The organism is Palleronia abyssalis (genome assembly GCF_900302445.1).
Lineage (GTDB): Bacteria > Pseudomonadota > Alphaproteobacteria > Rhodobacterales > Rhodobacteraceae > Palleronia > Palleronia abyssalis.
This window is the reverse complement of the sequence record NZ_ONZF01000003.1, coordinates 1-54,968: the sequence shown is the minus strand read 5'-3', so window position 1 is coordinate 54,968 and position 54,968 is coordinate 1. Positions and strand designations below refer to the sequence as shown.

Below are 54,968 nucleotides of genomic sequence, written 5' to 3'. Positions count from 1 at the left end.
GTCTCACTGATCGGGGCCGCTGGATTGGTGATCGCCTATATTCGGCGCAAACGCCGCGGCTGATGGACACAATAACCGGCGTGTTCTATGAATGTTCGCATCACCCGCTGGTATCTGCCACATCATTGTTTATCTGAGGCGGCGATCCTTATGGAGGTCCCATGCCCGAGCTGAAGAAGATCGAGGTTCGCGGCGCGCGCGAACACAACCTCAAAGGTATAGACGTCGATATTCCGCGCGACCAGCTGGTTGTGATCACCGGGCTTTCCGGCTCTGGCAAGTCCTCGCTGGCCTTCGACACGATCTATGCCGAAGGGCAACGCCGCTATGTCGAGTCGCTGTCGGCCTATGCGCGGCAATTCCTCGACATGATGGAAAAGCCGGACGTTGATCACATCAGTGGTCTATCGCCCGCGATCTCGATCGAGCAGAAGACAACGTCGAAAAACCCGCGTTCAACCGTGGGCACTGTCACTGAAATCTACGACTACATGCGTCTCCTGTTCGCGCGGGCAGGCACGCCGTATTCCCCCGCGACCGGCAAGCCTATCGAGGCGCAGCAGGTTCAGGACATGGTCGACACCGTGATGCGGATGGAGGAGGGCACCCGCGGATACCTCCTTGCGCCCATCATTCGCGACCGGAAGGGCGAGTATCGGAAAGAGTTCCTTGAGCTTCGCAAGCAGGGCTTCCAGCGCGTGAAGGTCGACGGCACGTTTTACGAGCTGGACGAGCCGCCCACCCTCGACAAGAAGTTTCGCCATGACATCGATGTGGTGGTCGACCGCATTGTCGTGCGCGAAGGGTTGGAGACGCGGCTTGCCGACTCGTTCCGCACGGCGCTGGACCTTGCCGACGGGATCGCGATCCTCGAGACCGCACCTCGCGAGGAAGAAGGAGAGCAGGAGCGTATCACGTTCTCCGAGAACTTCGCCTGCCCGGTCAGTGGCTTCACCATCCCCGAGATCGAGCCGCGCCTGTTCTCGTTCAACGCGCCCTTTGGCGCGTGCCCGGCCTGCGACGGCTTGGGGGTCGAACTGTTCTTCGACCCCGAACTGATGGTACCGGATGCTAACCTCAAGATCGGGGACGGCGCCATCGCCCCGTGGCGCAAGGGAAAATCCCCGTATTTCACCCAGACGATCCAGGCAATGGCCAAGCATTACGGCTTCTCGTCCTCGACCATGTGGAAGGACCTGCCGCAGAACGTGAAGGATGTGTTTCTGTACGGCTCGGGCGCCGAAGAGATCAAGTTCCGCTACGACGAAGGCGGTCGCGTCTATCAGGTCGAACGGTCGTTCGAGGGCGTGATCCCGAATATGGAACGCCGGTATCGCGAAACGGACTCAACTTGGATCCGCGAGGAGTTCGAGCGCTATCAGAACAATCGGCCCTGCGAAGTCTGCAGCGGATACCGCCTGCGCCCCGAAGCGCTGGCCGTGAAGATCGCCGATCACCACGTCGGCGAGGTGGTCCAGAAATCCATCGGCGAGGCGCTGGATTGGTGCGATTCTGTGCCCGCTAAACTGTCCAAGCAAAAGAACGAGATCGCGCGCGCCATCTTGAAGGAAATCCGGGAACGTCTGGGGTTCCTCAACAACGTGGGCCTCGATTACCTGACCCTGTCGCGCAACGCGGGCACCCTGTCGGGGGGCGAGTCCCAGCGGATCAGACTGGCCTCGCAGATCGGGAGCGGTTTGACCGGCGTGCTTTATGTGCTGGATGAACCGTCCATCGGTCTGCACCAGCGGGACAACGACCGGCTCTTGACGACGCTGAAGAACCTTCGGGATCAAGGTAACACCGTGATCGTCGTCGAACACGACGAGGAAGCGATCCGTGAGGCGGATTACGTTCTTGATATCGGCCCCGGCGCCGGTGTTCACGGTGGTCACGTGATTGCGGCCGGCACTCCGCAGGAGGTGATGGACACCCCATCCAGCGTCACGGGCGATTACCTCGCCGGCCGGCGCGAGATCGCGGTCCCGCATGAGCGGCGGAAGGGCAACAAGAAGAAGCTGTCGGTCGTGAAAGCACGTGGCAACAACCTTCAGAACATCACGGTCGACTTTCCGTTGGGCAAATTCGTCTGCGTCAGCGGCGTCTCGGGAGGTGGCAAATCAACCCTGACAATCGAGACGCTGTTCAAGACGGCCTCCATGCGGCTGAACGGGGCGCGGCATACACCGGCGCCGTGTGAGACGATCAAGGGACTGGAGCATCTCGACAAGGTGATCGATATCGATCAGCGCCCCATAGGTCGGACACCACGGTCCAACCCGGCAACCTATACCGGGGCCTTCACTCCGATCCGCGACTGGTTCGCGGGCCTGCCCGAAGCTAAGACCCGCGGGTACAAGCCCGGGCGCTTCAGTTTCAACGTGAAAGGCGGTCGCTGCGAAGCATGTCAGGGCGACGGTGTCATCAAGATCGAGATGCACTTCCTTCCCGATGTCTACGTTACCTGCGAGACCTGCAACGGCGCGCGGTACAATCGCGAAACCCTGGAAATAAAGTTCAAAGGCAAGAGCATAGCCGACGTTCTTGATATGACGGTTGAAGATGCGCAGAGTTTCTTTCAGGCCGTCCCCTCTATCCGGGAGAAGATGGACGCCCTGGTCAGGGTGGGCCTGGGCTATATCAAGGTCGGGCAGCAGGCGACGACCCTTTCGGGGGGCGAAGCTCAGCGTGTGAAGCTATCGAAGGAACTGGCGAAACGCTCGACGGGACGGACCCTTTATATCCTGGACGAACCGACGACCGGGCTGCATTTCGAGGATGTGAAGAAGCTTCTGGAGGTGTTGCACGAGCTGGTGGATCAAGGGAACACGGTCGTGGTTATCGAGCACAATCTGGACGTCATCAAGACGGCCGATTGGATCGTGGATATCGGCCCCGAAGGCGGCACCGGGGGCGGGACCTTGGTGGCGACTGGCACGCCGGAGGAGGTCGCCGAAGTCGCGGGATCTCACACCGGCCAGTACCTCAAGCCGATGCTGCAACCGCGGAAGGTGGCGGCCGAGTAGGCCGCTACCACAGAATTACGGTCCCGATTTCGATGACTTCCAGAACTATGAGCGTTTTTCGCTTCGCCCGGTAGATGTATTCGTCAAAGCGCATATAGCCTTCGGTCTTGTCGAGGCGGGGTAGGTCGAGGCCGGGGAAGACGGCGGCGAGGGGGGTGTCGGGGGGGAGTGTATCGCCCTTGGCATAGGCGGGGCCTTCATTGCCGCCGTGGGCGGGTGAGAGGGCCAGGAACAGCGCGAGGCCAAGCGTCGCCAGAAGGGCGGTCGGGCCTGTAAAACAAGGGGTTTCACGCTGTGTCATGGGCCATCAACAGAAGGCCGGGGACGTTGTTCCGTCAGGCCGCCAGCGTTATCCAAACGGGTACGTGATCCGATGGCTTTTCACGCGCGCGGAGGTCGGATTCGATCCGGCAATCCTCAAGCAAATCAGCGGCTTGCGGGGTCAGCAGATGGTGATCGATGCGGATCCCGTCGTTCTTTTCCCACGCGCCGCGCTGGTAGTCCCAGAAGGTGTAGAGACCGGAATTCCCGTCCCGCACGCGTAGGGCATCCGTCAGGCCCGCGCCGTGCATCAGCCGGCGAAACGCCGTGCGCGTGTCGGGAAGATAGAGGGCATCCGCCGTCCATTTGTCGGGACGGGCCGCGTCGCGCGCATTCGGGATGACATTGTAGTCGCCGCAGAAGACGGCCGGTTCCTCCAGCGCCATGATTTCGGCCACGCGGGCGCGCAGACGCTCCATCCACGCCAGCTTGTAGTCGTATTTCGGCCCCGGGGCGGGGTTGCCGTTGGGCAGGTAGAGGCAGCAGACCCGCACGGCCCGATCGCCCATCACGGTCGCCTCGATATAGCGGGCCTGCTCGTCGGCCTCGTCGCCGGGCAGGCCGCGCGTCACATCCTCGAGCGGGAGCTTCGACAGGATCGCGACCCCGTTGAAGGATTTCTGCCCGTGGGTGTGGAGGGTATAGCCCAGATCCTCGATCTGCTCTCTCGGGAAGGTCTCGTCCGTGGACTTGATCTCTTGCAGGCAGGCGACGTCGGGCGCGGACTCGGCCAGCCAGTCGAGCAGCACGGGCAGGCGGGCCTTGACCCCGTTGATGTTGAAGGTGGCGATTTTCATTGATCTCATCCGCGGCAGCGATGAAAAATGTTCATGTAGTCACACTGGTATTAGATCGGTGGTCTAAGCGGGAATTGATGCCACTTTTACCTTGAGAAGCGCTCGCAGATAGATATCCTAGTGTCAATCCCTACCAAAAATGGATTTGAAATGAACCCTGTAGTCGCGGCGCAACTCAAACAATTCAAAGACGCCAATCCAGTGGCGGAGATGAGTGACGCTAGCTATTTTGAGGTTTATAGTGTATTCTCCGTAGTCAACGGTCGCCTCAAGGAGAACGTTGACCCTTTCGATCTACATTTGCGCGGCGATGAGTTCGGAATTGACGGATGTGGAATCACCATAGGAGGAGATCTGGTCGGGAATACGGATGACGCGGAGGCTGGCCTTAGTTCTTCCAAGGATGCTCAGATTTCGTTCACCTTCCTTCAGGCCAAGCGTAGCGAAGGTTTTGACTACGGTGAAATGTCAAAGTTTTTTGATGGGGTCTGCGACTTCTTCAGCGGAGGCATGGATGGAGAGAGCGATCAGCTGGATGATCTGGCTGGAGCTATTCGGGCAGTATATAGTTCTGCACTGCGTAGGAATCCCTCGATCTATCTTTACTTTGTTTCGACCGGAAAATATGAGGGAGTTCAAAGAATTGAGCGGCTAATAGAGGCGAGCCGCTCAAGGCTAGATGACATGAGCTTGTTTTCAGAGATCCATATTGAACTTCTGGGTGCGAAAGAGCTTCAGGAATCTTATAGGTCCGCGACGAGCGCAAACTCTCAGGAAATCGAGTTTCCCGATAACAAAACTTTGCCTTTGCATCCCGATGTAGCTCAGGCCTTCATCGGCTTTGTTGACGGTGAACAGTTGTTGCGGCTTGCCACGGTAGAGACGCAGGCTGGTCCAGAGATCAACCAGAGTGTTTTTTTTGACAACATACGAGACTTTGATCCTGCTTCGCCAATAAATAAGAAAATTATGCAGGATATCGAGTCTGGTGAACGCCTTGGCTTTGTCTTTCGAAATAATGGCGTGACTGTGGTGGCTCGCGGGATTAATCGAACTGGCGACCGGTTTCTTGTTGAAGACTTTCAAATAGTAAACGGTTGTCAGACAAGCAACATTCTGTTCGAGTGCCGCGATTCTTTGGAGGGGGTCTCGGTTCCTTTCCGGCTTATCGGGTCGGCCGATAACGATTTTATAACTAGCATCATAATCGGGACAAACAGTCAAAACGCGGTCAAGGAAGAGCAGTTCTGGGCGCTAAAGCCTTTTATGAAAGATCTCGAAGAGTTTTGTGGGCAGAAAGCTGGCGACGAGAAGCTGTATCTTGAGCGTAGAGAAAATCAATATCGTGACGCTTCTATTGAGCGAACTAGGGTGTTGCGGCCGTCCGATCTAATGAAGGCTGTGGCTGCGATGTTCATTTTTCAGCCACATCGCGCTGCTCGTGATGCACGCGGCATTAGACGCGAGTATAGCGATAAATTTTTTGTGGAGGCACATAGTGTTCTTCCATATCACTCTGCTGGCTATGCTAGCTACCGCTTCGACTACTTAATTAGAAACCGAAAACTTGAACGTTCGAATAACATTTATAAGTTTTATGTTCTATTTAGGCTCGGCTTGAAGACGGTAGGTAGAGGAAGGGTCTTTGATCTTCGATCCAATAAGGTGGAGAAGATTGCAGCGGAAATCAACCGAATGTGCGGTGACGAGCAAAACTTTATTAAGTTCTGCAATGACACGCGTCAGGAAGTGGAAGGACTTTTGCAAAAGCTACAGGACATGGATGCGAGCAGTGTGTCGAGGGAGCGACTGCGTGACGCCCTCCGATCAGAAACGTTCGCTCACGAATTCGATAAGCTACATCGCAAAGCTAGTCCCGCACCCACATGAACTCGTCGCGTTCGGGTTGTCTATCGTAAACCGGGCGCCGATGAGCTCTTCGGTGAAGTCGATCACCGCTCCGGCCAGGAAGGGCAGGGAGATCTGGTCGACCAGCACGCGCTCTCCGTCCTTTTCGAGGATCAGGTCGTCCTCTTCGGGGGCGTCGAGCTTGATCTCGTACTGGAAGCCCGAGCAGCCGCCGCCCTCGACCGCGACGCGCAGGGCCTGGCCTTGCGCGGCGGCGTTGATCTCGGACAGGCGCGCGAAGGCGCGGTCGGTGACTTTGGGGGGAAGGTTCATGGTTCGATCCGCCTGTAATTCCTAGGATACGCCGAATATATGGGATGCGGCCCCATGGAACAAGGAGCGCCGCCCGTGACCGCGATCTATGCCTCGGACCCCGGTGGAAGCCGCGGGCGGTTGTATGACGAGAGCTATTCGACGTTCCGGTCCCCGTTCCAGAGGGATCGGGACCGGATCATCCATGCCAGCGCCTTCCGTCGGCTGAAGCACAAGACGCAGGTGTTCGTCGAGCATGAGGGGGATTACTTCCGCACGCGGCTGACCCACTCGATCGAGGTGGCGCAGGTTGCGCGGACCATCGCGGGGGTGCTGGGGCTGAACAGCGACCTGACCGAGGCGGTGGCGCTGGCGCATGACCTGGGCCACCCGCCGTTCGGCCATACGGGCGAGGAGGCGCTGTCGAAGCTGATGGCGCCTTACGGGGGGTTCGACCACAACGCGCAGGCGATCCGCATCGTAACCTCGCTGGAGCGGCATTACGCCGAGTTCGACGGGCTGAACCTGACCTGGGAGACGCTGGAGGGGATCGCCAAGCATAACGGTCCCGTGGTGGGGGACGTGCCGTATGCGCTGGCCGCGTATGTGGCGCGGCACGACCTGGAGCTGGGCACCCATGCGAGCGCCGAGGCGCAGGTGGCGGCACTGGCCGACGACATCGCCTACAACAATCACGACCTGCATGACGGGCTGCGGGCCGAGCTGTTTTCCACGGACGAGCTAGCCGAGCTGCCGCTGCTGGACGAATGTTTCGCGCGGGTGGACGAGCTGTATCCCGGGCTGAACTACTACCGGCGGCGGCACGAGGCGCTGCGTCGGTTCTTTGGCCTGCTTGTCGAGGATGTGATCGCCGAGGCCGAGGCGGCTTTGGCCGAAGTCGCCCCGGGGTCGGCAGATGACGTGCGGCATGCGGGACGCGCGGTGGTGCGGTTCTCGCCGGGCGTGTGGGAGAAGCTGAAGGTGATCCGGTCGTTCCTGTTCCACCGTATGTACCGCGCGCCCGGCGTGGTCGAGATGCGCGCGAAGGTGACGCAGGTTATCGAGGAACTGTTTCCGCTGTTCATGGAGCGGACGGATCTGCTGCCCAAGCAATGGCGCAAGGATGTTGAGGAGGCCGAAGGCGAAGTGGCGCTGGCGCGGATCGTTCTGGACTATATCGCCGGGATGACTGACCGGTTCGCGATCCAGAGCCACGAGCGCCTGATCGGCGGGGACTTGGCCCGGGCGATCTGACCGCGGCGCCGTAGGTGGGGCGGGTTGGGTATTTGAACAAGGATGAAGCACCTAACCCTTTGTTAAGGTTACCGCGCTATGCCTGTTCCGGCGGTACAGGCTGGGGAGCCGATGACCGCCAAGGGTGAAGCCCCGCTCCGGGATCGGCGCCGGTTGCGGAGCGGGGTGGATCGCCAATTCATCCTTGGAAAAATACCCAAACGGTGTCCGGCCCGCAAAACGCGGGGTGTCAAAGATCGAATATGACCCCTTCATCGGGCAGAAGCCCGTCGACCGTGCGAAGATCGCGGTCGGGGAGGGTAGAGAGCCGCGCCGTGCCTTGAACGGGCAGGGGCTGCGGTTCATCGGTGAAGTTCAGGGCGACCGCCAGCGATCTTCCTTCATGGGCGCGGCAGTAGGCGAGGACCGCGCCGTCGGCATGAAGGCGCGAATAAGTACCGCAGTTGAGTGCGGGTTCCGCGCGGCGCAGGGTGATGAGGGCGCGCACGAGGGTCAGCATCGACTGCGCATCTTGTGCCTGTGCGGCGGCGGAAGCGATGCCCGACATGGGAAGGAAGGACGTACCTCTCGTGAAGCCGCGTCCAAGCGTATCGTCCCAAGGCATTGGGATCCGCACGGGGTCGCGACCGATGCCGGTGTCGGGGTTGTTGATGGCCCAGGGGTCTTGGAGAAGCTCCTCCGGGACGTGCTCGTTCTCCATACCCAGCTCGTCACCCTGCCACAGCGTAGGCGTGCCGCGCAGGGTCAGAAGCAGCATCTTGGCCACCCGGGCTTGCGCAGCGCCGACACGGCTGGTGATGCGGTCGCGATCGTGGTTGCCAAGCACCCAGTTCGGCCAACCCCCTTCGGGGATCATCGCCTCGTAGCGGTCGATGTAGTTGGCGATGTGAAGCGGGTCCCAGGGGGCCTGGATCAGTTCAAAGTTGAAGGGCAGCTGGAAGCCGTCGCCCGCCGCGCCGTAATAGAGCATGACCTCATCTATATTTCCGTAGGCTTCCCCGACCAGAAGTCGGGCGCCGTCTTGGGTGGCGTACGCGTCGGCCACGGCCCGCATGGCGCGGACATGGGGGAAGACCTCGGGTTGGTGGGAGGTATAGGTGCGAAATAGCGACCGCGCCGGGCCCTCTTTCGGATCCCAGTCGGGGTTCTTCGGGTTGTCGCGCAATTTGGCGTCCGGCGTCAGGTGTTCCACCGCATCGACGCGGAAGCCATCGACACCGCGGTCGTACCAAGTGGCCATCGCGTCCAGCATAGCCTGAGCAACGTCCGGATTGCGCCAGTTCAGCGCCGGTTGTTCGCGCGCGTAGATATGCAAGTAGTATTGCTGCGTGGTCTCGTCCCACGTCCAGGCCGGGCCGCCGAACTCGCTGATCCAGTTGTTGGGCGGGCCGCCATCCGGTCCCGCCTCGCGCCAGATGTACCAGTCGCGTTTCGCGTCGTCGCGCGACCTGCGACTGGCCTGGAACCACGGATGCTGGTCCGAGCTGTGGGCGGGCACGAAATCCAGAAGGACCTTCAGCCCCAGGCGATGGGCCTCGTCGGTCAGCGCCTCGAAATCCGCGATGGTGCCGAAGATCGGCTCGACCCCCGTATAGTCCGAGATGTCGTAGCCCCCGTCCTTCATGGGCGAAGGGTAGATGGGCGAGATCCAGACCGCGTCCGCGCCCAGGGACGCGACATGCGAAAGGCGCATGCGGATGCCGTTCAGGTCGCCCACGCCCGAGCCGGTCGAATCCTGGAACGAGCGGGGATAAATCTGATAGATAATGCCGCTTTGCCACCAGGGCGCATCGGTTCCGGTCATCGCAGGGGCCTTTCGGGAAGGAAGCGTTCGGATCGCGCTAGCAAAGCGTCGGGGGCGTCGCAAGGCGGGGCCCCGAGGGCCGCTCAGGCCGGCCGGGCCGAGGGCCACAACTGCTGGGCGAGGAGGATCACCGTGGCCGGAAGGACGGCGGCGATCTGTTCGTGCCCGCGCCAGGCCAGCGACCAGACCAGCGCGGCCGCGATCATGCCCAGAAGCGTGAGCGTGCCGAGGCGGACCCGGCGGACATCCCCGGCGCGGCGCGAGAACAGGCCGCGGGGCAGGACGGCCCAGCAGACGAGGCCCGCCAGAAGCATGGTCGCGAACAGGGCGGATTCCTGCATCTGCGCGCTGAGGCGGGCAAGCCGGTCGATCCCGGCGCCGAGCGCGATGGCCTCGAGGCAGAGCCACAGGTTGATCGCGGTGAAGAGCGGGTTGATCGCCCACCGCCGCAGGACCAGCACGGCCGTGCAGGCGACCGCCAGGCCCGCGCCCAGGATGAACCGCTGGTCGATGGGCAGCCCGAACCGGCCCGACCACGAGAACGCGGCGATCGGGGCCAGCTCGAACGCGACGAAGGTCCAGTGCAAGGGACGGTGTGTCAGCGGCGCCATGGGCGAAGCGGACCACGTATTTCGGGGCGGGGCAAGCCGCGCGATGTGCGTGGTCGCCGGGGGTCGTGCGATGGGCGCAAAACCGGCCGGAACCGGGCGTTATCGTTCTTTCTTTCGGCGGGGGGGATGTTACATCCTGGCGGATACGGGACGAAGGATTATCCGGACATGGCAGTCGAGACGGCAGCAGGGGCATTGGACCCGGTGGCGGCGGTGGCGCTTGTCGGCGCGCTTGGCGTGGGGGCCCAGTGGCTGGCTTGGCAATTGCGGATGCCCGCCATCGTTCTCATGCTGGCCGTGGGCGTGATCGCGGGGCCCGTTCTTGGGATCTTCGATCCCCAGCGGGATATCGGGCCGTTCTACTTGCCGATGATCTCGATCGCGGTGGCCATCATCCTGTTCGAGGGGGGGCTGACACTGAACTTCCATACGCTGCGGGACGCAGCCTCGGGGGTGAAGCGGCTGGTCTTCATCGGGGCGCCCGTGGGGTGGCTTCTGTCCACGCTGGCGCTGCGCTATGGCGCGGGCACCACGTGGGAGAGTGCCGCGGTCTTCGGCGGCATCATGATCGTCACCGGCCCCACGGTGATCGCGCCGCTTCTGCGATCGGCCAGGCTGGCACGGCGTCCCGCGGCCTTGTTGCAGTGGGAAGCGATCCTGAACGACCCCGTGGGCGCGTTGGCTGCGGTGCTGGCGCTGGAGGTGGTGATCGTCCTGAACACGGCCGAGCAGTTCGCCGAGGCGACCTGGACGCTGGTCTGGGGTATCACCGTGGCGACAGTGCTGGGGATCGGCGCGGGCTATGCCCTGTCTTGGGCATTCCGCCGGGCCAAAGTGCCCGAATACATGAAGGTGCCGGTGCTGTTCGTGGTCGTGCTGGGCGTCTTTGCCGTTAGCGACCTGATCTTGCACGAATCCGGGCTTCTGGCCGTGACCGTGATGGGCATCGTGATCGCCAACGCGAACCTGCCCAGCTATGAGGAGATGCGCCGGTTCAAGGAGCATGCGACGGTCCTTCTGGTTTCGGGTGTGTTCATTCTGCTGGCGGCGTCCCTGGACTTCAGCGCCCTGTCCCAGCTGACGTGGCGGTCCATCCTGTTCGTTATCGTGGTGTTGTCAGTGGTCCGGCCGGTCACGGTGTTCCTGGCGCTTTACTTCACCGACCTGCCGATCCGCGAAAAGATTCTGGTGGCGACGACCGGCCCGCGCGGCGTGGTTCTGGTGGCCGTCGCCGGTCTGTTCGGCGAACGTCTGATCGGTCTGGGGGTCGAGGACGGCGCGCTGATCGGTCCGCTGGCCTTCATCCTGGTGGCCGCGTCGGTGGTCGTGCATGGCTTCACGCTGGCGCCGGTCGCGCGATTCCTGAAGGTGACGGCGGCCGAGGTGCCGGGCGTCATCCTGGTGGGCGGGTCCTACTGGACGACCGGGCTGGCCGAGACGCTGAAGAAGGCCGAGATCCCGGTTCTTGTGACGGATGCGAACCGCGGGCATCTGCGGCGGGCGCGTGAATTGGGGATCGAGACGTTCTTCGGCGACGTCCTGTCGGAGGGGGCCGAGCTTCGGGTGGACATGGCGGGCTACAAGATCGTGGTCGCCGCGACTGACAACGAAGCCTACAACACGCTGGTCGCCACCGATCTGGGCCCGGAATTCGGGCGCGAGAATGTCTATCAGTTGGCGCGCGAGAAGGCGGCGAACGCACGGCATGCGTTGCCATCCTCGCTGGGTGGGCGAACCTTCGCGGGGAATGCGACGTATAACGAGCTCAATCGGCTCATGTGGCAGAACTGGACGTTCCGCGTCACGCGGTTGAGCGAGGAATACCGGATGAAGGAGTGGCGCGAGAAACGCCCCGAGGCCAAGCTTCTGGCCTTCATCGACACGGCTGGGGAGATCCATTTCATCGGCAAGGATGACGAGGTCGCCGCCGGGCCCGGTGTGCGTCTGGTGTCGATGCTGCCGCCAGGCGAGGCCGAGACCGTCAGCGAGGATCAAAAGCCCACGAGCGAGAAGAAAGGCTGATCAGCGACGGATCGTCTGGGCGTTCTGCTCCGACAGGACGACGATTTCCCGGATGCTGAAGAGATCGCGGGGGGAAATCTCGTAGGCCGCCGTGATCCTGCGCACGCGGTCGGGGGCGGGCAGGGGCGTCGCATCGGTGGGTGGATTCGCCACGAAGGCCAGGCGCAGCACGCCGGGGTCGGTTTGCGGCAGCGGGATCAGGGCCGCCTTCCAGTAGCCGGGGCGCGGGATTGCGGCGGTCGCGCGGACGATGGCGGCGCCGGTGGTGTCGGGCTCGACCTCGATGCCGGCAAGGGCGGGGACCAGCGGACGGTCGTCCGGGATTTCGGCCGAGATCGTGTCGGGACGCATGACCTCATCGGTTTCGCCGGCACCGCCGAACGGATTCAGGCGTCCGCATCCCGCAACGCTCAGCGCGACGAGTGCCGCCAGCATGAATCGTGTCATCATGGTCCCCCCACAGTTTTTCCCCGCCCGAAGCGATAGCCGATGTGCCGCGGTGTGAAAAGCTGTTGGCGGCTTGCCACCGGGGCACCCGGGGCTTACCTGCCACCCCGGACCAGCACCGGGGAAAGATCATGGCCAGCGCCGCGTTCGAGGACATTGCCGACACTTTCGAATTCCTGGACGATTGGGAGGACCGGTATCGCCACGTGATCGAGATCGGCAAGGCGATGCCCCCCCTGGAGGATGCCCTGAAGGTGCCAGCCACCAAGGTCGAAGGCTGCGCCAGCCAGGTCTGGCTGGTGCCCACCATCGAGGCGGGCAAGTTCGACTTCCGTGGCGATTCCGACGCGATGATCGTCAAGGGTCTGATCGCGATCCTGCATGCCCTCTATGCCGGGGAGCCTGTGGGGTCCGTGCCGAAGATCGATGCCGAGGGCGAATTGGCGCGGCTTGGTCTGAATGACCATCTGTCGTCGCAACGCTCGAACGGTCTGCGCGCCATGGTCGAACGGATCCGCGTCACGGCCAGAAACGCGGGCTAATCGGCGGCCGTCGCAAGCACGGTTTCAAGGTCGCCAAAGCCGGTGAAACGTCGTTCGAACCGCAGGCCCAAGGATGAAGCCGCGGCTTCGGCACGACGGGTCAGTTCAGGGTCGTCGGTCTGGGCGAGGTAAACCAACCGATCGTAATTACCGAAATACATTTCGCGCAGTTCAGGATGACGGTCGAGGCCGAGGGGGCGCGTGACGAAGGCGTCGAACTGCCGGGCCAGGAAATCGGTGAGGTAGAAAGCAGTGATCTCATCTTCGGCCGCCGCCTCGAACGACCCGACCCCGGTGAAGAAGGCGTAGCAATGGGCGCCGGGCAGGCGCTGTACGCCGAACTCGGCACAGAGGCGATCAATGTCGCCCCCGGTGCCACAATCCCCGTATCCGATCAGAATTGTTTCGTAATCAGCCCGATGCCGCAGGATCGCCTCGCGCAGGGCCGGCGCGATTCTTTCGGGCCGGTTGTGCAGGATCGCCGGAAGGCAGGCCAGATCCACATGATCCAGATCGTTCAGACGGATCAGCGCGGTGATCTCGCGCGCGAGCGCCCCGCAGGCCAGCACCAGAACGCGCCCGGCACCGTCGGGGCGCAGGCCGTCATGGGTCAGCGCGGCTTCGTCGGGCAGGGTCACGGGGCCAGCTTGACGGCCGTGCCGAAAGCCAGGACCTCGCTGGCCTGCTGGGCGATCTGCGACGTCTCGAACCGCGCGCCGACGATGGCGTCCGCGCCCATGGCCTCAGCCTCGGCGATCATGCGATCCAGCGCCTGTTCCCGTGCGCCGGCCAGAAGCTGGGCGTATTCGCGGACTTCGCCCCCGACGAGGTTACGCAGGCTTGCGACGATGTCCGATCCCAGATGCTTGGCCCGCACGGTCGAGCCGCGCACCAGACCCAGGGTCTGGGCAATCTCGCGGCCCGCGACGGTCTCGGTCGTGACGATCAGCATCAGCGCGGGGTCCGGTCGTATTTGTCGCCCTCGGCCATGCGGTCGCGGATGACACGCACCACGACATAGGCGATCAGCGCCGCGGGGATCAGAAGCGACAGGATCCACGGCTGCGAGATCCCGGCGAAGACGATTGTCCCCAGCCATACCGTGATGCCGGCGGCCAGAATGACGAGCACGAGGATCAGGACGAAACGGTCGAGCGGCATGGCGCACCTCCTGCATTGCGATATGGGGAACGTCGAAGGGAATGGGAAGGGTCAGGTCAGTACGGCAAGCAGGCCGCTGCCGAGGGCTGGGGTCAGAAGTGTCAGGAGAACCTTGCCCTTCTCGGTCAGCGTATCGCCCAGAAGGTCGTGGGGCATCGAGATCTGTGTGGCCCCGTCGAGGATGGTCCTGAACTTGGTTTCTCCAGCGCCGATATGGCAGATCAGCGCGCGAAGCCCGGGCGGGTCCTCTTCTAGGGGCCCGGGGGCGTTGCCGCGCGGAAACATCCGGTCCAGCGCCCTGTCGGCAAACTTCAACGCGTCGGATGTCGCGGGCCGTTCGGTTGCCGCGGCATAGGGCGCAACGCGCAATGCCGGGATCGCATAGCATAGGGCCACCGCCGCCGAGAACAGCACCCCGGTCGAGATGAGCCACGCATTCCCCAACTGCGCCACACCCTGTGGCAGTTCGCGGCCGCCGGTAGTGCGCAGTGCCGCCACCTCGACCGTAAGCGCAAGCGCGAGCAGCCCGAGGGCCATGACGATGACGACGGGAATGCAGGTCTGGCGGATATTGCGCATCGAGACGGCGGGCGCGACCTCTCGCCAGACCTTCGGGCCGTCGTCGCTGACCTTGGGGCCGGTCTTGCACATCTGCCTCAACGTCGGAATGTCCTGGCCGGGCGTGACGAGCAATCGCCGCACGTCGACGGCAACGCGATGACGCGGCCAGTTCGACGCGAAAGTCCAGGTGTTCAGTTGTGTTAGCATTAGCAGAACGACGAGGCCGGCCAGACCCGAGGCAAACGCGATGGGCGCACGATCCGGGACCAGCGCGTCCACAAAGCGCTGAGGAAGTCCCAGGGTCCATCCGGACTGCGACAAGGCAAGGGCGGCCGCGGCCGTCCCCGACAGGATCGTCCCGACGCCGGGTCCGACGACGCGCCGCGGGGAATTGTGCGTCTCGATCGCCGACAGGACCCTGATGGCGATACCCAGATGCCCGATAAGAGCGACGCCCAGTGCGGCAAAAAACAGAACGCTTGCAGTGGTGAGACGAAGCTCCGCCGCGCGGATGCGGGCGGCGCCTTGCCGGACGCCACGGTCTTCGGCCTCGATCCGGTCGAGTATGGCGCGGCGGGCGGCCAGTTCCGAAGCGGTGTCGGCTGCGGTTTGCCCCGCGACAGCGGAGGCAAGGGTTCGGGCTTCGATGGCGGCCAGCCGGGCGCGGTCGATATCGGTGCGCAGGATCGCAGCAGGCGGAGCGATCGCGGTAGGATAGAGTGCCGAGGTCACGGTCGAAGTATGGATGGGAAGCGTAGCGATAAGCGCCCAGACGACGATCACCACGGGTGCGAAACGGGTCCGGAAGGAAAGGTCATAGCCGCGGTGCAGACGGTCGATGGCGTCCCGGGTTCGACGTGTGGTGTCTTCTGTCATGTCCCGGGCCCCGCATCCATGCGCTTGCCCGGGATTTGACCGCTCGCCGAACGTTACGTCAACGTCTGGCGTGGTACCGTCGGATTTGCGGTCAGGCGTTCATCTGATTGTGGCGGCGCTTGACGAAATCCTTCGCCGTCTCGACCGCGACGGCGGCATCGCGGCAATAGGCGTCGGCACCGATGGCGCGGCCGAATTCCTCGTTCAGGGGGGCGCCGCCGACCAGCACGATGTAATCGTCGCGGATGCCCTTCTCCTTCATCGTGTCGATCACGACCTTCATGTAGGGCATCGTGGTCGTCAGAAGGGCGGACATGCCCAGGATATCGGCCTGTTCGCGGACCAGCGCTTCGAGGTAATCCTCGACCGGGTTGTTGATGCCCAGGTCCACGACCTCGAACCCGGCGCCTTCCATCATCATGCCCACGAGGTTCTTGCCGATGTCGTGGATGTCGCCCTTGACGGTGCCGATCACCATCTTGCCCTGCTTGGGCGCACCGGTTTCGGCGAGCAACGGCTTGAGAATGAACATGCCGCCCTTCATGGCGTTGGCGGCCAGAAGAACCTCGGGGACGAACAGGATCCCGTCGCGGAAATCGTGTCCGACGATGGTCATGCCGGCGACGAGCGCCTCGGTCAGGATGCGATAAGGCTCCCATCCTCGTTCCAGAAGGATGTTCACGCTCTCTTCGATTTCGGGCCTCATACCATCGTAGAGGTCGTCCATCATCTGTTCGACGAGTTCTTCGTCGCTGAGGTCGGAGAGGATAATTTCGTCGTCGTCGGCCATGGTCGTCTCCTGCCAAGCGTTTCAGACCAGTGCCGCTGTTTTCGATGCGGGGTCTGATCGGATTGCGACTTCACTTGAGGCAATGGCGACATGGCGTCAAATGCGGATGCTGCATCATCGACATGAGGCGCATGGGGGTTTCGCGCGTTCTCATTCCGTTCTATATCGTGGCGATGCCCGACCTGCCGCCGCCCCATCTGCGCACCCGCGCCCGCGGGACCGAACTGAACCCTGAAACCCGGTTTGACGCCCATGTGCGCGAGGCGGTCGATGACGGCTGGGCCCCGGATGAACCGCGGCTGGCCCAGACGGAGGTCCGCGACGAGCGGATCCGCGCGATTATCGCGCGCAACACGTCGCCCGACATCTCTTTCGACCGGTCGATCAATCCCTATCGCGGCTGCGAACATGGCTGCGTGTACTGCTTTGCGCGGCCGTCGCATGGTTATCTGGGCATGTCCCCGGGTCTGGATTTCGAGACGAAGCTGATCGCCCGGCCCGAAGCGCCCGCCGTGCTCGATCGGCAGTTAAGAGCGAAAGGGTATCGCTGCGACGTCATCGCGTTGGGGACGAATACGGATCCCTATCAGCCGATCGAGCGCGAGCGTCGGATCATGCGCGGGGTGCTGGAGGTCTTGCAGCGGTTCCGCCACCCGCTGACCATCGCCACCAAGGGGGCCATGGTCGAGCGCGACGTCGATATTCTGGCGGAGATGAGCGGCGCAGGCCTGGCGCGCGTCGGCATCAGCGTGACGACACTGGACACGTGTCTGGCCCGGACGATGGAGCCGCGGGTTCCGTCCCCCGCGCGTCGGCTGAAGGCCATCGAGACCTTGGCCAAGGCCGGGGTCGAGGTGCGGGTCATGGTTTCCCCGGTCGTGCCCGGTCTGACGGATCACGAGATCGAGGGGGTCCTGTCCGCTGCCCGCAACGCGGGGGCGGTCGCGGCGTCGTGGATCATGCTACGCCTGCCCTACGAGGTCTCGGGGCTGTTCGAGGATTGGCTGGAACGGCACGCTCCCGGACGGTCGGCGAAGGTGCTGTCGCGGCTGCGCGAGATGCATGGCGGGGCGCTTTATTCGTCGGAATGGGGCCACCGGATGCGCGGCGAGGGGCTTCACGCCGAGCTGATCGGCCGGCGCTTCGACTTGGCCCGGCGGCGGCTGGGTTTCGCCGAGGGCCTGCCGCCGCTCAGGCGGGAGCTGTTCGCTGTGCCGCTTGGGGATGATCGGCAGGCGTCATTGTTCTAAGGGCGAGGGGCGCTGCCCCTCGCGCTCCCCGGGGTATTTTCACAAGGATGAAGACGGGCTGGAGTCCGGTCGGCGGATGAAGTTCGGGAAGGGCGATGTGGACCGCAGGGGTGAGAGGGTTGGATGGGTGATCCTGCGAGCTTGCGGCCAGATGTACGAACAAAGGTCAGGCTCTTGGAGATTCTTTAGCGCGCGCAGCACTCGCCTGATTGTATGACTGCGATTGACGGGCGGCGTGCTGATTCAGGCTCTCGGTCATGACCGAAGGCGCTATGCGTTCCAGGGCCAGCCCTCCTCATTTTCGGTGACAACTTCGAGTCAGGTGATGGTGTAGTTGCGGCGGATGCCCACCGTTGTTTGGCCGCACGTCGATGTGGCGGCACGTCGGCAATGTGCCTCGAACGCGACGCGGTCGATGAAGCGCTCCTGCACCCGCCAGACTAAGGGGGCTTCCGTTGGCGTGACATCGAAAGACAGGCATCCGGTTCCGCCAAAGTCAGCTGGACGTGTTCCGGCAGAAGTTCCCTCGCGATCTGCGCCTCAGCAGGCGAGGCGCAGACAAGGCTGCCTTACAAGCGAACCTCGCCGCCCCGAAGCGGGTCGTTCACGCCCGGCGGCGGCCGCGGCGTTCGCGCTTGGGCGTGTCGTCCGCACCTGTCCCGTCTTTGGCCGAGGAGAAGCCGCCCAGCTTGGCCTCGATCTCCTCGAGGGTTGGGCGTTCCCCCTTGGAGCGGGTTTCCAGCGACTCGCGCATCGCGCGCAGATGATCGGGCGTGGTGCCGCAGCATCCGCCAATGATCTGCGCCCCGCAGTTGCGAGCCAGTTCGGCATAGTTCGCCATGACCTCGGGCGTTCCGTCGTAATGAATATGCCCCTCGACGTATTTGGGGATCCCGGCATTGCCCTTCGCGATGACGGGGCGGGGAGCACCTGCTTCGGTGAAGCCCAGAACGGTGCGCAGCAGGTCCGACGCGCCGACGCCGCAATTGGCGCCGAAGGCCAGAGGCTGCGGATCGAGCTTGCCGACGATCTTCACCATGTCGCTGCTGGTGGTGCCCATCATCGTGCGCCCCGCGGTGTCGAAAGACATGGTTCCGCACCAGGGCAGGCCGACGCGCGCTGCGGCTTCGGCGGCGGCCTTGTATTCCTCGGGGGCGCTGATCGTCTCGACCCACAGGACGTCGACGCCGCCTTCCTTCAGGCCTTGCGCCTGTTCCTCGAACATCTCGACCGCGATCTCGTGGGTCAGCGCGCCCAGCGGTGCCATGACCTCGCCCGTGGGGCCCATGGAGCCTGCGACAATCACCTTGCGCCCGGACTTGTCGGCAATCTCGCGACCCAGTTCGGCGCCGGCGCGGTTCAGTTCGCGCACCCGGTCCTGTCCGCCATGCAGCTTGAGGCGCGCGGCATTGCCGCCGAAGGTGTTGGTCAGGAACAGGTCCGACCCGGCCTCGACTGGGCCGCGATAGAGGGCGCGGATGTTGTCGGGCTTGTCGACGTTCCAGAATTCCGGGGAATCGCCGGACTGGAGGCCCATGTTGAACAGGTTCGTTCCGGTCGCCCCGTCGGCGAGGATCCAGTCGCGGTCGGACAGCATGTCGGTCAGGGCGTCGGGCATTCGTCTCTCCAGATGGGTCGCGTGTCCATCGCACCGACAGGCACAATGGGCAATTGAGGATCGTTCATGACGATATTGGGCTTGGCCGCAAGTCAGACAATGACTTCGCTGTCCGCCTGCGTCGCGAATTCCTCGGCTTTGCCGCGAATTTCAGCGGTGTCGCGGCCGGTTTCTTCGGCGATGGCGGAAAAGAACGCGTGTTCCCCGCCCGGCTCGTAATCCTTTTTCATCAAGGCCCGCGCCCGGTCGGCGGCGGCGTTCCCGGTCAGATCACCTTCGGCGACGGCCCAGTCGGCCAGAAGCCGGTTGCGCCTGGCGCGGATGCGCAGGCGGTGTTCGGCGTCGCGAGCCCACTTGTGTTCGAACGCGCGTTCGCGGTCATCGAAGATGTGCATGCCTGTCCCTCCGCGGCGCAAGGTAACGGCCCTGCGGGATCGTTCAAGGTGGACTTCTTGCCGGTTCGGCAGGATTGCCATATAGGCGAGGCCTGACACTCCAGAGGATCCGACATGGCGCGCCGCAAGAAGATTTACGAAGGCAAGGCCAAGATCCTGTACGAAGGCCCCGAGCCGGGCACCATCGTGCAGTATTTCAAGGACGACGCTACCGCCTTCAACGCCGAAAAGCGGGCGACGGTCGAGGGCAAGGGCGTCCTGAACAACCGGCTGAGCGAGTTCTTCATGAAGGGCCTCGCGCAGATCGGTGTGCCAACGCATTTCATCAAGCGGCTGAACATGCGCGAGCAGCTGATCCGGCAAGTCGAGATCATCCCACTGGAAGTGATCGTGCGCAATTTCGCCGCCGGTTCGATGTCCACGCGATTGGGGCTGGCCGAGGGGACTGCGCTGCCGCGGCCGATCGTGGAATTCTGCCTCAAGGACGACAAGCTGGGCGATCCCTTTGTCTCGGAAGAGCATATCATGGCCTTCGGATGGGCCACGCAGCAGGATCTGGACGACATGGTCGCGCTGGCACTTCGGGTGAACGACTTCATGTCGGGCATCATGCTGGCAGTCGGTATCAAGCTGGTGGATTTCAAGATCGAGATCGGCCGCGTCTGGGACAATGATTTCATGCGCCTGATCGTCGCCGACGAGATCAGCCCCGACAGCTGTCGCCTTTGGGATATCGAGACCGGTCAGAAGCTGGACAAGGACGTGTTCCGCCGCGACCTGGGCTCGCTGACCGATGCTTACACGGAAGTCGCGCGGCGGCTGGGGGTTCTGCCTACGAACGTCACGCATGCGTCGAAGCCGACGCTGATCAACTGAAGGGGGCGGTCATGAAGGCGCGCGTCATCGTCATGCTGAAGACCGGCGTTCTGGACCCGCAGGGCGAGGCGATCCGCCACGCTCTGGGCGCGATGGGGTTCGACGGGGTCGAAGGCGTGCGGCAGGGCAAGGTGATCGAGCTGGAGCTGGCCGACAGCACGTCCGAGGACGAGATTACCCGGATGTGCGAGCGGCTGCTGGCCAACACGGTGATCGAAAGCTACCGGATCGAGACCTGATGCGCATCGCCATCGACATGGACGAGGTCATGGCCGACACGCATGCGGCCAAGTACGCGTTGTTCGCCGAACGCGGATTCGCCCCTTCGGATGACGAGCTGTCGGGCCGCAAGCTGGCCGACCTGGCCCCGGCCGACATCACGGCCGCGGTCGAGTGCGAGATGCACAAGGGGTTCTTCTTTGCCGATATCGCCCCGATGACGGGCGCGGTGGAGGCGGTGAAGGACCTGACCTCGCGGCACGAGGTCTATGTGGCGACGGCTGCGATGGATTATCCGGCCTCTGTTCCGCACAAGATCGCGTGGCTTGCGCGGCATTTCCCGTTCATCGACCCGCAGAATTACGTCTTCTGCGGAGACAAGGGCATCGTGCGGGCCGACCTTTTGATCGACGACTCGCCCCGGCACTTCACCGGGTTTTCAGGGCAGGGGGTCTGCTTCGAAGCGCTGCACAACCGCGGTGAGGATTGTACCTATCGCCTGTCCGGGTGGGCCGAGGCCGCGGACATGGTCACCCGGATCGAGAAGGACCTGAACCTATGAAGGCTGCGGTCATCGTGTTTCCCGGGTCGAACTGCGACCGAGACCTGAAGACAGCGTTCCAGGCGGCCGGGTTCGACGTATCGATGGTCTGGCACAAGGACGCGACACTGCCCGACGGGGTCGATCTCGTGGGCGTGCCGGGCGGATTTTCCTACGGCGACTACCTGCGTTCGGGCGCGATCGCGGCGCAATCGCCGATCTGCCGTGCGGTGGCGGACCACGCCGTGCGCGGCGGCTATGTTCTGGGGATTTGCAACGGCTTTCAAATTCTGACCGAAACCGGCCTGCTGCCGGGTGCGCTGATGCGCAACCAGCGGATCAAGTATATCTGCCGCACCGTGCCGCTGGTCGTGGGTGAAGGCGATAGTGTCTTCACTTCGGGCTACGAGGCTGGGCAGACGATCCACATTCCCATCGCCCATCACGACGGGAACTACGTCGCGGATGACCAAACGCTTGAACGGATCCGCGCAGAGGGGCGCGTGGCCTTCACCTATGCCGACAATCCTAACGGATCGGTCCACGACATCGCGGGTATCGTCAGCGAGAACGGCCGCGTCCTCGGCATGATGCCCCATCCGGAACGCGCCGCGGATCCGGCGCTGGGGAATACGGACGGTCGGCGGCTCTTTGCCGGGTTGGCCGAGGCGTTCGCCACAGCCTGAGCTTGTTGCTTCCCCGAAACGCCTTTAGTTTAGGCGCGTGGAAGACGTATCGGACATAATCGCGCGCCGTGACAAGCGCCGCCGCTGGGTGCTTCGGTCCGCCGTGGCGCTGGTCTTCTGCGTGACCGTGGCGACGGTCTGGATCAGCAACATCTTCCTGACCGAACGTTTCACCGAATCCACCCGCAACAGGGCCGAGGTGCGGCTGGCGCTGTATTCCGGCAACCTGATGAGTTCATTGCAGCGCGCCAGCGTCGTGCCGCTTCTGCTGTCGCGGGATCCGGCGCTGATCGGCGCGCTCAATTCCAACGATTTCAGCCAGACCACGCAGCGTCTGATCAGCTATGTGGACGAGATCGGAGCGGCGTCTCTGACACTTCTGGACGAGACGGGCCGCGTCGTCGCCGCGACCGATCGCAACCTTCTCGGCGCCAATCGCCAGAACGAGCCGTTCTTCGTCGAGGCGCAACGCTCGGCCGAGACCGTGTTCAACACCACCCGCAACGAAAGCGGGGCCTTCGCCTTCAGCTATTCCCGCCGGGTCGAGATCGACGGCCAGTTGATCGGCGCAATCGTCGTGGGCGTGGCCCTTGGCCAGTTCGAACAAAGCTGGGGCGGATTTTCCGACGCGGTGATGGTCGCCGACAGCGAGGGGCAGATCATCCTCGCGACGGAAAGCCGCTGGCGTGGCCTGACCGAGGAAGAGGCGTTGGCCCGCCGTTCGGCCACCGGCGCGATCCAGCGGGCGATCCAGGCGACGGCAGACTGGACCGTCGTTCCTGTCGATGCCTATGTCGGCGGGGAAGCGGTGATGCGCCAATCCACGCGGATCCCGTTCCAGGGGTGGCGGATGACGTCCTACACCACATATTCCAGCGTCCGCGAACGGGTGAACGGCATCCTCGCCCTGGAAATCATGGGCTTCGCGCTTCTGCTGGCGGCTGGTTCGTTCCTGGTCAGCCGCAAGGCGCTGACGCGTGTGTCCCTGTTCCAGCGCGAGTCGATCGAACTTCGTCGCCTGAACGCGGCCCTTCAACGCGAGGTCGCCGAGCGTGAGAAGGCCGAGAAGAACCTGGAGGTGGCCGAACAGACCGTCGCGCAAACCTCGAAGCTGGCGGTGCTGGGCGAGATGTCGGCCGCGGTCAGTCACGAATTGAACCAGCCCCTGGCGGCGATGAAGACCTATCTTGCCGGCGCGCGCCTTCTGGTACAGCGCAAGCGCCAGGACGAGGCGCTGGCCTCGTTCCACCGCATTGACGACCTGATCGAGCGGATGGGCGCGATCACCCGACAGCTGAAGTCCTATGCCCGAAAAGGCGGTACGGCGGTGGAACCCCTGGACATGCGCGATTGCGTGTCCTCCGCGCTCGCCCTGATGGAGCCGCAGCTGAAGACCCGAAACATCCAGATCGAGCGAGCCGTTCCACACCACCCGGTCCCGGTCATGGCTGACCGCATTCGGGTGGAACAGGTGATCGTGAACCTTCTGCGCAATGCAATAGATGCCACCAGCGAGGTCGAGGGACCCCATATCACCTTGCTTCTATCGGCGGGAGACAACGCAAATCTGACAGTGCGGGACAATGGACACGGGATCAGCGATCTCGAACAGTTGTTCGAGCCGTTCTATACGACCAAGGCACCGGGCGACGGAACGGGATTGGGGCTGGCGATCTCTTCGGGTATCGTCGCTGATCTGGGCGGGCGCCTGACCGCGCGGAACGCCCCCGACGGCGGCGCCGTGTTCGAGATGAAATTGCCCTTGTGGCAGGAAATGCAGGCAGCGGAGTGAACCGATGGCCCACGCCATGAAGATCGCGATCGTCGACGACGAGAAAGACATGCGTCAATCGGTCAGCCAATGGCTGGCCCTTTCGGGCTATGACACCGAGACGTTCCCCAATGCCGAAGAGGCATTGAAGGGGATCGGGGCGGATTACCCGGGGATCGTGATTTCCGACATCAAGATGCCGGGGATGGACGGGATGGCGTTCCTCAAGCGGGTGATGGGGGTCGACAGCGCGCTTCCCGTCATCATGATCACCGGCCACGGCGACGTTCCCATGGCGGTCGAGGCGATGCGTGTCGGCGCGTTCGATTTCCTGGAAAAGCCCTTCGATCCCGAACGGATGAACGAGCTTGCAAAGAAGGCGTCCCATGCGCGGCGACTGACGCTGGACAACCGGGCCTTGCGCCGGGATCTGGGCGATGGCACCGGCATCATGAAGAAGCTGATTGGCGCGTCGCCGGTGATGGAGCGTCTGCGCGAGGACATTTTGGACCTAGGCCAGGCCGACGGGCACGTGCTGATCGACGGCGAGACGGGGACCGGCAAGACCCTGACCGCCCACGCCCTTCACGCGGTAGGTGCGAAAGCCAAGCAGAAGTTCGTCCTGTTCTCCTGCGCGGGGCAGGACGAGGCGACGTTGGCCGAACGTCTGTTCGGGCCCAGCGAGGCAGAAGTGCCGATGATCGAGCAGGCCCGCGGCGGAACGCTGGTGCTGGAGGATATCGACGCGTTACCTGCGGGATTGCAGGCGCGACTTCTGACCTGGATGAACGAGCAGGGGATGCCGGCCGAAACGCGGGTCATCGCCATCTCGAACCTGTCGGAGCAGGGGCGCACGGTTGAAGATGTTCTGCGCCCCGACCTCTATTATCGGCTGGCGGCGATGAAGATCACGCTGCCGCCGCTCCGGGCGCGGGGCGAAGATATCCTGACCCTGTTCACCCGTTTTGCAGAGCAGGCGGCCGAGGATTATGGCGGCGAGGCGCCGGAACTTTCGGCGCAGGAGGCTGCGCAGCTTCTGCAGGCACCGTGGCCGGGCAATATCCGTCAGCTCGTCAACGTCGCCGAACGCGCCGCAATGCAGAATAGACGCGGCACGGGGACCATCAGCTCGCTTCTTATGGCGAACGAGGACGAGGGCGACCCTGGCATGACGACCGAGGGGAAGCCCCTGAAGGAGTATGTCGAGGCGTTCGAGCGCATGCTGATCGACAACACCATGCGCCGTCATCGGGGGTCGATCGTGTCGGTGATGGAAGAACTCTGCCTGCCGCGCCGCACGCTGAACGAAAAGATGGCCAAATACGGGCTTAGCCGGTCGGATTACCTGTCAAGCTGACGAACAGGTCAGAATTGCATTGTCATTCCCCGGCTTTCCCCCCTATGCTTATGGGATCGAGCTTGTGTATGGCGAATGCCTCACACAACTTGAGGTTGATTTCGCTGACGGCGACCCACGCATTGGGGCCGGTCAGACAGATCGTAACCCGGTCCCGCCGTCGGTGGTCCGGGCCCCGTTCATTGGTGCGGCACTCGACCGCGCCGGAGTAAAAACAGCGATGCGACGCGCGAATTTGACAACCAACCTCCGCCTCCTGCCTCCCGCAGGACGAGGTCGGTCTGCCGCGCATGCGCACGCGCCTTTCAAACGCGCATCCCGACATACCGTGATCAGCCCGCCCGGGCGTCCGGCGGCATGCGCGCGGATACGGAATACATGGCCAAGAAAATGCTCATCGACGCCACCCACGCGGAGGAAACCCGCGTCGTGGTGGTGGACGGAAACAAGGTCGAGGAATTCGACTTCGAATCCGAGAACAAGCGACAAATCTCGGGAAATATCTATCTAGCCAAGGTCACGCGGATCGAGCCGTCGCTTCAGGCGGCCTTCGTGGATTACGGCGGAAACCGCCACGGTTTCCTGGCATTCTCGGAAATTCACCCCGACTATTACCAGATTCCCATCGCAGACCGGCAGGCCCTCCTCGAGGAGGAGCAGGCCGAAGCCGACGCGGAGGCCGCCAAGGGCGATGACGCCGACGCCCCTGACGAGGTGCAGAAGCCCAAGCGTCGATCACGTTCGCGCAGCCGTTCCAAGGCGGCGGGGACCGAGACGTCCGATGCCATCGAAACCTCGGACGAGATCGACCCGGACAGCGTCGCCGCCGCCCAGACGGCCGAGATCGTGTCGGATATTCCCGGCATGGATGTCGTGGACGTGCAGGACACCGATGCCGAAGGGGATCCGCGCGAGGATCACGACGACGAGCCTGCGCCCTATGTCGCCGCCGACGATGCCTCCGAGCGGGACGAGACGATCGAGTCTGTGGCAGATGACGATGTCGCCGACGAGATGCGCCCGCGCCGCAAACCGCGAGCGAAGAAGTACAAGATCCAGGAAGTCATCAAGGTTCGGCAGATCCTTCTGGTACAGGTCGTCAAGGAAGAACGCGGCAACAAAGGCGCGGCACTGACCACCTACCTGTCGCTGGCCGGCCGTTACTGTGTGCTGATGCCCAACACCGCGCGCGGCGGCGGGATCAGCCGCAAGATCACGAATGCCGTCGACCGCAAGAAGCTGAAGGAAATCGCGACCTCCATCGACGTGCCCAGGGGCGCAGGCCTGATCATCCGGACCGCCGGCGCCAAGCGCACCAAAACCGAGATCAAGCGCGACTACGAGTACCTCCAGCGTATGTGGGAGCAGATTCGCGAGCTGACGCTGAAATCCGTTGCACCCGCGCCGATCTACGAAGAGGGCGACTTGATCAAGCGTTCGATCCGGGACCTGTATAACCGCGAGATCGACGAGGTCTGGGTCGAGGGCGAGCTGGGCTATCGGACCGCCAAGGACTTCATGAAGATGATCATGCCGTCCCATGCGCGCAACGTGAAGCACTATGTCGATCCGCTGCCCCTGTTCGCGCGGCATCAGGTGGAATCCTACCTCGGCGCGATGTTCAACCCGACCGTGCAGCTGCCCTCCGGCGGCTATATCGTGATCGGTGTGACGGAAGCACTTGTGGCCGTCGACGTGAACTCCGGCAAGGCGACCAAGGAGGGCTCGATCGAGGAGACCGCCTACAAGACGAACATGGAGGCCGCCGAGGAGGTGGCGCGTCAGTTGCGCCTGCGCGACCTGGCCGGTCTGATCGTGATCGATTTCATCGACATGGAAGACCGCAAGCACAACGCGAATGTCGAAAAGCACTTCAAGGACAAGCTGAAAACCGACCGCGCCCGCATCCAGGTGGGCAAGATCAGCGGTTTCGGCCTGCTGGAGATGTCGCGTCAGCGGCTGCGTCCGGGGATGCTCGAGGCGACGACTCAGCCTTGCCCGCATTGCCACGGCACCGGCTTGCTGCGGTCGGACGACAACGTGGCCCTGGCCATCATTCGCCAGCTTGAAGAGGAAGGGACCCGCAAGAAGTCCAAGGAAGTCTGCGTCACTGTCCCCGTGGCCATCTGCAACTATCTGATGAACCACAAGCGCGAGCATATCGCGCTGATCGAGGCGCGGTACGGCATGGCCGTCCGGCTGGAGGCCGATCCCACGTTGATCAGCCCCGATTTCCGGATCGACAAGCTCAAGCATCAGACCACCCGCGTGGTCGAGCAGACGGCCGCGATCACCTCGACCATGATCATGGAAGATCCCGAGGACGAGGTGCTGCCCGAACCCGACGAGGCCGAAGCCCCACCCGCGCCGGACACGCCAGACACTTCCGAAGCTCCGGAAACCCGGGACGAGGGTGAGGACGACAAGCCGAAGAAGAAACGCCGCCGCAGGCGGCGTCGGCGGGGCGGCAAGGAGAACGGATCGGACGGCGATCAGGACAATGGTCAGAACGGGTCCTACGAGGTCGATGACTCGAAGTCCGACGATGATGGTGGTGACGACAGCGACGCCGATGATGGTGACGCGTCGAAGGACGAGGGGGGAGAGAAGAAGCCCTCTCGCCGGCGGTCCCGGTCGCGCAGTCGCAAGAAGCCTGCTGACGATCAGGAGGAGGTGACCCCCGAGATCGCCAGCCCCGTAAGCAAGGCGGTAGAGGCCGAAATCACCGAGGACGCGCCAATTGCACCGCCGGCCGATGACGCACCGTCCGAAGCGCCCCTGACGGTGCCAGAAGAAGCTGCGTCCGAGGCCGAGTCCCCCCGTTCCGAAGCCCCGGAACCGTCCGAGGTTGTCACGTCGGAGCGGACCGAGCCTGCCGTTGCGAGTGCGTCCGAACCGGAGTCGGCCCCGGTTGAAGCATCTTCCCCCGTCGACCACGACGTGTCCGAGCAAGTGGCCGAAAGCGCACCGATCGCACCGCCCGTCCCCGAAGAGGACGAAGAACCTGAAATGGCGGAAGCCGACGGTCGCGACCCGAAGCCCAAGCGCCGCGGCTGGTGGTCGTTGCGCAAGTAATCGTATCGGGGGCGGACCAAGTTCGCCCCCGATTTTTCGTCGCGTCAAGGTGTCGGTATCAGGTCGCTTTGCGGATGTAGTAGGTTGCGACGCCGGCGTCTGTCTCTGTCCGGCTCAGCATCGTATGCCCGGCCTCTGCACAGAAATGCGGGACGTCCACAACCGCGGCGGGGTCGTCCGCCCGCATCCGAAGGATCTGACCGGGCGACAGCGTCTGCAAACGCTTTCGCGCCTTCAGAACGGGCAGGGGGCAAAGCAGCCCGGTGGCGTCGAGGTCGGCGTCATATTCCATGCGGTGGGTATCGCTCGCATGTTTCGACTTGTCCACGCCGATGTGACATCGCTTCCCCCGTGACCCCGGGGTCGTACCGCGCTACGAGGGGGCATGATCGGCATCGACATCCTGGACGCGGGGCTTCTGCCCGCCATGCTCATCGCGCTTGCCGCGGGTCTTCTGTCTTTTCTCAGCCCGTGTGTTCTGCCCATCGTGCCACCTTATCTGGCCTATATGGGTGGCGTGACTCTGAACGACCCCACGGCCAACACGCGCCGTGCGATATTGCCGGCGGTCTTCTTTGTGATGGGGCTGTCGACGGTCTTCTTGCTTCTGGGGTTCACGGCTTCGGCGTTCGGGGCGTTCTTCCTGCAATATCAACAGCTCTTCGCCCGTATTTCAGGTGTCGTTGTCATCATCTTCGGCCTGCATTTCTTGAATGTGTTCCGCATTCCGATGCTTGATCGCGAAGCCCGGCTGGATGCGGGGGACCGCGGTGGATCGGCGCTTGGGGCCTATGTGCTGGGCTTGGCGTTCGCATTCGGATGGACGCCCTGCATCGGGCCGCAGCTGGGCGCGATCCTCAGTCTCGCGGCGTCCGAGGCCAGCGTGACACGCGGCACGGCGCTTTTGGCGGTCTATGCGGCTGGCTTGGGGATTCCGTTCCTTCTGACCGCGCTGTTCCTGCAACGCGCGACGGGCGTGATGAATCGGCTCAAGCGCCATATGGGCCTGATCGAGAAAATCATGGGGGCGCTTTTGCTGATCGTCGGTCTGGCCCTTCTGACGGGCGCGTTCTCGGCGTTCTCGTACTGGCTGCTCGAGACGTTCCCGGCCCTCGCCCGATTGGGGTAGCGGCTTATTTCCGTCGAATTCTCGGGTTAGTCCGGGCCATCGAAATGTCGAAAGGGCAGACATGGCCACGCGACAGGTCAGGACACGGCGGGTCTTCTACATCCCGGGCTATGACCCGATCCATCCCCGTCGGTACCGTGAGCTGTACCGCAAGGAGGGGGCCGCCCAGGCCGTTTTGCGCGGGTACGACATCGCGTTGAAGCCACGCAAGGGGGCCCGCTATGGCTGGTCTGTCGACGCCCGGATCGAGGGGGCTGAGACCCGCGCCGAGGTCGAGGTTTTGGTCTGGTCCGATATCGTGCGCGAAAGCATGGGCGCAGGCATTGTCCAGACCTACACCCAGATGCTCCAGACGGCCTCGACCTATATCGGGACCGGCGCACTGGCGCGACTGTTCCGCCTGCGCAAGGGGCCGGTGATCGCAGCGCTTTACCCCGTGGCGGCGTTGCTGTTGCAGCTTCTTGCGGCGATCGTCGTCGGATGGCTGGCAAGCGGTCTGAGCGCGACGGCTCTGGCCATGATCGGAACGCCGCCCCTCCTATCGGGCCTGGCGGCGGGGATCGTGTTCTGTGTGGTCGCGTTGATCAGCCTGCGCTGGTTCAAGCGCCACGACGGAAAGTTCTTCGCCTATTACCTGATGCACGACTACGCCTTCTCTGCCCGGTGGGGCGGCGCCAATCCTGAGGCGCTCGAGGTTCGGATGTCCGAGTTCGGGCAAGCCATCGCATCCGCGCTGGCCGAGGATGTCGACGAGGTTCTGGTGGTCGGCCATTCCTCGGGCGCGCATCTCGGGGTTTCGGTGCTTGCCGATCTGATCCGCGCGGGCAAGGTTCCGGCGAACGGGCCGCGCCTGTCGTTCCTGTCTTTGGGGCAGGTGGTTCCGATGATGTCTTTCCTGCCCAAAGCTCATCGCCTCAGGTCCGATTTGCGACTTCTGGGCGGGACGACGGCGCTGGACTGGGTCGATGTGACCGCCCCGGGCGACGGATGCGCCTTTGCGCTGTGCGATCCGGTGGCGGTCACCGGCGTCGCAGGCCCCGACCGCACCGGCCCGCTGGTCCTGTCGGCCGCGTTCACCCAGACCTTGCGCCCCGAGACGTGGAACGCCCTGCGCTGGCGGTTCTTCCGGGTGCACTTCCAGTACCTGTGCGCCTTCGACAATCTGCCGGACGCGTCCGATGCCTACGACTACTTCGCCGTGACCGCGGGGCCGCAGACCCTGGGGGAGCGGTTTGAAACGCGCCGTCCGTCAGGCTCGCTGATCGACCGGCCGCTGTCGCGCTATACCTCGACGGCCGCATGATCCCACCCAAACCGCCCGCACGGCCGGACCGGGTTTCGCTGCTGCGCTACCTCCGCCTGTTCCGCGCCGACATTCTGTCAGCCCAGCCGGCGCGCCTCTACCGGGCCTGGATGGCCGAGTTCCGCACGCCGTTCTTCCGCTCATTCCTTGCCAACGATCCCGCGCTTGTCCGTTTGGTTCTGAAGGATCGCCCCATGGATTTCCCGAAATCCGATCGCATCGGCGAAGGCTTGCGCCCCCTTCTGGGGCGATCGGTCTTCCTGACGAACGGGGCCGAATGGCAGCGCCAGCGCCGGCTGATCGACCCCGCTTTCGAGGGGGGGCGTCTGCGCGACACGTTCCCGGCGATGATCGACGCCGCGCGCGCCATGGCCGCGCGACTGCCGGAAGGCCCGGTGGAGATCGAGGCCGAGGCCAGTCACGCCGCCGCCGACGTGATCTTTCGAACGCTGTTCTCGATCCCCATCGAACATGAAACCGCGCGCGCTGTGTTCGAGGAGTTCCGCACCTATCAGCGCACCCAACCGATCCTGAACCTGGCGGCCTTCATCCCGCTTCCGCGCTGGGTGCCCCGGCTGCATCGCCGAAGCACGCTGCAATCTGCCCGCAAGATCCGCGCGTTGATCGAGGGGTTGGTCAGCGACCGGCAAGCCTTAATCCAGAAAGGCCACGCGCCGGACGATCTGGCGACGAAGATCCTGACGGCCCGCGATCCCGAGACAGGTCACGCATTCGACCGGGACGAGATGGTGGATCAGGTCGCAATCTTCTTCTTGGCGGGGCACGAGACGTCTGCTTCAGCGCTGGGATGGACTTTGTACCTGTTGGCGACACACACGGACTGGCAGGACCGCGTGGCTGCCGAGGCGAGGGCCTTTATGAATGCCCCCGATTTCGCAGCCCTGTCGCGATTGCGCGCCACAAGGGACGTGTTTCGAGAAGCGCTGCGCCTCTATCCTCCGGTGCCGATGATGGTGCGAGAAACAGTGCAACGTGAAACGCTGCGAGGCCGACCGGCCCGCAAGGGGGACCAAATCGTGTTGAGCCCCTGGCATCTTCATCGCCAGACCCGCCTTTGGAACAATCCCGACGGGTTCGATCCCGCGCGCTGGCAGACGGAGAACGGGAAGGCTTGTGCGCGCGAGGCGTATATTCCGTTCTCGGCCGGACCCCGGGTGTGCACCGGCGCGGGATTCGCGATGGCGGAGGGGGTGATCCTGCTGGCCGCGGTTCTGGCCGCGTATCGTATCCGCCCGGTCGACGGCCGGGTGCCCGTGCCGCAGGCCCATCTGACGGTGCGCGCGAAAGATGGCATCTGGCTCGAATTGTCATCCCGCAGCTGATGGCGCGCACATGAAGGCTAGGGGTTATCGCCCATGACCCGGGTCAGGATGTAGACCCGGATGGCCGAGGCCAGACCGACCTCGGGATCGCGCGCGGCATCGATTTCGGCCGCCAGATCGTTGATCGGGCGACTGTCCTCGGCCGCGATCTGCCGGAACACCCGCCAGAACGAGTCTTCCAGCGAGACCGAGGTGCGATGCCCCCGCAGCGTCAGCGACCGCTTATGCGGCCGGCCGGTCATTTCTCGATCTTGTGGGCGTCGACGGTGCGACGCGTCTTGCCGTCTGCTGCTTTTTGGGCCGCACGTTCCGCCTTGGTCCGGCCGAACTTCGCGACGTTTGCGTCGGCCTTCTGCCGCGCCTCGACCCGCGCGCGGTCCTTGCGCGCGCGGTTAAGGTTCACGGGCGTGCTCATTTCGGGCCGATCATCTTTTCCGGCCGCACGGCTTCTTTGAACTCGGCCTCGGTGACGAAACCCAAAGCCACGGCCTCGTCCTTCAGGGTCGTGCCGTTCTTGTGGGCGGTCTTGGCCACCGTGGTCGCGTTGTCATACCCGATCTTCGGCGCGAGGGCCGTGACCAGCATCAGCGACTCGCGCATCAGCTTCTCGATCCGGTCCTCGTCAGCGCGGATGCCGGCGACGCAGTTGTCGGTGAAGGCCTCGGACGCGTCACCTAGAAGTTGCATTGATTGCAACACGTTGTAGGCGATCATCGGCTTGAAGACGTTCAGCTCGAACTGACCCTGGCTTCCGGCAAAGCCCACGGCCGCGTCGTTACCCATCACGTGGGCGCAGACCTGGGTCATCGCCTCGACCTGCGTCGGGTTCACCTTGCCCGGCATGATCGAGCTGCCGGGCTCGTTTTCGGGCAGCATCAGCTCGCCCAGACCGCAACGGGGACCGGAGCCCAGCAGACGGATGTCGTTGGCGATCTTGTAGCACGACGCCGCGACGGTCTTCAGGGCGCCGGACATCTCGACCATGGCGTCGTGGCTGGCCAGCGCCTCGAACTTGTTGGGGGCGGTGACGAAGGGCAGGTCGGCGATCTTCGCCATGTTGGACGCGACCTGTTCACCCCAGCCGTGGGACGTATTCAGGCCGGTGCCGACGGCGGTGCCGCCCTGCGCCAGCTCGTAGATGCGGGGCAGGGCGCCTTTAACCCGTTCGATCCCCATGCGGATCTGGTGGGCATAGCCACCGAATTCCTGGCCCAGCGTCAGGGGCGTGGCGTCCATTGTGTGGGTGCGGCCGATCTTGATGATCTCGGCAAAGTGCTCGGCCTTCGTCTCCAGCGCAACGGCCAGCTTCTCAAGCCCCGGCAGCAGGACATCCCGCGCGGTCGTGGCGGTGGCGATGTGCATGGCCGTCGGGAACGTGTCGTTCGAAGACTGACCCATGTTGCAGTGATCGTTCGGGTGAACCGGGTCCTTGGAGCCGATCTTGCCGCCCAGCATCTCGATCGCGCGGTTGGCAATGACCTCGTTGGCGTTCATGTTCGACTGGGTGCCCGAACCGGTCTGCCACACGACCAACGGGAAATTGTCATCCAGCTTGCCGTCCACGACCTCGCCGGCCGCGTCGATGATCGCGTCGGCGATCTTCGCGTCCAGCTTGCCGTTTTCCTTGTTCGCCTGCGCACAGGCCTTCTTGATGACGCCCAGGGCCCGTACGATGGCGACAGGCTGCTTTTCCCAGCCGATGGGGAAGTTCAGGATCGACCGCTGGGTCTGGGCACCCCAATACTTGTCGGCAGGAACTTCGAGCGGCCCGAAGCTGTCGGTTTCGGTGCGGGTATTGGTCATCCTTGTCCCCCTCGTTCCGGATCGGGGCGACACATCGCACGGCCCGCGAAACAGGGCAACGCCCGTTCGCGCAAACGGCCCCGCAGGGTTACTTGCGGAACTTGTCCAAGCTCACGATCTCGGCGTCTCGTTTTTCCGGGGCCGGGGCGTCGCCATCGTCCGTGTCGTCGATCTCGACCATGTCGGCGTCCGGTTCGTCGTCCTCTTCCTGAGTTTCGAAGCGCAGGCCGAACTCGACCGAGGGGTCGACGAAGGTGCGGATCGCGTCAAAGGGGATGTACAGCGGCTCGGGGCTGTCGCCGAAGTTGAGCGTCACCGAAAACCCGTCCTCGGCCACGTCGAGGCCGTCATACCAGTGCTGCATGACCACCGTCATCTCGCCCGGATACCGGTCGCTAAGCCAGTCGGCGATCTCGACATCGGGATGCATGGTGTCGAAAGTGATGAAGAAGTGATGCTCGCCCGGAAGGCCGTTCGCCTCGACGTCGGACAGGACGCGCCGGATAAGACTGCGCATCGCGTCGTGCATCAGATTGCCGTAGTCGATCGATCGCGGGGCCATGGTGTTCCTGTAGGATCAGCGTTTCCCCGACCATAAGTGTTTCGCCGGTGATGAAAAGGGCGGTTTCGGCCGCCGATCGCCATCTGCCGCTAAAGGAGGCGATGCATTGCGGCCCGGGCACCAATTTTCATTTCCGTACACATGTGTATAGAATTGCCGCGTAAACTGGACACGTATGTCGATTTCCTCCGAAAGCCGATTTCCGGCGCAGCATCTTTCCTTCGCGTCCGGGGCGTGAAATAGGGACGTGCCAAACGACGCTCCCAAGGAGATTCCCATGGAGATTCGCGAGGCCCTCACCTTCGATGACGTTCTGCTCCAGCCCGCTGCGTCCAGCGTGCTGCCGTCCACTGCCGATACGCGCACATGGGCGACGCGGGAGATCGCGATGAACGTTCCGCTTCTGAGTTCGGCGATGGACACCGTGACCGAGGCCCGTATGGCCATCGCGATGGCCCAGGCTGGGGGCATTGGCGTCATCCACCGCAACCTGACGGTGGAGGAGCAATCCGACGAGGTCCGGCGGGTCAAGCGGTTCGAGAGCGGGATCGTATATAACCCAATCACCCTGCGGCCTGACCAGACGTTGGCCGACGCCAAGGCCCTGCAAGAGCGGTTCCGCGTCACCGGTTTCCCGGTCGTCGATGCAAACGGCCGCGTCGTGGGCATCGTCACCAATCGCGACATGCGCTTCGCCACTGACGAGAACACACCGGTGTCGGCGATGATGACAGGCAATAATTTGGCGATCCTGGTCGAGCCCGCGGATCGGGAAGAGGCGAAGAGCCTCATGAAAGAGCGCCGGATCGAAAAGCTTCTGGTTACCGACACGGACGGCAAGCTGACGGGGCTTCTGACGCTGAAGGATACCGAACAGGCGGTGCTGAACCCGGCGGCGTGCAAGGATTCGCTGGGGCGTCTGCGCGTCGCGGCGGCGACGACCGTGGGCGATGCCGGGTTCGAACGGTCCGAGGCGCTGGTCGATGCGGGCTGCGACATCGTGGTGATCGACACCGCCCACGGCCACAGCGCCGGCGTGGCCGAGGCGGTCCGCCGGGCCAAGGCGATCTCGGGCAACGTGCAGATCATCGCGGGCAACGTCGCGACGGCGGACGGCGCCCGCGCGCTGATCGACGCCGGGGCGGACGCGGTCAAAGTCGGCATCGGGCCCGGTTCGATCTGCACCACGCGAATGGTGGCGGGGGTCGGCGTGCCCCAGCTGACGGCGATCATGGATGCCGTCTCGGGGGCGAACGGGGTGCCGATCATCGCCGACGGGGGCATCAAGTTCTCGGGCGATTTCGCCAAGGCCATTGCGGCGGGGGCGTCTTCGGCCATGGTCGGCTCGATGCTGGCCGGTACGGAGGAAAGCCCGGGGGAGGTCATTCTCTACCAGGGGCGGACGTTCAAATCCTATCGCGGCATGGGCAGCCTTGGGGCAATGGCGCGCGGATCGGCAGACCGGTATTTCCAGAAGGACGCGGCCAGCGACAAGTTGGTTCCCGAGGGGATTGAGGGGCAGGTGGCCTATAAGGGCGCTGCCGGCAATGTGATCCACCAGCTTGTGGGCGGTCTGCGCGCGGCCATGGGCTATACCGGGTGCGCCACGGTGGACGAGATGCGCACCAACTGCAACTTCGTGCGGATCACGGGAGCGGGCTTGAAGGAAAGCCATGTGCATGACGTCCAGATCGTTCGAGAGTCGCCCAACTACCGCATGGGATAACCCCCCGGGCGTTTACTGGGAAATCAGCCAGTCCCGAAAGACCCGCGCCCGGGGTGAGGCGCGGGGATGGACCGCCAGGTAGAATGGCCAGGGGGATGGCATTGCGGCGTCGCTGAGATGCACAAGCTTGCCTGCCTCCAGAAGTGGGCCGACCAGGCGTTCCCAACCAAGGACCGCGCCGATGCCGTCCTGCGCCATCTGCAACGCGATCATGTAGTTGTTGACGGTGATGCTTTTTCCCGTGGGCGTCATGTCCGAAACGGTCGAGAACCAGTCCGCCCATCCCGTCCAGTCCGTATCGGCGGCCGCGACGTGGATCAGCGGGGCGCCCGCCAGCGCCTTGAGGGATAGGGACGGTATCCTTTCGGCGAATTCAGGCGAGGCCAGCGCGACGATCCGGTCGCGGAACAGGACGTGATGCGCGTCCATCTCGGTGTTGACTGGCCCGTAGTGAATGCCAAGATCCGTGGATCCGCTGGAGGCCGCGGTGTCCATGACGATCTGCGAGATCACGATTTCGGGGTGGGTCTTCCAGAAGGCCGAGATCTTCGGCGTCAGCCAGAACGCACTGACGGCCGTGGTCGCGCGCACCACGACGTCGTCCGTTTCCGCGCGGCCCCTGATCTCGCGGATGGTGTCGGACATTCCCTCGAATCCCTTCCGAAGATTCACGAACAGGAATGCCCCCATCTCGGTCAGGTCGACCCCGCGATGGTGACGGCGAAACAGGTCCCGCCCCAGTTCCGTCTCCAGAGCCTTGATCTGGTGACTGACGGCCGCCGGCGTGACGTTGAGCTCGCGCGCCGCGGTCTTGAAGCTCTGATGGCGGGCCGCTGCTTCGAAGCAGACCAGCGCCGTCATCGAGGGAAGGTCGTAGGGGCGCTTCATATCCGTCGCTTTCGGCTGTCCATGCGTCGCATTCCTGGCTTATTTCAGCTAACCGTGCATGAAAATTTGTGCCATTGAGGCATAGGAAATTCGGGGTGACAAGATCAGATGAAATAAACCGAATACCCGAACCGGGGGTCCTTCCCATGACTGCTAGCCTTACCGATCTTCTGGCGCGCCGCGAGCTCGGGTTCTCCCTCGAGCGGCCGTTCTATACCGATCCGGACATCTTTGCCGCCGACCTTGAGCACATCTTCTACCGCGAATGGCTGTTCGCGGTTCCGGCATGCCAGCTCGACCGCACGGGGGCCTATGCCCGCCTTCAGATCGGCGCCTACAACGTCTTGGTCGTGAAAGGGGGCGACGGGCAGATCCGGGCGTTCCACAATTCTTGCAGGCATCGCGGGTCGGTCCTGTGCGAGGCGCGGCAGGGGCAGGTCGCCAAGCTGGTCTGCCCCTATCACCAATGGACGTACGAGCTGGACGGTCGCCTTCTGTGGGCGCGCGACATGGGACCCGATTTCGACCCTGCCAGGTACAGCCTGCGGTCCGTATCGTGTCGCGAGCTTTGCGGGCTGATCTATATCTGCCTGGCCGACACGCCCCCCGATTTCGAGGCGTTCGCCGATCTCGCTCGGCCCTACCTCGAGGTGCACGACCTGCATCGTGCCAAGGTCGCCCACACGTCTTCGATCATCGAAAAGGGCAACTGGAAGCTGGTGTGGGAAAACAACCGCGAATGCTATCATTGCGGCGGTGCGCATCCGTCGTTGTGCCGATCCTTCCCAATCGATCCGGAAGTGGGTGGCGTGATGGCCGATGGCGGCGCCTCGCCCAAGCTGCAGGCGCATTTCGACCGGTGCGCGGCGGCGGGCGCGCCCGCGCAATTCCGGATGGAGGGGCAGGGTCAGTTCCGTTTTGCCCGGATGCCGCTGAACGAGGATGCGGTCAGCTATACCATGGACGGCAAGCCGGCCGTCAGGCGCCCGCTGGGGCGGGTAGGGCTGCCCGATGCCGGATCGCTTCTGAAGTTCCACTATCCCTCGACCTGGAACCACTTTTTGCCGGATCACTCCCTGACGTTCCGCGTCACCCCCATCGGCCCGCAGGAGACCGAGGTGACGACCACATGGCTGGTCGACAAGGATGCCGTCGAAGGCGTGGATTACGACCTGAAGCGCCTGACCGAGGTGTGGGAGCATACCAACGACGAGGATCGCGAGATCGTCGAGGCGAACCAGATGGGTATCAACTCGCCCGCGTATTTGCCCGGGCCCTACAGCCAAATCCAGGAATCCGGGGTCATCCAGTTCGTCGACTGGTACGCCCACACCATGGGCCGCGCGCTGGCGCCCCGGGCCGTCGCGGCGGAGTAGGCGCGATGAACATGCATTCCCACCCCACGCTGGCCTTCTGGACTGACGACGAACCGCTCGAATGCGTGTCGCGCCTACCCGAGGCACCGAACGTCGTGACCTTCACCTTCCAAGCCCCGTCGGGGGCGCTGTTCGCCTACAAGCCCGGCCAGTTCGTCACGCTGGAGCTTCCGGTGCCCGGCGGCCCGCTGCACCGGACCTATACGATCTCGTCAGCACCATCGCGTCCGACGTCCCTGACGATCACCGTCAAGGCGCAGAATGCATCGCTTGGAACGCGGTGGATGCTGGACAACCTGACGGCGGGGATGCGCCTGAAGGCCACGGGTCCGAGCGGGTCTTTCTCGTATCTCGACCATTCCGCGTCGAAATACCTGTTCATCTCGGCCGGGTCGGGCATCACGCCGATGATGTCGATGACGACCCACATGTACGACGCAGGGCGCGATCCCGACATCGTCTTCGTCAACTGCGCCCGCCGTCCGTCCGAGATCATATTCTCGGAACGGCTCGAACACATGGCATCGCGCATAACCGGGATCGAACTGGCCTGGGTGGTCGAGGAGCGCGACCCCTACCGTCCCTGGACGGGCTACAAGGGCACGTTCAATCAGCTGATCCTGGGTCTCGTCGCCCCCGACTATCTGGAGCGCGAGGTGTTCTGTTGCGGGCCGGAACCGTTCATGCAGGCGGTGCGCGAGGCGCTGTACGGATTGGGCTTCGACATGGACCGATACCACCAAGAAAGCTTCCACGCCGCGCTGCCCGACACCAACCTGGTGCCCGAGGATGTCACGCTGGACGAGGAAGCCAAGGCCGAGGTGGAATGCGCGGTCTCGGGCGTGTCGTTCCAGTGCGCCCAGACCGAGACGATCCTGAATGCCGCGCGCAACGCGGGTGTGATGATCGCGGCGGGCTGCACCTTCGGCGTTTGCGGCACATGCACGGTCCGCAAGACCGAGGGGGAGGTCCACATGGTGCACAATGGCGGCATCACGGACGAGGACGTTGCCGAGGGCTACATTCTGGCCTGTTGCTCGAACCCGATAGGAAAGGTGACGATCGATGCTTGACGGACCCCGGCGCGAGACGAGCGATCCCCTGCTTCAGCCCTATCGCTTGAAGCACCTGACGCTGAAGAACCGGCTGATGATTTCAGCCCATGAACCGGCATACCCCGAAGACGGCATGCCGAAGGAGCGGTACCGCGCCTATCACGTCGAACGCGCCCGGGCCGGGATCGGAATGACAATGACCGCCGGGTCCGCCAGCGTGTCGCGCGACAGCCCGCCGGTGTTCAACAATGTCCTCGCCTGGAAGGACGAGGTCGTCGGCTGGATGCGCCAGCTTGTGAATGAGTGCCACGACGAGGGCTGTGCGGTGATGATCCAGCTGACCCATTTGGGCCGCCGGACTCGCTGGGACAAGGGCGACTGGCTGCCTGTCGTTTCGGCCGGTCATGCGAGGGAGCCGTCCCACAAGGCGTTCCCCAAGAAGGCCGAGGATTGGGACATCGAACGCCTGATCGCGGATTACGCTTCGGCCGCGCAGCGGATGCAGCAGGCCGGCCTCGACGGTATCGAGATTCAGGCCTACGGGCACCTGATGGACCAGTTCTGGTCGCCGCTGACCAACGAACTTGAGGGGCCCTACGGGGGCGAAAGCCTAGACAATCGCCTGCGCTTCACCATGGAGACGCTGGAGGCCATCCGCGCCGCCTGCGGGCCGAACTTTATCGTGGGCGTACGCTATACCGGCGACGAGGATTTGAAGGGGGGGCTGACCAACAGGGACGGGCTGGCCATCTCGCATCGGCTGAAAGACAGTGGGCTGGTCGATTTCCTGAACGTTGTGAAGGGTCATATTGACACCGATGCCGGGCTGACCGACGTCATCCCGGTACAGGGCATGCGGTCCTCGCCGCATCTGGACTTCGCGGGCGAGATCCGGAAAGCGACGGAGTTCCCCACGTTCCACGCCGCCAAGATCCAGGACGTCGCAACCGCCCGTCATGCCGTCGCTTCGGGCAAGCTCGACCTCGTCGGCATGACCCGCGCGCACATGGCGGACCCGCATATCGTCGCCAAGATCATGCGCGGCGAGGAGGATCGGATTCGTCCCTGCGTCGGCGCGAACTACTGCCTCGATCGGATCTATCAGGGGGGCATGGCGCTTTGCGTCCACAACCCCTCGACCGGGCGCGAGTTGGAGCAGCCGCACACCATCGACCCCGCGGCCAAGCGGCGCAAGGTCGTCGTGATCGGTGCCGGGCCGGCCGGGCTGGAGGCCGCGCGTGTCGCGTCCCTTCGCGGACACGACGTGACGGTGCACGAGGCCGCTTCGGATCCCGGCGGTCAGATCCGCCTGACGGCCCTGACCGAGCGTCGGCGCGAGATGATGCAGATCGTCGATTGGCGGGTCGCCGAATGCGAGCGTCAGGGCGTCCGCTTCCACTTCAACAGCTATGTGGACGCGGCCGATGTAATGTCCGACGCACCCGACGTGATCATCGTCGCCACCGGCGGCCTGCCACATGTCGAGGTGTTGGACGCAGGTGACGACCTTGTCGTTTCGGCTTGGGACATTTTGTCGGGCGATGTCGCGCCGGGGCGCAACGTGCTGATCTACGACGACGCAGGCGATTACCCGGCGCTTCAGGCGGCCGAGAAACTGGTCGAAAGCGGCGCGGAGGTCGAGATCGTGACCCGCGATCGCAATATCGTCCCGGAAGTCATGGCGATGTCGCTGACCCCGTCGCTGCGCATCCTGCAGGCGAAGGGCGCGGTGTTCACACCCACATGGCGCGTCGACGCGGTCAAACGCGATGGGAACATGCTGCTGGCCACGCTGGGCAGCGACTACGGAAATTTCAAGCGCGAACGCCGCGTGGATCAGGTCGTGGTGAACCATGGCACCCGCCCGCTGGAAGATCTGTATTTAAAGTTGAAACCAAACGCGAGCAACGGCGGGGAAATCGACTACGAGGCGCTGGTATCCGGCGGGCCACAGTCAGTCATGCGAAACCCAAACGGGACGTATCAGCTGTTCCGTATCGGCGATGCCGTCGCCGCGCGGAACACACACGCAGCGGTCTATGACGCGTTGCGCCTGGTGCGAACCTTGTGATGCTTTCGGCAGTGTGTTGGAGCGGGTGAAGGGAATCGAACCCTCGTATTCAGCTTGGGAAGCTGCTGCTCTACCATTGAGCTACACCCGCATACCACGACGACGAGATAGGGCCGGAGAGGGCCCCGGGTCAAGGGCCTGATGCGCGTCGCGCCACGTCATCCGCGACACGTTAGCCTAGCGGCGCTTGCGGCGGCGCTGCCGGCCACCGTCCTCTCCGTTCTGGTTGAAAGAGAGTTCGGGCAGCGGAACGATCGCGCGCAGTTCGGGGAACGGATCCGTCGCATGGGGCAGGGCGTTTGCTGCAACGAAATGCTCCTGAAAGCGCGGCTCGATGGCGGTTTCGACCTTGTGGATGCGGCGGACGCCCGTCTCGATCTCGGCCCGGGCGGCACGGTTCAGCAGGGCGATGCGGGCGCCGGTTCCCGCGGCGTTGCCGGCGCTGGTTACGCGGTCCAGCGGCACGTCCGGGATCATGCCCAATACCATGGCGTGCTTGGGACTGATATGTGCCCCGAACGCCCCGGCAAGCACCACCTTTCCAACCCGATCCACGCCACGCTCGTCCATCAAAAGACGAGCGCCCGCGTAAAGGGCGGATTTCGCCAGCTGGATCGCCCGCACGTCGCCTTGCGTAACCGAGATCACGCGATCGCCGTCCTCGTGGATGACGTAGGCATGGGTCCGGCCTTCGACGCGCATCCGGTCCGTCCCGGTTTGCGCGGCCGAGCCGATCAATCCCGAAGTATCGATGAGGCCCGCCATGCGCATCTCGGCAAGCGCCTCGATGATGCCCGAGCCGCATATGCCGGTCACTTCAGCATCAAAGCCAGGCTCATCGGACCAGCGATCATCGCCGATGACGCGAAAGCGGGGCTCCTTGGTGTCGGGATCGATGCGGATGGCGTCGATCGCGCCGGAGGCGGCGCGTTGGCCCGAACTGATCTGCGCCCCCTCGAACGCGGGGCCCGTGGGCGAGGAACAGGCCAGGACCCTTTCGCGGTCGCCTAGCAGGATCTCGGCATTTGTGCCGACATCGACGATCAGTGTCAGCTCATCCTGCTCGCCCGGTGCTTCGGACAGGGCAACGGCGGCGGCGTCCGCCCCGACATGGCCCGCGATGCATGGGAGGATATAGGCGCGCGCCCCGGCGTTGATCCGGGCGAGGTCGAGCTCGGCGGTGGCGCAGTCGATCGCATCCGACGTGGCCAGCGCGAAGGGTGCCTGGCCAAGCTCGACCGGGTCGATGCCCAGAAGCAGGTGGTGCATGACCGGATTGCAGACGATCACGGCCTCGACGATGGCGGTGGGCGCGATCCCGGCTTCCTCGGCGATGTCCGCCGACAGCTGGTCCATCGCCTCGCGCACCACGCGCGTCATTTCTCGGTCGCCGCCGGGATTCATCATGGCGTAGCTGACCCGGCTCATCAGGTCTTCGCCGAAGCGGATCTGAGGGTTCATCAGCCCGGCGGATGCAACGACCGCCCCGGTATCGAGATCGCACAGATGCGCGGCGATGGTGGTCGAGCCAAGGTCGATGGCCAGCCCGTACAGCCCGCCTTCGTACAGCCCCGGCCAGATGTCGATCAGGCGGGCAGGCCCGCGATGGGCCTGATGGACCGCGACAGTCACCCGGAAGCCGTCCTTGCGCAGGGTCGGCTGCAACTTATGCAGGATTTGCAGCGGGGCCTCGACCGGCCCGACATCCCACTGCGACTTAAGCGCCCGATTGAGGCGTTCCAGATCGCCCGAAGGCTCGTGCATGTCGGGCGCGTCCACCTCGACGTAGAAAAGGCGGGTGGCCGGGTCCATGCGGATATCTCGGACGGTCGCCGCCTTGCGCACGACCTGGCGGTGGACCTGGCTTTCGGGCGGCACGTCAAGGACGACATCGCCCTGAATCTGGGCTTGGCATCCCAGGCGGCGGCCAGCTTTAAGGCCACGCTTCTCGTCATACCGCGCTTCGACCTTGTTCCAGTCGCTCAGCGCGGTTTCGGAAACCGTGACGCCGTGCTTCGAATGCTGGCCGATCTGCGGCGCGATCTGGCATTTGGAGCAGATGCCACGCCCCCCACATACGCTGTCGAGGTCAACGCCCATGCGCCTTGCAGCCGCGAGGACGGTTGTCCCGGCGGGCACCCGAGCCCGCTTGCCGGAGGGGGTGAAGATGACGAGGGGATCGGTGTCAGACATAATATCGATCTTGCCAGGGATTGGGGCCGGATATGGTCGAGGACGGCGCAGCCCAGATTTTCGGATCGAAAATCCGGTTCAGCGGACGACTTCCAGAAACCCGGGATTCCAAGTGACGACGTACTGGCCCCCGCGCCGGATCATGTGAAAGTCCTGGCGCCGGACCTCGGCGGTCAATCGCTCTTGCCCGATATGTTCGTCCGCGCAAGCCGCGGATCGGGGCACCACCCTGCCGCGCGCTACAGCCTTGGCGGCGAACAGCGCGTCTAGGTTGGCCGCTGCTGTCGCTATCGTCAGCATGGACCGACATTTGCATCACGGCGGTGAAGATTGCTTTACCCCCGACGCCTGCGGCCGCCCGAACGTCCCCCGCGTCCGCCGCCCGCATCCAGCGCGGCTTTTGACGCCTCGGGATAGCTCTGACCGCCTTCGACCGCGTCCAGAACGCGGCTGAACTTGATCCACTCGGACCCGTTCGCATCATGGTTCATCAGGAAGTTGGCGGCGCGCACGGCCTCCATCTCGACCGGGCGGACGGGGTTCATGATCGCACTCGTCATGCCCGCGCCGATGGCCATGGGCAGGAACGCGGCGTTGATCCCGTGGCGGTGGGGCAGACCGAACGAGATATTCGACGCGCCGCAGGTCGTGTTCACGCCAAGTTCGTTGCGCAATTTGCCCACCAGTTCGAAGACCTGGCGCCCGGCGGTGGCCATCGCACCCACGGGCATCACCAAGGGGTCGACCACGATGTCATGGGCGGGGATGCCGAAATCGGCCGCGCGCTCGACGATCTTCTTGGCGACGGCAAAACGCACCTCGGGGTCTTCGCTGATCCCGGTGTCGTCGTTCGAAATTGCAACGACCGGCACGTTGTATTTCTTGACCAGCGGCAGCACCAGCTCCAGCCGGTCTTCCTCACCCGTTACCGAGTTCAGAAGGGGGCGTCCCTCGCACGCTTCCAACCCGGCTTCGAGCGCGCCGGGCACCGAACTGTCGATGCAGAGCGGTAGGTCCACAAGGGCCTGCACCAGTTCGATCACCTTACGCATCAGCGGCGGTTCGGTCTCGTTCGGGTTGGGGTTGGAATTGTAGACCACGCCCGCATTCACATCGAGAACCATGGCCCCGCAGGCCATCTGCTCCAGCGCGTCCTTTTCGACCGTGGAAAAATCGCCCGCCTCAAGCTCGGCCGCCAGCTTCTTGCGTCCGGTGGGGTTGATGCGTTCGCCGATGACGCAGAACGGTTCGTCGAAACCGATGGTGACGGTCTTCGTCTTCGATTCGAGGACGGTGCGGGTCATGTGTCTTCCTTCTGCATGCGGTCGAGCCAGACCCCGAGGGTCGGATCGGTGAAGTCGGCAATCGTATCGTGCGCCCCGGCGGCGGTCAGTCGGTCGTGGGTCAGTGACGACCGCAGCCCGAGGGTCGGAATACCGGCGCGGCTGGCCGAGGTCACCCCCGAGGGGCTGTCATCGAAGGCCAAAGACCGCTGCGCCAGTACGCCCAGTTGGTCCAGGGCGGTCTGGTAAGGCAGGGGGTCCGGCTTGCCGCGCGCCAGTTCGTCGCCGACGATCAGGATAGGCAAACGCGTCGTCAGGCGCAGGGCTGCCAGCATCGCTTCGGCATTGGCGCGGGGGGCGTTGGTGACGACGGCCATGCCCCATCCCTCGGCCTCGGCCCGGTCCAGAAGGGCGGGCAGCCCGGGCATGGGATCGGCCCGATCGCCAAGCCTTTCGCGGAACCGCGCTTCCTTGGTGTCGGCCATGACCTTGGGATCGCGGCCGGGAAAGGCATCGCCGAAGATGTCGTCGTTCAGGCGGCCGTGGATGTGGTCGTAGTAGTAGGATTCGTCGATCTCGCGCCCCTCTTCGGCGAACATCTCGACGAAGACCGCCGCGTGGATCGGGTCGGTTTCGATGAGGGTGCCGTCAAGATCGAAGAGGAGCGCAGGCGTCATTGCGTCGCCCGGGCCTGAGCGGTCCCTGTCCGGTCTGCGACCCAGTCAGCCGTGGCCTTGATCCCGCCCAGCGGGAACAGGTGGACGGCTTCGATGGCGAAGTCGGGGTTCGCGGCCTTGTGGGCGGCAAGCTCGGCCACGACGTCGTCTGGGGTGTAGGGCATCACCAGCTTGGTCACGTCCAGCGCGCGCTTTTGCAGCACTCGCAGCGACGGGCCGACGCCGCAGGCCACGGCGAACTTGATCAGCGTCTGCAGCTTCGCGGGGCCCGCGATGCCGATATGGACGGGAAGGTCGATCCCGTTCGTGCGCAGAGCTTCGGCCCATGCGATGACCGGCTTTGCCTCGAAGCAGAACTGCGTCGTGATCGCCATTTGCGCGTCCGTCCGGTCGGAGAACGCCTGCTTCCAGCGCAGCGCGTCCGACACGTTGCGGTCGCTTCCGTCGGGATCGATGTCGCGGTTGCCCTCGGGGTGGCCCGCCACGTGCAGCCGGGTGAAGCCCGCCTTGTCAAAAAGCCCCGTATCCAGAAGCTGCATCGCGTTGTCGAAGGCGCCCTTGGGCTCGGACACGCCGCCCGCCAGGATCAGGCCCTGCGTGATCCCGGCTTCCCCCTGATAGCGGGCGATCCAGTCGCCCAGCGTATCGGCATCCGCGATGATGCGGGCGGGGAAATGGGGCATGACCTCGAACCCTTCGGCGGCGATGCGCCGGGCGGTGGCGACCATGTCCTCGATTGGGGTGCCGTCGATATGGGCGATGTAGACGCGCGTGCCGGGGGCCAGAAGGGTGCGAAAATCCTCCACCTTCTCGGCCGTGCGTGGCATCACCTCGATCGAGTGACCCTGCAGGAAGCCTGCGGTTACGTCGGAGGTCGGGGCAGGGGTCTTGGACGGCTTGCGGAAGGAAAGGATCGACATGAAGGCTCCCGATGGACAGGGGCAGGCGGTCAGGCTCTGCCGTCGTTGGCGATAAGCGTCTTCAGACGCTCCTGGTCGTATTCGGCGTCGATCCGGGCCACCGCATCCGCGGCGGCGTCTTCTTCGGGACCGTCGACCGTAACGGGGGGCGCCTTGCGCCATTCCGCCAGATAATCGTCTGTCCCGGCCGCGCCCGATTTCATCGCAGCGCGGTCGATCGCCTGTTCGAACCGTTCGGGCAGGGGCTTCTTCACCCCCCGGCGGCCCTTGCCCGCGATCACCTGTGCAGGGATGTCCCGCCAGTATACGATCGTGATCTCGGCCATCGGTGCTGCCCTTTCCGCTTCTGACGTCCCTGTTACGCGGCGCAATGCCGCGTCCCATGCCGGATTTCGACGCAACGTCGTCATCCAGCGACGCGAGGTGTACCGAATGCGCCGCCAAGAGGCCATGCACGGACAAGCGCAAAGAATTCATCATCTTCTTGAGGGCGGGGTGGACTGTCGATCCCCAGACGGCACTTGCCTCACGCGTGCCGCGGACCTACCATCGAGGCAACTGATTGGAGGGCGACACGATGGCGCCCAGGCGTCCCGAAGGTGCGGGCGCGTTCCCGAAGCCGGTCGAGCCGCCGCGCACCATGAAACCCGATCCGGCGTCGCTTTACGCGGCCCTGGATCTCGGCACGAACTCGTGCCGCATGCTGATTGCCCAGCCCAAGGGAAATCAGTTCCACGTCGTGGATTCGTTTTCGAAGTCCGTCCAGCTGGGGCTCGGGCTAGAGGCGACTGGGCGGCTGTCGCGCACGTCGATGGACCGAACGGTCCACGCGCTGAAGATCTGCCGCTCCAAGATCGAGAAACGGCACGTGAGCCGGATGCGGTTAGTCGCGACAGAGGCTTGTCGCCGGGCGACGAACGCGGGCGAGTTCATTTCGACAGTCGAACGCGAGGCTGGCCTGAAGCTGGAAATCATCGCCCCCGAGGAAGAAGCCCGGCTGGCGGTCATCTCCTGCGCGCCGTTGGTGTCCACCAAGACCGAACAGCTGCTGGTCGTCGATATCGGCGGCGGCTCGACCGAGCTTGTGTGGATCGACCTGACACGCGTGCCCCGTCACGACCGGCCGCGCGCGATCATGCGTCTTCACGCCGGGTTCCGGCCCGTTGACGGCTCTCCATTCCCGGCAGCGCGGGTGGTCGACTGGATCAGTGTGCCGCTGGGGGTCGCGACGCTGCGCGAGCAGTTCAATGACGTGCGCAACGACGCCGCCCGTTTTGCCCTGATGAGCTGGTTCTTCGAGGAGAACCTTGTGAACTTCGCGCCGTATGCGAAGGAGCAGGCCCGTGAGGGGTTCCAGATCATCGGTACCAGCGGCACCGTGACCACAGTGGCCGCCAGTCACCTCGGGCTGAAGCGGTATGACCGCAACCGTGTCGACGGGTTGAGGATGACAAGCGACCAGATCGACGCCGTGATCCGCGACTACCTTACCCTGGGCCCCGAGGGACGGCGCAACGATCCTCGGATCGGGCGGGACCGTCAGACGCTGATCATGTCGGGATCGGCCATTCTTCAGGCGCTCCTGCGGGTCTGGCCCACGGACCGTCTGTCCGTGGCGGACCGGGGCCTGCGCGAGGGGCTTTTATATGCGCAAATGTCGGCGGACGGGGTGCTGGACGACGGGCCGTATTGAGGTCCGCCGCCCTTGTGCTTGTCACGGCCGCGTCGACAGCACTTCCGTGAAGCCACCGAAGATCATGCGCTTGCCGTCGAAGGGCATCTCCATCTCCGGCATGTCGTTCATCATCTTGGCCCAGCCCGCGTCCCGGGTGGCCTTGTCGGGCCAGACGACCCAGCCCATGACCACCGTCTCGCCATCTTCAGCCTTGACGGCCATTGGCAAGGACGTGACCTCGCCCGGGGGCGTGTCGTCGCCCCAGCAATCCACGATCTCCGTCGCGCCCAGATCGCGCATCATGGGGTGGGACTGGATGCAGAACTCGGTATAGGCCTCCCGCTGGTCTGTGGGGACGGCCGCGACGAACAGGTCGAAATAGGGCATGAGGTGACTCCGGGGTTTGGCTGACCCAAAGGAAGTATGATGCGTGGCCAAAAGCAAGCGCTGTGTCGTGGAAGTCGGCGCATTCCTCTTGTGCGGGCCGAGTTGCGGCGTAAGTGGACGGGAAGGAGGCCCTGATCATGGCAAAGAAGACAAGCGGGCGCGGGCAGCGCGATCTGACGGTCAAGGTAAAGACGGCACGGGGGCGGACTCTGTCCTCGACCCGGTGGCTGCAACGGCAACTCAACGATCCATACGTTAAGCGCGCCAAGGACGAGGGGTTCCGGGGCCGCGCGGCGTTCAAGATCATGGAACTGGACGACCGGTTCGGGTTCTTCAAGCCGGGCGCGCGTGTCGTGGATCTGGGCTGCGCGCCGGGCGGCTGGCTTCAAGTCGCGGTGCCCCGCATCAACGCCTTAGGCGAGAAATCGGGCAAGCCGGTGGGCCGGATCCTGGGGCTTGACCTTCAGGAGGTCGAGCCGATCGCGGGCGCCGAGATCCATCAGTTGGACTTCATGGAGCCCGGAGCGGACGATCAGGTCAAGGCCTGGCTTGGCGGGTCTGCGGACGTGGTGATGTCCGACATGGCGGCCTCGTCGTCGGGGCACAAGCAGACCGATCACCTGCGTATCGTGGCACTGTGCGAAGCCGCGGCGGAACTGGCCTTCGACGTTTTGAACCCGGGCGGCACTTTCGTGGCCAAGGTCCTTCAGGGCGGGACCGAGGATGGCCTCCAGGCCGAATTGAAGCGCCGGTTCGAGAAAGTGGCGAACGTCAAACCCCCGGCCAGCCGTTCGGACTCGTCGGAAAAGTTCGTCGTGGCGCAGGGGTTCAGGGGATGACGCCCCGCCGGGTAGGGTCGATCGGAACGAACACCCATTTCAGCGCGGCCGGTCGGCCCGAACGCTCGGCACTCTTGCGCGATGCCGGGTTCTGCGCCGCGATCGTGCCCATGTAGGGCCGTTCGGGTGAAAAGGTCGCGGCCAGCGCCCGATGTCCGGCGGCGGCCAGTCCGCGGCCGCGATGGTCCGGATGGACCGCAAGTTCTTGCACGATCTCTCCGTCGATCCAGGCGATCCGGCCCGGGCGCGTGGCGATCAGGCCGACGGGCACCCCTTGGTACAGGATGGCGTGAAGACGCTCCGCATCGAACAGTGCGGGAAGGTCGTCGGTCGGGCTCACGGCCCCTGCGAAACCGGGATCGACGCGGCTGGCGGCGAATGCCGCATCCAGAATGACCTGAGCTGTCTCGGGGCCGTCGAACAGAGCAAGCGTTGCGCCCGCCTGCGCGATGGTGCCCGCTCGGGCGATGTGAACGGTCTGATCGAGGCAGGTTTCACAGGGCATCGAGTGGTCACCGGGGACGAGAAGCCGGAAGGCCCGTGGCGCGAAATCCGCCCATTCTCTCCAAACCGTCGCGCGCAGCGTTTCCAATGGCAGGTCGTGGGCGATCACCTCGACGAAGGGGCGCGTCACGTCGCCCCCGAAAAAGCGTATCCCACCCAGCAGCGATGGCAGATGGCGCTGGGCGAACAGCCCGAGCGGAAGCTTCAGCGCCCGCGCCGCGCCCGAAAAAAGTTCGGTGAACGCCGGATCCCCCGCACGCGCCGCTTCTTCGGCCATCCATTCGACCAGCGCCGCCTCGCCGCCCAGATGCGCGGCCACGGGGGCCAGGGGGCGGGTCGACCCCCACGCCGAGACCGGCAGGGTCATCGCGCGAGAACCAGATCGGCCCGCAGGCCGCCCATCCCCTCGGACCGGTCCAGTCGCAGGACGCCCCCGTGCTGGCGAGCCACATCCTGCGCGATGGCCAGTCCCAGCCCGACGCCGGCCCCGCTGTTCTGATTGCGGGCATCGTCCAGGCGCGCGAAGGCCCGCATGGCCTTGTCCCGTGCCTCGGCCGGGATGCCGGGGCCGTCATCCTCGACCACGTAGACGAGGGCTCGCTCGGACACTTCGAGCGAGACCCGCGCGGTCGAGCCATACCGCAAGGCATTCCCCAAGAGGTTCTCCAGGGCACGACCCACGGCCAGCGGGTTCAGCATCGCCGATCTCAGGGGATCAACCCTGCCTTCCGCGACCGCCCCCCCGCCGCGCCGTGCCTTTTCGACCACGTCCCGCAGGATCGCCACCGGATCGGCTTCCGACGGGGCGGCCATCGTGCCTTCCCGCGCGAAATCGAGGAAAGCGTCCAGCATCCCGCGCATCTCGGCCACATCGCGGCGCATGGCGGGCGCGTCGGGATCGTCGCTGAGTTCGAGCCCCAGATTCAGCCGGGTCAACGGGGTGCGCAGATCATGGCTGATTCCCGACAGCATCATCGTGCGCTGCTCGATCTGCCGCTCGATCCGGGCGCGCATGTCCAGAAAGGCGGTCCCGGCGGCCCGAACTTCCTGTGCGCCCGACGGGTGATAGGCCACAGACCGTCCGCGCCCGAAGGCGGCAGCTGCATCGCCCAGCCGCTTGATCGGGCGCAACTGGTTCTTCATGAACAGGTAGGCCACCACGGTCATCAAAAGCGCGGTCAGCACCATGATCACCGGCAGCTGGTGCGGGTTCTGCGCCGAGACGCGGTCACGGTCGAAGGTCAGCCTGAGGGGGCCGTACGCCGTGCGCGCGGTCAAATCCACGATGCCGTCATCAGTGGCCAGGTCGATACCGCTGACGCCGCCCAGCCGGTCGTTCAGCGTGGGGATCACCAGCCGTCCCGAAAGGTCGTAGAAGCGCCGCGCATTGGCGGTCAGCGGTGCCGGGTCCGGCAACCGGGCAATGATGTCAAACTCGGCCCCCACGACGCGGGCCGTCGCCCGGGCCGTCTCGACGTCGGGGGCCGCATCGATGCGGTCCAGGACGTAGCGCAACTCGTACGCGACGTTGCCCGTCAGCTGCCGGGTGACGTCCTCGAACAGGCGCTGGACGAAGGCGACCGAAACGACAACCTGCAGGACGACGACCGGCAGCAGCAGGATGATGAAGGCCCGGCCGTATAGCGATTTCGGAACGTAGCGTTTGAGCCAGGTGAATGTCATGGTGCGACTCTAGGTCGAGCGTACGACGGGAGGAAGGGATGGAACGACTTGAACCGGGCCTCATGCGCATGATTGCCCCGAATCCCGGCCCGATGACTGAACGGGGAACGAACACATATATCTTGGGGCAGGGGCCGTTCACGGTCATCGACCCCGGCCCCGACGATGATCGGCATCTGGAGGCAATCCTCAGCGTAGGGAGCATCAGCCATATTCTGGTGACCCACGCCCATCTGGACCATTCCCCTTTAGCAAGGCGGCTCGGCGCCGCGACGGGGGCACCGGTGCTGGCCTTCGGCGATGCTCGCGCTGGACAGTCGCCGGTCATGCAGGGGCTGGACGACCTCGGCGGCGGGGAAGGGGTCGACGCAAGCTTTGCCCCAGACGAAACCCTAGCGGATGGCGAGGTTTTGCACACGCCCGCGGGCCCCATCCGCGCGATCTGGACGCCGGGGCATTTCGGCAATCACCTGTCCTTTGCCTGGCGCGATACGATCTTTTCCGGGGATCTGGTCATGGGGTGGGCGTCGAGCCTTGTTTCCCCGCCCGACGGCGATCTGACCGCCTTCATGGACTCGTGCCGCCGAGTAAGAGCCATGGGCGCCCGAGTCCTTTATCCCGGACATGGAGGCCGCATCGATGACCCGGCTGAACGGACCAACTGGCTGATCTCCCACCGGGAGAGTCGCGAAGCACAGATCATCGCGGCCCTCGATGCGGCCCCCGGAACGCCACAGCAGCTGGCCAAGCGGGTCTACGACGCGATCGATCCCCTGTTGTTGCCCGCCGCAACTCGCAACGTACTGGCGCATCTCATTGATTTAACGCAGAGAAACTTCGTTTGCACCGAGGGCGAGCTATCCCGAACCTCGATCTTCTATCGCGCGTGATTTTTCGGTGTGAAGCGCTTGAAGCCACCGAATACCCTTGTTATACGCCCAGTCGTGGTCCGGCGTAGCTCAGCGGTAGAGCAGTTGACTGTTAATCAATTGGTCGTAGGTTCGATCCCTACCGCCGGAGCCAAAATCCTCAAGTAGCTGAAAACAAGGGATTTCCGATATCCGGATTCGGAGCTCGACGACGAGGTGCACATTAGGGTGCACACGGCGGTGCACATCGTGTGCACAGGAGGGCATTCCCATGCCCCGGAATCGGAGCCGGCCGCCCCACCTTGAAATCAGAAAATCCGGCTACTGCTGGCGCCTGCCCCGGTCCCTACGGGACCGGGGTGCCATGCCATCTACCGATCTCCGACAGAGGTGTGTACCCCAAGAACAGTTTTTAAGCTGTGTTTCTCCCTGCGTTGCCAGGTCCTCCGGGACGCGAAGATCCTGGCCCGCCGCCTCACCGAGATGAGCGACATGGTCTTCGCCGCAGATGCGGCGAAGACCATGTCGATTGCACCCGACATTCAGGCCCGGCTGCTCGAACAGCTCGCTCGCTTCGAGGTCGAGCCATTCGAACGTGCACGGGCGATTGCCGGCTGGCGCAGCCCCGACGTCGCGGCACTGGATCTCGGGCGGGAGGAAGCGCTCCTGTCAGTTTTGCGGCAGGCGCTGTACCTTGGTGATCGAAACGTCGCGCGGCAGCCGCTCCGTCATGTTGCCGCTCAACTCGGGATCACGCTCGACGAACATGATGACGACTGGACCGCGCTGGCCTACGAGGCGACGAAGGTCCTGCTCGATGTGAGCCAGGAGCGCTACCGGCGCCAGCAAGGTCTCTACGACCGACCGACAGTGTTCTTCCGGCCTGCCGTCGCGGCCTCCGGATCAAGCGCAACCCGACCCGCCGCCACGTTGGCCGGTGCGACTGTGGCCCCGGCGGCCTTCGCCTGCGCAAGCGCCGAACCTGAGCCTGCGCGCGCGGCGACCCTTGCAACATCTGAACCCGGCGCGAATGCGATGCAGCCTGAAGCCGTTACCCCAGCTCTCTTGGAAGAGATGACGACATGTGAGCCCGCCGTCCCGTCCAGCAAGGTCTCGGCGGCACTTCACGGTTCAACGTCCCTTACGCCCATCATCGTCCCGGCCGGGCTGCAAAATCCCGAGGGCTACGACGAGGAAAGCTGGCAGAAGGTGCGGATTGCTGCCCGTCCGCCCCGCATCCTCATCGACAGGAAGCTCCTGACGGAGGAGTCTCTGGCTGCCATCGAGAAGGAACGTGGCATCACGCTGCCGGAAGCCGTCAATCTGTACCTGGAACTGCGCGGCCTTGGCGACATGAAAGACTTCGACAAGGATCAGAAGCGGTTCCCGGCCAATGGTGCAAGATGGCAGAAGGAAAACACGAGCAACGCACGTCTCGCGACGACATTCTGGCCGGAAATGCTCGGCGATGGCGCTGTCGACGAAATCGAGGTGGACGCGGTCAACGATGCTCTGACGCACCTTCTGAAGGTTCCCGCCAATCATGGGCGATCGCCGAAGGATCGCGGGCGCTACCAGTTCATCGAGATGGCCGATGCCAAGGATCGCAAGATCCCTCTGCGGAGACACATTTTGACTTCTGACACCGGGATGGGGCGCAACCTAAGGAACGGTCGATTGGGGTAAAGAACGGCTTCCTGAAGGACCGCCGACGTCGAGACGCGCCCCGCTTCCGGGGAGGGTTGCGCTGTTGGGCGGAAAGGGGCCAAATAGCAAGATAAGGAAGATGCCCTGGGGATTCTGTCTGTGAATGCGTTTGAGCATCGGTCTTGCCACCAAGATATTGAGTGACAAGCCTCAGGTTCATTTCGTCCGTCCAGGAGCAGGATACGCATTCGACCCGATAGTTCGCGCCCAGATGGTGTTGCCTGCCGATGCACCCATGTTGGAGCTGACCGACTGAGAACCCATCTCGCCGGCCAACAAGATCGCCTCTGAGCTTGATCGAACCCGGGTCATCCGGTCTTGGGCCAATAGTTCCAAGTCCTCCAGGGGTCCTCGGCCCCCGCTCTGGATCGAAGCTACCGGCTTGATCTGGTCGATCCGACAAGAGCCGCGAAACGGACCAAGATTCGCAACGCCACTGACCTGCCACTGAACTTTCATCCAGCGGCGACCGGAGCCAGGTTGGTGTTTACGCCGGCTGGCGCAGGTTGAGCAATCGCCCGACGTGCGGAGCTTTCATCTCACGCAGCGGGGCGGTTGATTGCGGTGGTCAGGGTCCGCGCGTAGTCGACCGGGGTCTGGTAATCCAAGGCCGAATGCGGGCGTTCGGTGTTGTAGTCGTTAGCCCATGCGGCGATCACGATCCGCGCATGGGCCAAGTTGCGGAACATGGTCTCGTCGAGCAGCTCATCGCGCATCCTGCCGTTGAAGCTCTCGACGAAACCGTTCTGCATTGGCTTTCCCCCCTCCCGGGATCATGCTCCGCATGACCCTGCCGGGCAACGGGACGCGATGTA

Annotated in this window: 53 protein-coding genes, 2 tRNA genes and 1 pseudogene (1 of these 56 running past the window's edge); 26 read left to right on the top strand and 30 right to left on the bottom strand. The window is 64.0% G+C overall.

Annotated features, from left to right (window positions below; all coding sequences use genetic code 11):
- Both PAA8504_RS07610 and uvrA read left to right on the top strand, forming a co-directional pair.
- Nucleotides 1–63: the end of a hypothetical protein gene (locus PAA8504_RS07610; RefSeq protein WP_108893595.1), read on the top strand. It extends 144 nt beyond the left edge of the window; the window shows 63 of its 207 coding nt (coding positions 145–207); its start codon lies off the left edge, out of view; it ends in the stop codon at nt 61–63.
- Nucleotides 64–161: 98 nt separating this feature from the next.
- Nucleotides 162–3,026 (top strand): excinuclease ABC subunit UvrA, encoded by a 2,865-nt coding sequence (uvrA, locus tag PAA8504_RS07605; RefSeq protein WP_108893594.1) that lies wholly within the window; start codon nt 162–164, stop codon nt 3,024–3,026.
- A gap of 4 nt (nt 3,027–3,030) precedes the next feature.
- Here uvrA and PAA8504_RS07600 read toward each other — a convergent pair whose 3' ends face one another.
- Nucleotides 3,031–3,327: a hypothetical protein gene (locus tag PAA8504_RS07600; RefSeq protein ID WP_108893593.1), complete on the bottom strand. Its 297-nt coding sequence runs from the start codon at nt 3,325–3,327 to the stop codon at nt 3,031–3,033.
- Nucleotides 3,328–3,361: 34 nt separating this feature from the next.
- Nucleotides 3,362–4,144 (bottom strand): exodeoxyribonuclease III, encoded by a 783-nt coding sequence (gene xth, locus PAA8504_RS07595; RefSeq protein ID WP_108893592.1) that lies wholly within the window; start codon nt 4,142–4,144, stop codon nt 3,362–3,364.
- A 150-nt stretch (nt 4,145–4,294) separates the two neighbouring features.
- Between xth and PAA8504_RS07590 the strand changes: the two genes are divergently transcribed.
- Nucleotides 4,295–6,034, top strand: a complete 1,740-nt coding sequence (locus PAA8504_RS07590) for an AIPR family protein (RefSeq protein ID WP_108893591.1) — start codon at nt 4,295–4,297, stop codon at nt 6,032–6,034.
- On the opposite strand, the gene PAA8504_RS07585 is transcribed toward PAA8504_RS07590, so the two are convergent.
- Complete coding sequence (locus PAA8504_RS07585) at nt 6,002–6,325, bottom strand: HesB/IscA family protein (RefSeq protein WP_108893590.1); 324 nt, start codon at nt 6,323–6,325, stop codon at nt 6,002–6,004. The genes PAA8504_RS07590 and PAA8504_RS07585 overlap by 33 nt on opposite strands.
- A 75-nt stretch (nt 6,326–6,400) precedes the next feature.
- On the opposite strand from PAA8504_RS07585, the gene PAA8504_RS07580 reads away from it, so the two are divergent.
- Nucleotides 6,401–7,558, top strand: a complete 1,158-nt coding sequence (locus tag PAA8504_RS07580; protein WP_108893589.1) for a deoxyguanosinetriphosphate triphosphohydrolase — start codon at nt 6,401–6,403, stop codon at nt 7,556–7,558.
- A 229-nt stretch (nt 7,559–7,787) separates the two neighbouring features.
- On the opposite strand, the gene PAA8504_RS07575 is transcribed toward PAA8504_RS07580, so the two are convergent.
- Nucleotides 7,788–9,362, bottom strand: a complete 1,575-nt coding sequence (locus PAA8504_RS07575; RefSeq protein WP_108893588.1) for an alpha-amylase family glycosyl hydrolase — start codon at nt 9,360–9,362, stop codon at nt 7,788–7,790.
- 83 nt (nt 9,363–9,445) lie between these two features.
- On the bottom strand, nt 9,446–9,973 hold the full coding sequence (locus PAA8504_RS07570; protein ID WP_108893587.1) for a hypothetical protein: 528 nt from the start codon (nt 9,971–9,973) through the stop codon (nt 9,446–9,448).
- Nucleotides 9,974–10,141: 168 nt separating this feature from the next.
- Between PAA8504_RS07570 and PAA8504_RS07565 the strand changes: the two genes are divergently transcribed.
- Nucleotides 10,142–11,995, top strand: coding sequence for a cation:proton antiporter (locus PAA8504_RS07565; protein ID WP_108893586.1), 1,854 nt, complete (start codon nt 10,142–10,144; stop codon nt 11,993–11,995).
- Here the strand turns inward: PAA8504_RS07565 and PAA8504_RS07560 are convergent, their stop codons facing one another.
- A complete protein-coding gene (locus PAA8504_RS07560; RefSeq protein WP_146190462.1) occupies nt 11,996–12,445 on the bottom strand; it encodes a hypothetical protein in 450 nt (149 codons plus the stop codon).
- Nucleotides 12,446–12,573: 128 nt separating this feature from the next.
- Between PAA8504_RS07560 and PAA8504_RS07555 the strand changes: the two genes are divergently transcribed.
- Complete coding sequence (locus PAA8504_RS07555) at nt 12,574–12,984, top strand: SufE family protein (protein ID WP_108893584.1); 411 nt, start codon at nt 12,574–12,576, stop codon at nt 12,982–12,984.
- Here PAA8504_RS07555 and PAA8504_RS07550 read toward each other — a convergent pair.
- The 5 genes from PAA8504_RS07550 to PAA8504_RS07530 all read right to left on the bottom strand — a co-directional run bounded on the left by PAA8504_RS07550 (nt 12,981) and on the right by PAA8504_RS07530 (nt 16,372).
- Entirely contained in the window at nt 12,981–13,622 is a 642-nt protein-coding gene (locus PAA8504_RS07550) for a DUF1638 domain-containing protein (protein WP_370739682.1), read from the bottom strand. The two genes, PAA8504_RS07555 and PAA8504_RS07550, sit on opposite strands and share 4 nt — an antisense overlap.
- Nucleotides 13,619–13,936 (bottom strand): YbjQ family protein, encoded by a 318-nt coding sequence (locus PAA8504_RS07545; RefSeq protein ID WP_108893583.1) that lies wholly within the window; start codon nt 13,934–13,936, stop codon nt 13,619–13,621. The genes PAA8504_RS07550 and PAA8504_RS07545 overlap by 4 nt, the downstream gene beginning before the upstream one ends.
- A complete protein-coding gene (locus PAA8504_RS07540) occupies nt 13,936–14,145 on the bottom strand; it encodes a hypothetical protein (RefSeq protein WP_108893582.1) in 210 nt (69 codons plus the stop codon). Before PAA8504_RS07540 ends, PAA8504_RS07545 begins: the two co-directional genes overlap by 1 nt.
- 51 nt (nt 14,146–14,196) lie before the next feature.
- Nucleotides 14,197–15,582 carry a hypothetical protein gene (locus tag PAA8504_RS07535; protein ID WP_108893581.1) on the bottom strand — a complete coding sequence of 462 codons (1,386 nt, stop codon included), beginning with the start codon at nt 15,580–15,582 and terminating at the stop codon, nt 14,197–14,199.
- 91 nt (nt 15,583–15,673) lie between these two features.
- Entirely contained in the window at nt 15,674–16,372 is a 699-nt protein-coding gene (locus tag PAA8504_RS07530; RefSeq protein WP_108893580.1) for a cobalamin B12-binding domain-containing protein, read from the bottom strand.
- A gap of 173 nt (nt 16,373–16,545) precedes the next feature.
- On the opposite strand from PAA8504_RS07530, the gene PAA8504_RS07525 reads away from it, so the two are divergent.
- Entirely contained in the window at nt 16,546–17,622 is a 1,077-nt protein-coding gene (locus PAA8504_RS07525) for a PA0069 family radical SAM protein (RefSeq protein ID WP_108894055.1), read from the top strand.
- 604 nt (nt 17,623–18,226) lie between these two features.
- Here the strand turns inward: PAA8504_RS07525 and bmt are convergent.
- Complete coding sequence (gene bmt, locus PAA8504_RS07515; protein WP_108893579.1) at nt 18,227–19,240, bottom strand: betaine--homocysteine S-methyltransferase; 1,014 nt, start codon at nt 19,238–19,240, stop codon at nt 18,227–18,229.
- 92 nt (nt 19,241–19,332) lie between these two features.
- Nucleotides 19,333–19,635, bottom strand: a complete 303-nt coding sequence (locus tag PAA8504_RS07510) for an ATPase inhibitor subunit zeta (RefSeq protein WP_181375731.1) — start codon at nt 19,633–19,635, stop codon at nt 19,333–19,335.
- Nucleotides 19,636–19,749: 114 nt separating this feature from the next.
- Between PAA8504_RS07510 and purC the strand changes: the two genes are divergently transcribed.
- The 7 genes from purC to PAA8504_RS07475 all read left to right on the top strand — a co-directional run bounded on the left by purC (nt 19,750) and on the right by PAA8504_RS07475 (nt 28,160).
- Nucleotides 19,750–20,511: a phosphoribosylaminoimidazolesuccinocarboxamide synthase gene (gene purC / locus PAA8504_RS07505; protein ID WP_108893577.1), complete on the top strand. Its 762-nt coding sequence runs from the start codon at nt 19,750–19,752 to the stop codon at nt 20,509–20,511.
- A gap of 11 nt (nt 20,512–20,522) precedes the next feature.
- The gene (purS, locus tag PAA8504_RS07500) at nt 20,523–20,750 is read left to right on the top strand and encodes a phosphoribosylformylglycinamidine synthase subunit PurS (protein WP_108893576.1); all 228 of its coding nucleotides are present in this window, start codon (nt 20,523–20,525) and stop codon (nt 20,748–20,750) included.
- Nucleotides 20,750–21,292, top strand: a complete 543-nt coding sequence (locus PAA8504_RS07495) for a 5' nucleotidase, NT5C type (protein WP_108893575.1) — start codon at nt 20,750–20,752, stop codon at nt 21,290–21,292. The genes purS and PAA8504_RS07495 overlap by 1 nt, the downstream gene beginning before the upstream one ends.
- A complete protein-coding gene (gene purQ, locus PAA8504_RS07490) occupies nt 21,289–21,957 on the top strand; it encodes a phosphoribosylformylglycinamidine synthase subunit PurQ (protein ID WP_108893574.1) in 669 nt (222 codons plus the stop codon). Before PAA8504_RS07495 ends, purQ begins: the two co-directional genes overlap by 4 nt.
- Nucleotides 21,958–21,994: 37 nt before the next feature.
- Nucleotides 21,995–23,749, top strand: a complete 1,755-nt coding sequence (locus tag PAA8504_RS07485; protein ID WP_108893573.1) for a sensor histidine kinase — start codon at nt 21,995–21,997, stop codon at nt 23,747–23,749.
- Between the two features lie 4 nt (nt 23,750–23,753).
- On the top strand, nt 23,754–25,085 hold the full coding sequence (locus PAA8504_RS07480) for a sigma-54-dependent transcriptional regulator (protein ID WP_108893572.1): 1,332 nt from the start codon (nt 23,754–23,756) through the stop codon (nt 25,083–25,085).
- A 378-nt stretch (nt 25,086–25,463) separates the two neighbouring features.
- Nucleotides 25,464–28,160, top strand: a complete 2,697-nt coding sequence (locus PAA8504_RS07475; RefSeq protein ID WP_108894054.1) for an Rne/Rng family ribonuclease — start codon at nt 25,464–25,466, stop codon at nt 28,158–28,160.
- 58 nt (nt 28,161–28,218) lie between these two features.
- Here PAA8504_RS07475 and PAA8504_RS07470 read toward each other — a convergent pair whose 3' ends face one another.
- Complete coding sequence (locus PAA8504_RS07470) at nt 28,219–28,452, bottom strand: sulfurtransferase TusA family protein (protein ID WP_108893571.1); 234 nt, start codon at nt 28,450–28,452, stop codon at nt 28,219–28,221.
- A gap of 93 nt (nt 28,453–28,545) precedes the next feature.
- Here PAA8504_RS07470 and PAA8504_RS07465 point away from each other — a divergent pair, with 93 nt between their 5' ends.
- The 3 genes from PAA8504_RS07465 to PAA8504_RS07455 all read left to right on the top strand — a co-directional run bounded on the left by PAA8504_RS07465 (nt 28,546) and on the right by PAA8504_RS07455 (nt 31,935).
- A complete protein-coding gene (locus PAA8504_RS07465) occupies nt 28,546–29,289 on the top strand; it encodes a cytochrome c biogenesis CcdA family protein (protein ID WP_108893570.1) in 744 nt (247 codons plus the stop codon).
- Between the two features lie 61 nt (nt 29,290–29,350).
- Nucleotides 29,351–30,592, top strand: a complete 1,242-nt coding sequence (locus PAA8504_RS07460) for a hypothetical protein (RefSeq protein WP_108893569.1) — start codon at nt 29,351–29,353, stop codon at nt 30,590–30,592.
- Nucleotides 30,589–31,935 (top strand): cytochrome P450, encoded by a 1,347-nt coding sequence (locus PAA8504_RS07455; protein WP_108893568.1) that lies wholly within the window; start codon nt 30,589–30,591, stop codon nt 31,933–31,935. The genes PAA8504_RS07460 and PAA8504_RS07455 overlap by 4 nt, the downstream gene beginning before the upstream one ends.
- A gap of 17 nt (nt 31,936–31,952) precedes the next feature.
- Here the strand turns inward: PAA8504_RS07455 and PAA8504_RS07450 are convergent, their stop codons facing one another.
- From PAA8504_RS07450 to PAA8504_RS07435, 4 genes are all read right to left on the bottom strand, one after another.
- Entirely contained in the window at nt 31,953–32,177 is a 225-nt protein-coding gene (locus tag PAA8504_RS07450; RefSeq protein ID WP_108893567.1) for a ribbon-helix-helix domain-containing protein, read from the bottom strand.
- Complete coding sequence (locus PAA8504_RS07445) at nt 32,174–32,350, bottom strand: DUF4169 family protein (RefSeq protein ID WP_108893566.1); 177 nt, start codon at nt 32,348–32,350, stop codon at nt 32,174–32,176. The genes PAA8504_RS07450 and PAA8504_RS07445 overlap by 4 nt, the downstream gene beginning before the upstream one ends.
- A complete protein-coding gene (gene fumC, locus PAA8504_RS07440; RefSeq protein WP_108893565.1) occupies nt 32,347–33,738 on the bottom strand; it encodes a class II fumarate hydratase in 1,392 nt (463 codons plus the stop codon). Before fumC ends, PAA8504_RS07445 begins: the two co-directional genes overlap by 4 nt.
- Before the next feature lie 88 nt (nt 33,739–33,826).
- The gene (locus PAA8504_RS07435; protein ID WP_108893564.1) at nt 33,827–34,300 is read right to left on the bottom strand and encodes an SspB family protein; all 474 of its coding nucleotides are present in this window, start codon (nt 34,298–34,300) and stop codon (nt 33,827–33,829) included.
- Nucleotides 34,301–34,577: 277 nt separating this feature from the next.
- On the opposite strand from PAA8504_RS07435, the gene guaB reads away from it, so the two are divergent.
- Nucleotides 34,578–36,026, top strand: a complete 1,449-nt coding sequence (gene guaB, locus PAA8504_RS07430; RefSeq protein WP_108893563.1) for an IMP dehydrogenase — start codon at nt 34,578–34,580, stop codon at nt 36,024–36,026.
- Nucleotides 36,027–36,038: 12 nt separating this feature from the next.
- On the opposite strand, the gene PAA8504_RS07425 is transcribed toward guaB, so the two are convergent.
- The gene (locus tag PAA8504_RS07425; protein WP_108893562.1) at nt 36,039–36,914 is read right to left on the bottom strand and encodes a LysR substrate-binding domain-containing protein; all 876 of its coding nucleotides are present in this window, start codon (nt 36,912–36,914) and stop codon (nt 36,039–36,041) included.
- 146 nt (nt 36,915–37,060) lie between these two features.
- Between PAA8504_RS07425 and PAA8504_RS07420 the strand changes: the two genes are divergently transcribed.
- Genes PAA8504_RS07420 through PAA8504_RS07410 form a run of 3 tightly spaced genes read left to right on the top strand, consistent with a single transcriptional unit; the run spans nt 37,061 to nt 41,416 of the window.
- The gene (locus tag PAA8504_RS07420) at nt 37,061–38,290 is read left to right on the top strand and encodes a stachydrine N-demethylase (RefSeq protein WP_108893561.1); all 1,230 of its coding nucleotides are present in this window, start codon (nt 37,061–37,063) and stop codon (nt 38,288–38,290) included.
- Nucleotides 38,291–38,295: 5 nt separating this feature from the next.
- A complete protein-coding gene (locus tag PAA8504_RS07415) occupies nt 38,296–39,363 on the top strand; it encodes an FAD-binding oxidoreductase (protein ID WP_108893560.1) in 1,068 nt (355 codons plus the stop codon).
- A complete protein-coding gene (locus PAA8504_RS07410; protein WP_108893559.1) occupies nt 39,356–41,416 on the top strand; it encodes an NADH:flavin oxidoreductase in 2,061 nt (686 codons plus the stop codon). The genes PAA8504_RS07415 and PAA8504_RS07410 overlap by 8 nt, the downstream gene beginning before the upstream one ends.
- 17 nt (nt 41,417–41,433) lie before the next feature.
- On the opposite strand, the gene PAA8504_RS07405 is transcribed toward PAA8504_RS07410, so the two are convergent.
- The 7 genes from PAA8504_RS07405 to PAA8504_RS07375 all read right to left on the bottom strand — a co-directional run bounded on the left by PAA8504_RS07405 (nt 41,434) and on the right by PAA8504_RS07375 (nt 46,815).
- Nucleotides 41,434–41,507: transfer RNA gene (locus tag PAA8504_RS07405), tRNA-Gly, on the bottom strand.
- A gap of 86 nt (nt 41,508–41,593) precedes the next feature.
- Nucleotides 41,594–43,609 carry an ASKHA domain-containing protein gene (locus tag PAA8504_RS07400; RefSeq protein ID WP_108893558.1) on the bottom strand — a complete coding sequence of 672 codons (2,016 nt, stop codon included), beginning with the start codon at nt 43,607–43,609 and terminating at the stop codon, nt 41,594–41,596.
- A 78-nt stretch (nt 43,610–43,687) separates the two neighbouring features.
- Nucleotides 43,688–43,909, bottom strand: a complete 222-nt coding sequence (locus PAA8504_RS07395) for an N-(5'-phosphoribosyl)anthranilate isomerase (protein ID WP_108893557.1) — start codon at nt 43,907–43,909, stop codon at nt 43,688–43,690.
- 35 nt (nt 43,910–43,944) lie between these two features.
- Complete coding sequence (locus tag PAA8504_RS07390; protein WP_108893556.1) at nt 43,945–44,913, bottom strand: methyltetrahydrofolate cobalamin methyltransferase; 969 nt, start codon at nt 44,911–44,913, stop codon at nt 43,945–43,947.
- A complete protein-coding gene (locus tag PAA8504_RS07385; RefSeq protein ID WP_108893555.1) occupies nt 44,910–45,569 on the bottom strand; it encodes an HAD family hydrolase in 660 nt (219 codons plus the stop codon). Before PAA8504_RS07385 ends, PAA8504_RS07390 begins: the two co-directional genes overlap by 4 nt.
- The gene (locus tag PAA8504_RS07380) at nt 45,566–46,489 is read right to left on the bottom strand and encodes a methylenetetrahydrofolate reductase (protein WP_108893554.1); all 924 of its coding nucleotides are present in this window, start codon (nt 46,487–46,489) and stop codon (nt 45,566–45,568) included. Before PAA8504_RS07380 ends, PAA8504_RS07385 begins: the two co-directional genes overlap by 4 nt.
- Nucleotides 46,490–46,518: 29 nt before the next feature.
- Nucleotides 46,519–46,815 (bottom strand): virulence factor, encoded by a 297-nt coding sequence (locus PAA8504_RS07375; protein ID WP_108893553.1) that lies wholly within the window; start codon nt 46,813–46,815, stop codon nt 46,519–46,521.
- 251 nt (nt 46,816–47,066) lie between these two features.
- On the opposite strand from PAA8504_RS07375, the gene PAA8504_RS07370 reads away from it, so the two are divergent.
- Entirely contained in the window at nt 47,067–48,182 is a 1,116-nt protein-coding gene (locus tag PAA8504_RS07370) for a Ppx/GppA phosphatase family protein (RefSeq protein ID WP_108893552.1), read from the top strand.
- A gap of 21 nt (nt 48,183–48,203) precedes the next feature.
- Here the strand turns inward: PAA8504_RS07370 and PAA8504_RS07365 are convergent, their stop codons facing one another.
- Complete coding sequence (locus PAA8504_RS07365; RefSeq protein WP_108893551.1) at nt 48,204–48,551, bottom strand: DUF1428 domain-containing protein; 348 nt, start codon at nt 48,549–48,551, stop codon at nt 48,204–48,206.
- Nucleotides 48,552–48,688: 137 nt separating this feature from the next.
- Between PAA8504_RS07365 and PAA8504_RS07360 the strand changes: the two genes are divergently transcribed.
- The gene (locus PAA8504_RS07360; protein ID WP_108893550.1) at nt 48,689–49,390 is read left to right on the top strand and encodes an RlmE family RNA methyltransferase; all 702 of its coding nucleotides are present in this window, start codon (nt 48,689–48,691) and stop codon (nt 49,388–49,390) included.
- On the opposite strand, the gene PAA8504_RS07355 is transcribed toward PAA8504_RS07360, so the two are convergent.
- Together PAA8504_RS07355 and PAA8504_RS07350 are read right to left on the bottom strand one after the other, a co-directional pair.
- Complete coding sequence (locus tag PAA8504_RS07355; RefSeq protein ID WP_108893549.1) at nt 49,380–50,261, bottom strand: GNAT family N-acetyltransferase; 882 nt, start codon at nt 50,259–50,261, stop codon at nt 49,380–49,382. The genes PAA8504_RS07360 and PAA8504_RS07355 overlap by 11 nt on opposite strands.
- Nucleotides 50,258–51,577, bottom strand: coding sequence for an ATP-binding protein (locus PAA8504_RS07350; protein ID WP_108893548.1), 1,320 nt, complete (start codon nt 51,575–51,577; stop codon nt 50,258–50,260). Before PAA8504_RS07350 ends, PAA8504_RS07355 begins: the two co-directional genes overlap by 4 nt.
- 38 nt (nt 51,578–51,615) lie before the next feature.
- On the opposite strand from PAA8504_RS07350, the gene PAA8504_RS07345 reads away from it, so the two are divergent.
- The 3 genes from PAA8504_RS07345 (at nt 51,616) to PAA8504_RS07335 (ending at nt 54,132) form a co-directional block, all read left to right on the top strand.
- Entirely contained in the window at nt 51,616–52,467 is an 852-nt protein-coding gene (locus PAA8504_RS07345; protein WP_108893547.1) for an MBL fold metallo-hydrolase, read from the top strand.
- A 58-nt stretch (nt 52,468–52,525) separates the two neighbouring features.
- Nucleotides 52,526–52,600 (top strand) — tRNA-Asn (locus PAA8504_RS07340).
- A gap of 338 nt (nt 52,601–52,938) precedes the next feature.
- Complete coding sequence (locus PAA8504_RS07335) at nt 52,939–54,132, top strand: hypothetical protein (protein ID WP_146190460.1); 1,194 nt, start codon at nt 52,939–52,941, stop codon at nt 54,130–54,132.
- A 476-nt stretch (nt 54,133–54,608) separates the two neighbouring features.
- Here the strand turns inward: PAA8504_RS07335 and PAA8504_RS07330 are convergent.
- A pseudogene (locus PAA8504_RS07330) lies at nt 54,609–54,914 on the bottom strand (integrase core domain-containing protein); the annotation flags it as partial.
- Between the last annotated feature and the right edge of the window lie 54 nt (nt 54,915–54,968).

What these genes read in the sequence shown, in the direction of transcription:
- PAA8504_RS07355 (WP_108893549.1), bottom strand. Translation starts at nt 50,261, where the DNA reads ATGACCCTGCCGGTCTCGGCGTGGGGGTCGACCCGCCCCCTGGCCCCC.
- PAA8504_RS07600 (WP_108893593.1), bottom strand. Translation starts at nt 3,327, where the DNA reads ATGACACAGCGTGAAACCCCTTGTTTTACAGGCCCGACCGCCCTTCTG.
- PAA8504_RS07460 (WP_108893569.1), top strand. Translation starts at nt 29,351, where the DNA reads ATGGCCACGCGACAGGTCAGGACACGGCGGGTCTTCTACATCCCGGGC.
- bmt (WP_108893579.1), bottom strand. Translation starts at nt 19,240, where the DNA reads ATGCCCGACGCCCTGACCGACATGCTGTCCGACCGCGACTGGATCCTC.
- PAA8504_RS07470 (WP_108893571.1), bottom strand. Translation starts at nt 28,452, where the DNA reads ATGGAATATGACGCCGACCTCGACGCCACCGGGCTGCTTTGCCCCCTG.
- PAA8504_RS07480 (WP_108893572.1), top strand. Translation starts at nt 23,754, where the DNA reads ATGGCCCACGCCATGAAGATCGCGATCGTCGACGACGAGAAAGACATG.
- PAA8504_RS07560 (WP_146190462.1), bottom strand. Translation starts at nt 12,445, where the DNA reads ATGATGACACGATTCATGCTGGCGGCACTCGTCGCGCTGAGCGTTGCG.
- PAA8504_RS07395 (WP_108893557.1), bottom strand. Translation starts at nt 43,909, where the DNA reads ATGCTGACGATAGCGACAGCAGCGGCCAACCTAGACGCGCTGTTCGCC.
- PAA8504_RS07375 (WP_108893553.1), bottom strand. Translation starts at nt 46,815, where the DNA reads ATGGCCGAGATCACGATCGTATACTGGCGGGACATCCCTGCACAGGTG.
- PAA8504_RS07415 (WP_108893560.1), top strand. Translation starts at nt 38,296, where the DNA reads ATGAACATGCATTCCCACCCCACGCTGGCCTTCTGGACTGACGACGAA.
- PAA8504_RS07475 (WP_108894054.1), top strand. Translation starts at nt 25,464, where the DNA reads ATGGCCAAGAAAATGCTCATCGACGCCACCCACGCGGAGGAAACCCGC.
- guaB (WP_108893563.1), top strand. Translation starts at nt 34,578, where the DNA reads ATGGAGATTCGCGAGGCCCTCACCTTCGATGACGTTCTGCTCCAGCCC.
- PAA8504_RS07510 (WP_181375731.1), bottom strand. Translation starts at nt 19,635, where the DNA reads ATGCACATCTTCGATGACCGCGAACGCGCGTTCGAACACAAGTGGGCT.
- PAA8504_RS07420 (WP_108893561.1), top strand. Translation starts at nt 37,061, where the DNA reads ATGACTGCTAGCCTTACCGATCTTCTGGCGCGCCGCGAGCTCGGGTTC.
- PAA8504_RS07545 (WP_108893583.1), bottom strand. Translation starts at nt 13,936, where the DNA reads ATGCTGATCGTCACGACCGAGACCGTCGCGGGCCGCGAGATTGCCCAG.
- PAA8504_RS07380 (WP_108893554.1), bottom strand. Translation starts at nt 46,489, where the DNA reads ATGTCGATCCTTTCCTTCCGCAAGCCGTCCAAGACCCCTGCCCCGACC.
- PAA8504_RS07555 (WP_108893584.1), top strand. Translation starts at nt 12,574, where the DNA reads ATGGCCAGCGCCGCGTTCGAGGACATTGCCGACACTTTCGAATTCCTG.
- PAA8504_RS07445 (WP_108893566.1), bottom strand. Translation starts at nt 32,350, where the DNA reads ATGAGCACGCCCGTGAACCTTAACCGCGCGCGCAAGGACCGCGCGCGG.
- fumC (WP_108893565.1), bottom strand. Translation starts at nt 33,738, where the DNA reads ATGACCAATACCCGCACCGAAACCGACAGCTTCGGGCCGCTCGAAGTT.
- PAA8504_RS07565 (WP_108893586.1), top strand. Translation starts at nt 10,142, where the DNA reads ATGGCAGTCGAGACGGCAGCAGGGGCATTGGACCCGGTGGCGGCGGTG.
- PAA8504_RS07425 (WP_108893562.1), bottom strand. Translation starts at nt 36,914, where the DNA reads ATGAAGCGCCCCTACGACCTTCCCTCGATGACGGCGCTGGTCTGCTTC.
- PAA8504_RS07455 (WP_108893568.1), top strand. Translation starts at nt 30,589, where the DNA reads ATGATCCCACCCAAACCGCCCGCACGGCCGGACCGGGTTTCGCTGCTG.
- PAA8504_RS07585 (WP_108893590.1), bottom strand. Translation starts at nt 6,325, where the DNA reads ATGAACCTTCCCCCCAAAGTCACCGACCGCGCCTTCGCGCGCCTGTCC.
- PAA8504_RS07540 (WP_108893582.1), bottom strand. Translation starts at nt 14,145, where the DNA reads ATGCCGCTCGACCGTTTCGTCCTGATCCTCGTGCTCGTCATTCTGGCC.
- purQ (WP_108893574.1), top strand. Translation starts at nt 21,289, where the DNA reads ATGAAGGCTGCGGTCATCGTGTTTCCCGGGTCGAACTGCGACCGAGAC.
- PAA8504_RS07410 (WP_108893559.1), top strand. Translation starts at nt 39,356, where the DNA reads ATGCTTGACGGACCCCGGCGCGAGACGAGCGATCCCCTGCTTCAGCCC.
- PAA8504_RS07435 (WP_108893564.1), bottom strand. Translation starts at nt 34,300, where the DNA reads ATGGCCCCGCGATCGATCGACTACGGCAATCTGATGCACGACGCGATG.
- PAA8504_RS07570 (WP_108893587.1), bottom strand. Translation starts at nt 9,973, where the DNA reads ATGGCGCCGCTGACACACCGTCCCTTGCACTGGACCTTCGTCGCGTTC.
- PAA8504_RS07465 (WP_108893570.1), top strand. Translation starts at nt 28,546, where the DNA reads ATGATCGGCATCGACATCCTGGACGCGGGGCTTCTGCCCGCCATGCTC.
- purS (WP_108893576.1), top strand. Translation starts at nt 20,523, where the DNA reads ATGAAGGCGCGCGTCATCGTCATGCTGAAGACCGGCGTTCTGGACCCG.
- PAA8504_RS07495 (WP_108893575.1), top strand. Translation starts at nt 20,750, where the DNA reads ATGCGCATCGCCATCGACATGGACGAGGTCATGGCCGACACGCATGCG.
- PAA8504_RS07370 (WP_108893552.1), top strand. Translation starts at nt 47,067, where the DNA reads ATGGCGCCCAGGCGTCCCGAAGGTGCGGGCGCGTTCCCGAAGCCGGTC.
- uvrA (WP_108893594.1), top strand. Translation starts at nt 162, where the DNA reads ATGCCCGAGCTGAAGAAGATCGAGGTTCGCGGCGCGCGCGAACACAAC.
- PAA8504_RS07345 (WP_108893547.1), top strand. Translation starts at nt 51,616, where the DNA reads ATGGAACGACTTGAACCGGGCCTCATGCGCATGATTGCCCCGAATCCC.
- PAA8504_RS07575 (WP_108893588.1), bottom strand. Translation starts at nt 9,362, where the DNA reads ATGACCGGAACCGATGCGCCCTGGTGGCAAAGCGGCATTATCTATCAG.
- PAA8504_RS07360 (WP_108893550.1), top strand. Translation starts at nt 48,689, where the DNA reads ATGGCAAAGAAGACAAGCGGGCGCGGGCAGCGCGATCTGACGGTCAAG.
- PAA8504_RS07390 (WP_108893556.1), bottom strand. Translation starts at nt 44,913, where the DNA reads ATGACCCGCACCGTCCTCGAATCGAAGACGAAGACCGTCACCATCGGT.
- PAA8504_RS07365 (WP_108893551.1), bottom strand. Translation starts at nt 48,551, where the DNA reads ATGCCCTATTTCGACCTGTTCGTCGCGGCCGTCCCCACAGACCAGCGG.
- PAA8504_RS07590 (WP_108893591.1), top strand. Translation starts at nt 4,295, where the DNA reads ATGAACCCTGTAGTCGCGGCGCAACTCAAACAATTCAAAGACGCCAAT.
- PAA8504_RS07385 (WP_108893555.1), bottom strand. Translation starts at nt 45,569, where the DNA reads ATGACGCCTGCGCTCCTCTTCGATCTTGACGGCACCCTCATCGAAACC.
- PAA8504_RS07450 (WP_108893567.1), bottom strand. Translation starts at nt 32,177, where the DNA reads ATGACCGGCCGGCCGCATAAGCGGTCGCTGACGCTGCGGGGGCATCGC.
- purC (WP_108893577.1), top strand. Translation starts at nt 19,750, where the DNA reads ATGGCGCGCCGCAAGAAGATTTACGAAGGCAAGGCCAAGATCCTGTAC.
- PAA8504_RS07525 (WP_108894055.1), top strand. Translation starts at nt 16,546, where the DNA reads ATGCCCGACCTGCCGCCGCCCCATCTGCGCACCCGCGCCCGCGGGACC.
- PAA8504_RS07335 (WP_146190460.1), top strand. Translation starts at nt 52,939, where the DNA reads ATGGTCTTCGCCGCAGATGCGGCGAAGACCATGTCGATTGCACCCGAC.
- PAA8504_RS07400 (WP_108893558.1), bottom strand. Translation starts at nt 43,609, where the DNA reads ATGTCTGACACCGATCCCCTCGTCATCTTCACCCCCTCCGGCAAGCGG.
- PAA8504_RS07535 (WP_108893581.1), bottom strand. Translation starts at nt 15,582, where the DNA reads ATGACAGAAGACACCACACGTCGAACCCGGGACGCCATCGACCGTCTG.
- xth (WP_108893592.1), bottom strand. Translation starts at nt 4,144, where the DNA reads ATGAAAATCGCCACCTTCAACATCAACGGGGTCAAGGCCCGCCTGCCC.
- PAA8504_RS07530 (WP_108893580.1), bottom strand. Translation starts at nt 16,372, where the DNA reads ATGGCCGACGACGACGAAATTATCCTCTCCGACCTCAGCGACGAAGAA.
- PAA8504_RS07350 (WP_108893548.1), bottom strand. Translation starts at nt 51,577, where the DNA reads ATGACATTCACCTGGCTCAAACGCTACGTTCCGAAATCGCTATACGGC.